Origin of the sequence: Streptomyces sp. CA-106110, from assembly GCF_050936285.1 — a bacterium.
Taxonomy (GTDB): Bacteria; Actinomycetota; Actinomycetes; order Streptomycetales; family Streptomycetaceae; genus Streptomyces.
This window is the reverse complement of the sequence record NZ_JBNJNB010000001.1, coordinates 9,276,550-9,332,142: the sequence shown is the minus strand read 5'-3', so window position 1 is coordinate 9,332,142 and position 55,593 is coordinate 9,276,550. Positions and strand designations below refer to the sequence as shown.

Here is a 55,593-nt window from a genome sequence, read left to right as displayed (position 1 = left end):
GAGGCCGATCTGGCCGCCGCTGTGGCCCACGCCGACGTTGTGCAGGAGAACGGCCCGGAACGCCTGGAAGTCAAGCACCAGATATGGGCCACCATCGAGGAGAACGCCCCTGCCCATGCGCTCTTCGCCACCTCGACCTCGGGTCTTCCGGTCAGTGAGATCGCCACGATTCTCAAGCAGCCCGAACGCCTGATCGTCGGCCACCCCTTCAACCCGCCGCACCTCGTGCCCCTTGTCGAGATCGTTCCGGGCAAGCTCACCTCTGAAAACACCGTTGAGCAGGCACGCTCCTTCTATACCGCGCTCGGCAAGAAGCCTCAGGTTCTGCACAAGGAAGTTCATGGTTTCGTCGCCAACCGCTTGCAGGCGGCCTTCTTCCGGGAGTGCGTCCACCTCGTGGCCGAGGGAGTGGTGACCGAGCAGGAACTCGACGAGCTCGTCACCTCCTCGATCGGATCGCGGTGGGCAGTCGCCGGCCCCTTCCAGAGCTTCCATCTCGGCGGCGGTACCGCTGGGTTCGCTCACTTCCTCTCGCATCTCGCCCCAGCGATGGAGGAGAGCTGGAAGTTCCTGGGAAGCCCGACCTTCGACGAGACCACTGTCAAGCTGCTGAGCGAGCAGGCCGAGGCCTACCTCGGCAACCACCCCATCGAGGAACTCGCGGCTGAGCGGGATCGGGCACAGATCGCCCTCATGCGGGGTCTTCAAAGTTGAGCGGTGCGGAGGTGTCCGCGGGCTCGGCGGGTGGTGACGCAGCGTGTGCGTAGGCGTTGGTCCTCTGCGTTGCGGAAGCCGAAGGCGTTGCGTGCGACGAGCTTGATCACACGGTTGATGCCCTCGCTCTTGGCGTTGCTGTGACCGGTGTCGAGGAACGCGGCGATCTCCGCCCACCACCGGTCCACGGTCACGGCCAGCCGGACGACCTCGGGGATGTCCGAGTCCGCGCACCAGGTTAGGAACTTCCATCGGGCTTGGCCGACATGGTGCCGGTCGGCGCCGGTGCTGGCCAGGGCGAGGAGATTGCGCAGGCTCTCCTTCGCGATCCACGCGGTCAGCAGCGTCCGCCCGATCTGCCCCTCCTCCAGCAGCGGGTTCCACATCTTCGCGAACTGCTCGTCGGTGAGGTCCTCGCGATTGCGCAGGAGACGTCGTCTGGCCTTCCACTCCGGGTCACTGGCGCGTCCGCGCCGTCCGCGGGCCTCGGCGGTGGTGCGGCGCCGGAGTGTGGAGAGCATCTTGTTGGCGAGCTGGACGACGTGGAAGTGGTCGACCACGACGATGGCGTCGGGCAGGCCGGTGCGGATCGCGGCGCGGTAAGTGGCCGACATGTCGATGGCGACGTGAGTGATGTTCTTGCGCCAGGTCAGCGGGGTGGTGGACAGCCAGGCCAGGACGTCGGCGACGGCGCGGCCCTCGACCTGGCCAAGCAGCCCACCGTGGCCCAGCGCGTCGACGAACCCGGTGTGCCACCGATCCCGCATCAGGCGCCACTTGCCGGACTCGGGGTCCTGCTCCCACTTCGTCTTGCCCCGCCGGGTCTCGTCGACTCCCAGCACCTTCACCTCGGGCAGCGGGGCGTGGACGACCTCGCGCGCCGATATACGGAAGGCGCCCATCACCGTCGGCCAGGACAGATGCAGGTCGCGGGCGGCCTGGATGACCGTGGAGCCAGCATCGCGTACCCGGCGCCCGGCCGCCTGGCGCAGCCGGGCAGTGATCCGCGCCCCGGGCGGTATCTGGGCGACGCTCTCGGTAAACGACTTCCGCGGACACTTCGGCTCGCGGCACCACCAGCGGCGCTTGTGCCACAACAGCACCAGCCCGCGCTCCCCGTAGGGAAGATCCCGAGGACGGGTCCGGGCTGTGCCCTTCACCTTCCAGGCGAAGGCCCCGCACTCCGGGCAGGCGCGAGCCGCTTCCTCCGCCGTGGCCAGATGCACCCGGCGGGTGCCGTCCTCAAGCCGCTCGACCCGTATGACGGACACCCCGTCGAGGTCGAGCAGCAACGTCGTATCGTTGACCACGCCCGTGGCTCCCACATGATCGTTCTGCCTAGAGAACAGAAATGATCACTCAGGACCACGGGCTCCTTGCATCAGTGGGCACCAACACCCCATGTAGGTCACCGACTGTGACGAAAAGTCAGGGTGTCAGGCAAGGCGCACCGCTCAAGATCGAAGACCCCTCATGCGTGCGCTGGGTGGGCTCCCGCCCGCTCCTGCGGACTCAGCCCGCCCGTAGGCCGGTCGAAGCAACGGAAGGTGCCGAGCAGACAGGCCATCACGGTCGCCGACAGGCAGCCTGGCTGAGCAGCCGGCTCTGTGCCGTCTCCAGGACTTCATCCCGCTGGCGGGCCACTGGGCATGGGTCCTTCACGATCTCCTCATCCGGTGGGATCGCCGCGTCATAGGCACGGCCCGTTCGGTCCGCTTCCTCGACTTCCGTGAGGAGCAATATGGCTGCGTCGGACGGGCGGTAGGGCTTGTTTCCCGTTGGAACGCCGTTGGTCTGCTCGCCGAAGCATCGACGGGAGCGAAAGCGATCCAGGCGTTCCGACCCGCGCCGTCACCGTCACCCGGGACGCGAAGGACAGCGGCGCCTCCTTCGAGCTGGTTCTGTGGCGCACGGACGGCGGGGTACCGGACGACGCGGTGGTGCTCCGGGGCGCCTGAGAAGGTGCTGCCGACGGTCCCGGGGTGGTCCGCGGGCGAGCGACGGCGTCCTCCCCCGGCCTCCCCCGGCATCCGAGGCTCCCGCCGAGGCCGGCCACGTGTTCCTCGTAACTGTTCCGGCCTCCACGTGCCGCAGGGGCCGCCTCGGCCGTCATCATGATCGGCATGACTCCGATCACTGGCATGGACCTGACCGGCTTCATCGAGCGCGAACCCGGGGTGTGGACCGACGAGCGGGGGCTCGTCCTGTCGGTCCACTTCTTTCCCCAGGTCCCGGACCTGCCCGCCCCGCTCCACGAGCCCGAGCGACTCCGCCAGGGGATCGCCCAGGGGGTGGGCGGGCGCGGCGGGGGCCTGATCGAGGCGGTGTTCGGGACCGTGGACGAAGTGCCGGCCGTCCGGCAGCTCATCAAGGTGCCGCGGCCCGGCGGCCAGGGTCAGGTCTTCCTCGGTTCCTGGACGGTGCCGAAGGCCACCTGCAGCACGGTCCTCAAGGTGCAGGCCGCGGAAGGGGCGACCACCGGCGTGCGCGAGGCCATGGTCATGGCACAGGTGGGCCCGGCCGAGTACTTCCGGCCCCACCCGTACGCGCCCGGGCTGCGCGACGGTCTCCCCTGCCACGTCGCCGACGACGAAGGGTGGGACCCGCACTTCCCCGACCACCCGCTCACGCTCGTCCGCGCGACCCTGAACCGGATCGCGCCGTCCATCACCCTGGACGAGCGGTTCAAGGTCCTGCCGCCGTTCGGCACGCCCACGCCCCCTGCGGCTCAGCCGCCCGCGACCGGCCGCGGCCGGCTGCGCCGCCGCAAGGACGGCTGACAGGGGACCACCGCGCGCCGCCCCCTCAGCGCGTCTTGCGCGCCGCGTACGCCCGCGCCGCCCGCACCCGGTTGCCGCACTTCGTCGTGCACCAGCGCCGTGCCCCGTGCGAGCGCAGGAACCAGCGGTCACAACCCTGGGCGGCGCATTCCGTGAGCTGTTCGGCCTCGGAGCCGGTGAGCAGGTCGGCCGCGTCCTCGGCCAGCAGGGAGAGCGCCGCCGCGGCCGGGTTGCCGGTGTCCGGCTCGGCGGCGCGGTGCGGGCCTTCGGCCGTCCAGGCGAGGCGGGGGGTCGCGGGGGCCGCCGCCAGGGCGGCGTTGAGGGTCGCGAGGTCCTCGGCCGCGGGGACCTCATGGACCCCGTACGACGCGAACAGCGCGCGCAACGCCTCGCGCAGACCCAGCAGCCGCCCGAACTGCCTGCCGTTGAGCGCCACCGGGTCCGGCAGCAACCGATGCCGGACGAGCCACAGGTGCGCCGCCTCGGCGTCGTCGAGCAGGTCGACGGGGCCGTGGCTGAGGGTGAACCGCGTGTTCACCAGCGCCAGGGAGACATAGCGCTCCTCGCCGGGGACCGGGAGCTGGTGCAGGTAGACAGGGGCGTCATGATCCACGGCCTCATGCTAATCCTTGTCATTCTCCGTGAGAAGGCCTAGCGTGACTCACGGAGAATCGATTCAGAAACCGTGAGAGGTGAGCCGCCGTGGCCTTCGACGTCGACGTACTGCGCAAGGACTTTCCGATCCTGGAACGGACGGTGGACAGCGGCGCCCCTCTCGTCTACCTGGACTCCGGGGCCACCACCCAGAAGCCGCTCCAGGTGCTCGACGCCGAGCGGGACTTCTACCTCACGCGCAACGCCGCCGTGCACCGCGGCGCGCACCAGCTCGCCGGGGAGGCGACGGAGGCGTACGAGAACGCCCGGCACACCGTCGCCCGGTTCATCGGGGGCGCCGACGACGAGGTCGTCTTCACCAGGAACACCACGGAGAGCATCAACCTCGTCGCCTACGCCCTGGGCAACGCCGGCCGTCTCGGCCCCGGCGACCGGATCGTGGTGACGGAGATGGAGCACCACGCCAACCTGGTGCCCTGGCAGCAGCTCGCCGAGCGCACAGGCGCGACGCTGGACTGGTTCGGGCTCACCGACGAGGGGCGCCTCGACCTCAACCGTGTCGACGAGCTCATCGACGAGCGCACCAAGATCCTCGCCGTCACCCACCAGTCCAACGTCCTCGGCACGATCAACCCCGTACGCGAACTGGCCGACCGCGCCCATGCCTTCGGTGCCCTCGTCGTGGTCGACGGCGCCCAGTCGGTCCCCCACCGGCCGGTCCGCGTATCCGATCTGGACGCCGACTTCCTCGCCTTCTCCGGGCACAAGATGCTCGGCCCGAGCGGGGTCGGTGTGCTGTGGGGCCGGCGCGAACTGCTCGCGGGACTACCGCCGTTCCTCACCGGCGGCTCGATGATCGAGATCGTCGAGATGGACCGCACCACCTTCCTGCCCCCGCCGCAGCGCTTCGAGGCGGGTGTGCCGATGACGGCCCAGGCGGTCGGACTGGCGGCGGCGGTGGACTACCTGGAGGCGCTGGGCATGGACGAGGTGGCGGCGCACGAGGACCGCCTCACCGCCCGCGCGCTCGAGCTCCTCGGCGACCTCCCCGGCGTGCACATCGTCGGCCCGCGCGACCTCACCGACCGCGGTTCCGCCGTCTCCTTCACGGTCGACGGCATCCATCCGCACGACGTCGGCCAGGTGCTGGACGAGCGGGGCGTCGCCGTTCGGGTGGGCCATCACTGCGCCCGCCCCGTCGTACGGCGTTACGGGATTCCGGCGACCACCCGGGCGAGCTTCTACGTGTACAACACGATGGACGAGGTGGATGCCTTGGTGGAGGGCGTTCGCGCAGCTCAGGCCTACTTCGGCGGGTGATCGACGCCGGCGCTTGACCTGGAGCGCGCTCCAGGTCCTACGGTCTTTCCATAACCAGCGGAGAGCCCCTGGCGCCCGAACGGGAGCCGACCCTGACCATCGCCCAGGTCGCCGAGCGCACCGGCCTCACGCACGACACGTTGCGCTACTACGAGAAGGCCGGGCTGATCGAACGGGTCGGCCGGACCGTCGGCAACCAGCGGCGCTACGCGGCGGCGGACCTGGCCTGGCTGGAGTTCCTGCTCAGGCTGCGCGAGACGGGCATGCCGATCGCCGACATGCAGCGATTCGCGCGACTGCGGGCGCGCGGAGACACCACGGTCGGCGACCGGCTGGCGATGCTCCGGGCGCACCGCGCCGAGCTCGCGGACCACATCCGTGCCCTGCGCCGCAACGCGGCCGCGCTGGACGACAAGATCGACCACTACGAACGGCTGCTCGAGCAGCGGCAGCCGGGGACGGAAGAACGGGAATGAGCGAGAGCACCACCCGTGAAGAGCGCTTCGGCCACGGCCTGGAGGTCCTGAACAACGTCGACGGCGAGGCCGGACAGCGGGTCCTCGACGCGCTCGCCGACGTCAGCCCCGAACTCGGTCACCAGATCGTCTCGTGGGCCTTCGGCGAGATCTACGACCGGCCGGGGCTCGCCCCGCGCGACCGCCAGCTGGTGACCCTCGGCATGCTCACCGCCCTCGGTGGCTGCGAGGCCCAGCTGGACGTGCATGTGGGCGCGGCGCTGAATGTGGGCCTCACGCCCGAGCAGATCGTCGAGGCGCTGCTGCACTCGGCCGTCTACTGCGGCATACCGAAGGCGCTCAACGCGACCTTCGCCGCGAAGAAGGTGTTCGCGGAGCGCGGGCTGCTGCCGCTCGGCGAGCCGTCCGCCCCCGCCGGGGCTGCCTCCGCCTGATCCACGGCAGGATGGAGGAGGGGCACGAGCGCCTCGACGAGGCGTGTCGTGCCCGGAGGGCGGAAAGGGAGACGATGAGTGAGTTCTGGCCGGTGAACGACGTGCTGGCCTATCTCACCGGGCGCTGGCGGGTGGAGCGCACCGTGCGGGATCTCGCGAGCGGTGAGGAGGGGCGCTTCGAGGGGACGACCGTGTTCTCGCCGCTGGAGGACGACGGCGACGGGCTGCTGCACCAGGAGTCGGGCACGTTCGTCTGGCGGGGCACGCCCCGTCCCGCCGAGCGGACACTCCGGTTCCTGCCCGGGACGTCGGCCGGCACCTCGGACGTGCGGTTCGCCGACGGCCGTCCGTTCCACGACCTCGATCTCACCGGCGGCCGCCACGTCGCCGAGCATCCGTGCGCCGCGGACCTCTACCGAGGCGAGTTCACGGTCCACGACCAGGACCACTGGCGCACGGTGTGGAGGGTCGGCGGACCCGCGAAGGACCTCCTCCTGACCACCGACTACACGCGCGAGCGGGACCGGTCAGACGCGGACCTGTGACCCGGCCTCCAGCCGAAGGTTCCAGCGCCCGTTGTGACCGGCGAGCGTGATCGTGGACAGCGGGCGGACGTCGATGTTCCAGTACGACGACGGCCCCGCCTTCAGCGCGTACACCAGCGCGGCCCGCACCACCGCCGGCTCCGTCACGGCGACGATCCGGCTGCCGTCGTCCACGGGACGTGTGTCCAGCCAGCCGCCCACACGGGAGATGAAGGACATCAGCGGCTCTCCGCCGTGCGGCGCGGAACGGGGGTCGGCCAGCCAGGCGTCCACAGCGGAGGGCTCCCGGGCCATCGCCTCGCCCAGGGTGAGGCCGCGCCAGCGGCCCATGTCGCAGTCCCGCAGCGCGGGCTGCACCAGTGGCGCATACCCGAGCGCGTCGCCGGTCGCCCGGCTCCGCGGGGTCGGCGAGCAGTAGCGCAGCTCGGCCGCCGCCAACGGCACCAGGTCGTGGGCGACACGCTGCACCTCGTCCCAACCGGCCTGGTCCAGTGGCCGGTCGTCCTGGAACCGCTCCGCCAGCAGCGACGAGCTACGCGCTGCGGCGACGAACGTGACCCGAAGATGCATGCGGCGATCGTGTGCCCACCATGTGGGCAGGTCAAGGGGGCGTTACTCAGGAGTTACCAACGGTACCGCCGTCTTGACGCGCGCCCGGCCCGTGCACCGGTCGGCGGCGTCCGCGATGGTCACCGGCCGGAAACGTCCGCGTCGAGTGCAGTTCCCGTGGCGCGCCCGGTCGGCCGGAGCACCTTCTCGCAGGCCGTGCGCAGACGGCGCACGCCCTCCGTGATCTCCCCCGTCCCCGCGGCCGCCGCGAAGCTCAGCCGCAGATGGGCGGCGGGGGGTTCGGCACTGAAGTAGGGGCGTCCGGGGGCGACCGCGACGCCCTCGCGCAGGGCGCCCGCGACGAGGGCGGACTCGTCGGTGCCCTCGGGCAGCCGCACCCAGAGGTGATAGCCGCCGGCCGGGACGTGCGGCAGGGCGAGCCCGGGCAGAGCCAGACGCAGCGCGGCGGTCAGCGTGTCGCGGCGGCGCCTCAACTCGGCGGAGACGGTACGCAGATGACGCGGCCAGGCAGGCGATCCGACGAGTTCGAGCGCGGCCTCCTGCAAAGGACGCGGCACGAAGAAGGTGTCGACGATCTGGATGGCCCGCAGCCGATCGAGGACCGGACCGCGGGCCGCCAGGGCGGCGACCCTGAAGCTGGGCGAGGTCGCCTTGGTGAGCGAGCAGACGTGCACCACGACACCGTCGGGATCCTCGGCGGCCAGCGGGGGCGGCACCGGTCCTGAGTCCTCGTGCACCAGCCGCCGTACGAAGTCGTCCTCGATCACGAAGGCGCCGGCGTCCCGCACGATCCGCAGGACCTCACGGCGGCGCCCGGGCGCGAGCACGGCTCCGGTCGGGTTCTGGAACAGCGGCTGGCAGACGAGGACGCGGGCACCGCTCGCGCGGAACGCGTCGGCGAGCAGCTCCGGCTTCACCCCGTCCGCGTCGACCGGGACGGGCACCGGTCTCAGGCCGGAGGCGCGGGCGATCGCCAGCATGCCGGGGTAGGTGGGCGACTCCACCAGGACCGGTGCACCCGGGGATGCCAGGGCCCGCAGCGCGGTGGTGAGGGCGGACTGGCCGCCCGCCGTGATCAGTACGTCGGCCGCGGTGATCGCGCCGCCGATGCCCCGTGCGAACCACTCGCGCAGTTCGGCGATGCCTTCGACGGGCGGCCGCGCCCACACTCCGGGCCTGCGCCCGGCCCGGGACAGGGCGGCGCCCATCGCGCGCTCGGGCTGCAGAGCGGGATGCAGATAGCCGCCGTTGAACTCGACGACACCGGCGGGCGGGGCGGCCAGCGAGGCCAGTACCCCGGAGGCGTCGACGCTGCGCGGCACGAGTTCCACGGTGGTGTCCGCGCTCAGCGCGACCTCCTGCCATGCGGTGTCGCCCACCGCCTGGGACTCGGCGCGCGGCTCGGCACGGAACGCCCCGGCTCCGGGACGCGTCACCACAAGCCCCTCGGCGGCCAGTTGCGCCAGCGCCCGCGACACGGTCACGGGGCTCACGCGAAACCGCTCGACGAGGACACGGCTGGACGGCAGCTTCTCTCCAGGAGAGTAGCGCTTCAATTCCGGTCGCAGCAGATCCGCCAACTGTCCCACGCTGCTACGCTCATGCATGAGAGCAGAGAATAGCGCTACCCCCCATAACGCGATAGCGGTGCGCCCGGCATCCGGGAGCACCTCCCCCGGCAGCGGAGCCGCCGGGGATCCTCAGGACGCCACCTCGGTCTCCCAGCGCCGTGCCGGCACGCTGCAGGCGGCCCTCGGGGTCGTCGCCTTCTCGCTCACGTTTCCCGCCACCGCCTGGGGACTGGACGGGTTCGGGCCCTGGTCGCTGGTGGCGGTGCGCAGTGTGCTGGCGGCGGTGATCGCCGGCGGGTGTCTGCTCGCACTGCGCGTGCCCCTGCCCGCGCGACCGCACTGGCCGGGCCTCGCCGTCGTCGCGGCCGGGGTCGTGGTCGGCTTCCCGTTGCTGACCACCCTCGCCCTGGAGACCTCGACCACCGCGCACGCCGCCGTGGTGGTCGGGCTTCTCCCTCTGACCACCGCCCTCTTCTCCGCGCTGCGCGTCGGCACCCGCCCTTCCCGGACCTTCTGGCTCGCGGCCCTGGCCGGCGCCGCCGCCGTGATCGCCTTCACCGTGCAGCAGAGCGGCGGCGCACTGACGGGTGCGGACGCCTACCTCTTCGGCGCCCTGCTGATCTGCGCGGCGGGCTACACCGAGGGCGGCCGGCTGGCCCGGGTGATGCCCGGCTGGCAGGTCATCGGCTGGGCACTGGTGCTGTGCCTGCCGCTCACCGTGCCCGGTGCGCTCGTCGCCCTGTCGTGGGAACCGGTACGTCTTACGGTGCACTCCGTGACCGGGGTGCTGTGGGTGGCGGCCGGGTCGCAGTTCCTGGGCCTGGTGGTCTGGTACCGGGGCATGGCCGCCGTGGGGATACCTCGGGCGAGCCAGTTGCAGTTGGCTCAGCCGCTGCTCACACTGGTGTGGTCGGTACTGCTCCTCGGCGAGCACCTCACTCCGGCCGCACCGCTCACGGCCGTCGCGGTCCTGGTCTGCATCGCGGTCACGCAGCGGGCGAGAGCATGACCGGGGCGGGGCACGAACCGGCGCTCCCGGGCCGCGGACTCGCGGCCAAGGACCGACGACGCTTACGCGACGAGGAGGCCCATCGGATGCGCGCAACTGTGGGCGACAAGCTGGTGCAGCACGGCAGGATTGTCGGGCAGCACGACAAGATCGGTGAGATCGTCGAAGTCATGGGCACGAATGGCAACCCGCCCTACCGCGTCCGCTTCCAGGACGGGCACGAAGGCGTGTGCTCACCGGGCCCCGACACGGAGATCCGCCACAAGGAAATCAGCGGGCAGATCGGGCACTAGGCCCGGCAGGGTCAGCGCGGGGGCTTCGCCGGCTGCTTGTAGTGGTCGGCGACCACCCGCGCCATCGCGCCGATCGGATCGAGCGCGATGTCCTTGGCGGCGAAGAAGACATGGCCGCCCACCTGCGGGTAGCGGCCGGCCAGAGTCAGGTGCCGGGAGAGCTCCGCCGGGTCCTGCCAGGCAGCGGGCTGCTGGGGGTCACCGGCCTTGTACAGCGCCTCCCCCACGTACAGGCGTACGGCCGTGCCCTGGACGGTCTTCGCCCACCAGCGCACGAGTTCCGCGTAGTCGGCCGCGCCGAAGCCGATGTTCCAGTAGATCTGCGGGCAGATGTAGTCCAGCAAGCCGGAGCGCACCCAGGCCCTGGTGTCCGCGTACAGGTCGTCGTACGTCTGGACGCCGGCCCGTGTGGCCGAGCCGCGGGAGTCGGTGGCGGCGTTGCGCCACACCCCGAAGGGGCTGATCCCGAAGCGGGCGGTCGGCCGGACGCGCCGGACGCGGGCCGCGACCTCCTCCACCAGCAGGTCGATGTTGTTCCGGCGCCAGGCCGCCCGGCTCGCGAAGCCGCCGCCGTGTGCGGCGTAGGCCGCGTCGTCGTCGAAGACCTGGCCCGCGACGGGATACGGGTAGAAGTAGTCGTCGAAGTGGACGCCATCGACCGGATAGCGCTGCACGGCATCGAGGATCGCGTCCTCGACGAAGGTGCGACCTGGGGCAGACCGGGGTTGTAGAAGAGCATGCCGCCGTAGGACACGACCCACTCGGGATTTCTGCGCGCCGGGTGCGAGGGCACGAGCCGCGAGAGGTCGGTGTGGGCGGCGACCCGGTAGGGGTTGAACCAGGCGTGCAACTGAAGCCCCCGCGCGTGCGCCTCCTCGATGGCCGTCCCCAGCGGGTCCCAGCCCGGGTACTTGCCCTGGGTGCCGGTGAGGTACTGGGACCAGGGCTCGTACGTCGAGGGCCACATCGCATCGGCCGTGGGGCGGACCTGGAAGAAGACCGCGTTCAGCCCGCGCCGGACCGCCGTGTCGAGGTGGGCGCGCAGCTGGGCCTGCTGCACGGCGGGCGACAGACCGGAGCGGGAGGGCCAGTCACGGTTGGACACGGTCGCGAGCCACATCCCCCGCAGCTCGGTGGTCGCCTGCCGTCGCCTCGGTGCGGCCGCCGCGCCCGTGGTGAAGGCCGACAACGCGGCCACCGCGAACGCCCGTCGTGACAACTGGCTCATCTGCCCCGCCCTCGTACACTGTGGATCCACACCGTCACGGATCGTTACCGCGCCCCAGCATGCACGCACCCTCACGATCGATCATCGATACTTGGGAGTAGCGTGCACGAATGGAGCAGGCGACCGGTACCCGAACGGACCTGCCACAGCCGTAGATCAGCGAAAGGGACGATGTGACCGACATCGAACGCGTCGGAGTGGTGGGCTGCGGCCAGATGGGAGCGGGCATCGCCGAGGTGTGCGCCCGTGCCGGACTGGACGTGAAGGTCGCCGAGACCACCGGCGAGGCCCTGGAGATCGGGCGGACCCGCCTGTTCAACTCCCTGTCCAAGGCAGCCGAGCGAGGCAAGATCTCCGAGGAAGAGCGGGAGGCGACGCAGGCGCGCCTCACCTTCACCACCGACCTCGGCGAGTTCGCCGACCGCGACCTGGTGATCGAGGCCGTCGTGGAGAACGAGCAGGTGAAGACCGAGATCTTCCAGGTGCTCGACCAGGTGGTGACCCGCCCCGACGCCATCCTCGCCTCCAACACCTCCTCGATCCCTCTGGTGAAGCTCGCGGTCGCCACCTCGCGTCCGGACCACGTGGTCGGCATCCACTTCTTCAACCCGGCCCCGGTGCAGCAGCTCGTCGAGCTGATCCCGGCCCTCACCACCTCCGAGGGCACCCTCGGCCGGGCGCAGCTGTTCGCGGAGAAGGCCCTCGGCAAGCATGCGATCCGGGCCCAGGACCGCTCGGGCTTCGTGGTCAACGCGCTGCTCGTGCCCTATCTGCTCTCCGCCATCCGGATGTTCGAGTCGGGTATCGCCGGCCGCGAGGACATCGACAACGGCATGGAAATGGGCTGCGCCCACCCGATGGGCCCGCTCAAGCTCTCCGACCTGATCGGCCTGGACACGATCGTCTCCATCGCCAACTCGATGTACGAGGAGTACAAGGAGCCCCTGTACGCCGCTCCCCCGCTGCTGCAACGCATGGTGGAGGCGGGCCGGCTCGGCCGGAAGACGGGTTCGGGCTTCTACACCTACTCCTGATCCCTTCGCCGGCTTCTGCCCTGACGCCTGATCACGGACCGTGGGCCTTCGGCCGGTACGGGCCCGGCACCGTTCGCGGTGCCGGGCCCGCTCCATTCACACACCGTGTGCGCATCGGACCCGCATATGCCACGCGCACACTCTCCCCACCCGTCCGCCAGGCGAGTTGACTTCTCATGCGCATGCAAGGGATGTGACGACTACGGAAAGGAGCGGACTTGTGACCGCCGACCCCGAGCATCCCGTGGTCCATGGAGATGTCGCAGAGTTACGCCGTCGCCTCGACGTTGCGCAGGCACGGGTGGAGGGAGGACTGGCCCTGCTCAGCCAGCGCGCCGAGCAGACCGCCAAGGATCTCGACGACCTGAGCGAGCGGGTCGTGGCACTGGAGCACACGCGCTGGCCGCTGCCCGCGGTAGCCGCCCTCACGGCCGTGGGCGCACTCGTCGTGGCGGTCTGGCAGGCTCTCGCCCGTTAGCCGCCGGGACGCCGTACGGGATTCAGGGCACAGCGTCCTGCCCGAACCTGAGGTGATGCAGGAGGAGCAGCGCGGCTGCCATGTTCGCGGCCGGGACCTCTCCGCGGGCGACCATGTCGGGGACCAGTTTGAGGGACACCCATTCCCGGCGGTCCGACTCGAAGTCGTCCACGGGGTGCCCGACGTACTCGCCCTCGTCGGCCCAGTAGATGTGGTGCCGGGCGTCGGTCAGTCCGTTGGAGGGCTCGACGCTCATGAGATGGCGCAGGGGTCCCGGTCGCCAGCCGGTCTCCTCCTCGAGTTCGCGGGCCGCCGCGGCGGCGATGTCCTCGCCGTCCTCGACGACCCCCGCGGCGAGTTCCCATCCCCAGCTGTCGGTGATGAAGCGGTGCCGCCACAACAGCAGCACCTCGTTGGCCTCGTTGACGACGGTCGCCACGGCGACGGGCCGCAGCCGTATCAGGAAGTGGTCGAGGTGCCGACCGTCCGGCAGCTCGACATCAGCGAGATTGACGCTGAACCAGCGGTTCGCATAAACGGTTTGTTCGTTCTGCTTCGTCCACTGCACGGTTCTGCCACCTTCCACTCAGTAAGTGGCAATATCGCAGCAGGAGCGTCCACGCAGCAGGCTCACAGCGATGCATCCCCGGCGCGGCGGCGGGCGCGACCGTCCGCGCCGAGGGGGCCGATACCCGCATCGGGTGTGGTGGGAGCGGGTCTACAGCGGTACGCGCAGTGCGCCGTCGATGAGTTCGGCCGCGTCCGCCGTTCCCGCACCGCCGCTGCGTACCAGGTGCTCGCGTACCGCCCGCAGTCTCTCGCGCAGACGCATGGACTCCATTCCCCGGGCCCGCTCCGCCATCTCGACCGCGGTGGCCACCGCCTTGTCGGCGTTGCCCTGGCGCAGCTCGATCTGACTGAGCATGGCGAGCCGGTGCACCCGGCCGCGGTCGTGCGCGGGAGTGCCGACGGCGGCCGCCGCGTGCTCCCCTGCCGCCGTCAGATCGCCGAGGCTGAGCAGCGCCTCCGCGACCTGCACGTTGACGAGGCCGGGCTGGACATAGCCGGTCTCGTCCGGCTCGTATCCGCGCCTGATCCGTTCCGCGGCCGACTCGGCCCGCCGGATGCACGACAGCGCTCCCGTGGCGTCGCCGAGGTGCGCGTACGCCTTCGCCTGCATCGCGTACAGGTCCGAGGCCAGAGCCGGAGTGATCTGCTTGCCCGCGGCGCGCAGCGCGGCCTCGGCGAACGCGACGGCCTGCCGGTACTCCTTCATGAACAGCGACTGGTTGACCAGCAGCGCTATCACATAGGCGCCGAGCCCCTGGTCGCCGCTGGCCTTCGCCAGACGCAGGGCCTGGTGGAAGTAGCGCTGGGCCAGGCCGTGGGCGTCCGAGTCGTAGGCGCAGATGCCGGCGATCGCCACCAGGCCGCCGGTGGCGCGGTGCAGCTGGCGGCCCATCGCGTCGGTGTAACTGCCGCGCAGCAGGGGCGCCGTCTCGGAGTTGAGGAAGCCGACGATGCGGTTGCGGGTCGCGACGCCGCCCGCCTTGCGGTACATCTGCTCGTAGTGGGCGCGGGCGGACCGCAGTGTCTCGATGTCGGCCGGGGTGACCCGGTGCCTGCCTCCGCGTGAGACGTCCACGTCCTCGGGCGGGTTCTCCCATTCCCACACGGGCATCACGGCGGGCGTACCGGTGACGGCGGGCGCGTCCAGGATGTGGGGGCGCTGCTGCTCGTCGGAGCGCCACAGGGCGGTGGCCCGTTCGACGAAACCGGACAGGCCGGAGCCGTGCGGGGCGGCCGGTTCGCCGGGTACGCCGAGGCCGATGTCGTCGAGCGTCACCGGGCGGTGCAGCCGGGCGGCGAGGACCTCGCAGATCAGGTCCGGCACCTGACCGCGGGGACGCTGGCCCTTCAGCCAGCGTGCCACGGCGGTGTGTTCGTATCTGAGCGCAAGGCCGCGGGCCCGCCCTGCCTGGTTGACGTGCGCGGCCAGTCCCGCGTGGGATGTCCCGGCCTCGTCGAGGATCGCGTCGAGCAGAGTGTTGGGCTGCATGGGTGCCCCCCGGTGACTTCGTCTCGACAGCGTAGTGCGTTCGGATTCACACGGGGTGTGAACGAAGTGCGCGAAGCCGGGCTGTGCGCGCGCTGCCGCAGAGGGTTTCCGGCCGCTTGACTTGAATCCCTCGTAAGAGGCCGGCCGGGCCGCCGGCTCCCCCTCGTACAGTGCGGCGGTCCGATTCCGCGCCGTCCGTCCCGCTGCCTGCCCGACACTCCGTGGCGGGGCGGACGGCGCGGCCGTGGTGCACAGGAACGCGCGGGGAGGCGCGGGTCCGGCCGCGAGCGGTCCGCGGCCGGACAGCCACGCGTTCCGCCGGCGCCGGCGCCACCCAAATGAGCCGGGGCGCGCGACCTGGCGCGGCATCACGGCATGGCCGGGTCATCCGGGTGCGCCCCACGGGACAGATCCCCCCGTGGGGCGCACCGCACCGAACAACGCGCAACGATCCGACCACGAGGGGCCGGACCCGTCTTAGCTCCGCAGCGTGGCCCCTGGCCGCAAGGTGGCGGTCACGACCGGAGCGCAGGGCACCTGGCCGCATTGCCGGTACAACCAAGTGCGCCCTACGAGAGGAACCCCCGCGGACCCGACCGCGAGGGGCAGGACCGCGCCCAACTCCCCAGCACGGCCTGCCTGCTCGACGGCCGGCGCAACCGCGGCACACGACGCCCGACACTGCACATCACCGCGTCGCCGCGTCATCCGAGTGCGTGCCACGAGGGAAGAACCCCGAGGGCGCACCGCAACGGACATCGCGCACCGACCCCACCGCGAAGGGCGGGACCCCGCCCAAATGCGCAGCATGGCCCTGCCCGTTCAGCGGTCGGCGCGACCGCGCCGCACCGCGCCGCAGCCCGGCACGAACCAAGTGCGCCCCACGAGGGAAGATCCCTCGTGGGACGCACCGCATCAAACGTCGTGCGACGATCCGACCGCGACGGGTCGGATCCCGCCTAGCTCCGCAGCGTGGCTCCCGTCCGCTCGGCCGCCAGGGCGACCGCGGCGTCGCGGGCCGCGGAGGCCTCGTCGACGGTCAGCGTCCGGTCGGGGGCGCGGAAGCGCAGCGCGTACGCCAGCGACTTCTTGCCCTCGCCGAGCTGCTCGCTCTCGTAGACGTCGAACAGCCGCAGGGACTCCAGCAGCTCGCTGGCGCCCTCGCGCAGCGCGGCCTCGACGTCCGCGTGCGGGACGTTCCCGTCGACGACCAGCGCGACGTCCTGGGTGGCGACCGGGAAGGTCGAGATCCGGGGGCCCTTCACCGGCCCCGTGCCCGACTGCTCCAGGACGTCCAGGTTCAGTTCCATCGCGCAGGTGCGCTCGGGCAGACCCAGGGTCTTCAGGACGCCGGGGTGCAGCTCACCGGCGTACCCGACGACCTGCTCGGTCCCCTCGGTCACCACGGCCAGTTCGGCGCAGCGACCGGGGTGCCAGGGACCGTACTGGCCCTTGCGGACGACGAGGTCGGCCCCCACCTCACGGGCGACGGCACGCGCGGCCTCGATGGCGTCGGCCCAGTCGGCCGGGCGGCCCTTGCCCCACCAGCCGACCTGCTCGCGGGCGCCCGCGAGGACCACGGCGATGTGCCGGGGCTGCTCGGGCAGCGCTGCCGTGAGCGAGGCGATCTCCTCGTCGGTCGGGCGGCGGTCGACGGGCAGGCGCGAGGCGACGCGCTGCTCCGCGCGCGGGTGGAAGACCAGCCCGGACTCGAAGAGCGCCAGGTCGTGCGAGCCGCGGCCGTCGTTGCGGCGCAGCGCGCCGAGCAGGCCCGGCAGCAGCGTCGTACGGAGGGCGGGCTCCTCGTCCGAGAGCGGGTTGACCAGCTTGACGACCCGGCGGTTCGGGTCGTCGGCGGCCAGGCCGAACTGGTCGAAGATCTGCTCGCCGATGAACGGGTAGTTCGGCGCCTCGACATAGCCAGCACCGGACAGCGCGCGGCCGACACGGCGGTGCAGCCGCTGCCGCTCGGTCAGGCCACGGCCCGCCGGGGGCTTGGGCAGCGTGGAGGGCAGGTTCTCGTAGCCCTCCAGCCGGATGACCTCCTCGGCCAGGTCGTTCGGGTCGGTCAGGTCGGGCCTCCAGGACGGGACGGTGACGATCAGCTCGTCCTGCCCGTAGACGTCGCAGCCGACCTCCTGGAGCCGCCGTACGACGGTCTCGCGGCCGTAGTCGACGCCCGCCACCTTGTCCGGGTGGTTCGCCGGAATGGTGATGGTGCGCGGCGCGGACGGCGCGATGACCTCGGTGACACCGGCCTCGGCGGTACCGCTCCCGAGCAGCACCAGCAGGTCGACCGTGCGCTGGGCGGCGGCGGGCGCGGCCAGCGGGTCGACACCGCGCTCGAAGCGGCGGGACGCCTCGGAGGCCAGCTTGTGGCGGCGGGCCGTACGCGCGATCGAGATCGCGTCGAAGTGGGCCGCCTCGATGACGACGTCGGTGGTGCCGCCGTTCTCGTGCTGGTGGTCGGCGATCTCCGTGTTGGCGCCGCCCATGACACCGGCGAGGCCGATCGGGCCTCGGTCGTCCGTGATCACCAGGTCCTCGGAGCCCAGCGTGCGCGTGACGCCGTCGAGGGTGGTGAGCTGCTCTCCCGGCTCGGCCCGGCGCACGCCGATCGTGCCCTGGATGAGGGAACGGTCGTACGCGTGCAGGGGCTGGCCCAGCTCGATCATCACGTAGTTGGTGATGTCGACGGCCAGGGAGACCGGGCGCATGCCCGCCTTCTGCAGCCGTCGCTGCAGCCAGATCGGGGAGCGCGCCTCGGGCTCGATCCCGGTCACCGTACGCGCCGTGAAACGGTCGCAGCCGAGCGGCTCGGAGACCTGCACCGGGTAGCCGGAGGCGTTCGGCGCCGGGACGTCGATCAGCGCCGAGTCGCGCAGCGGCAGACCGTAGGCGATGGCGGCCTCCCGGGCGATGCCGCGCAGCGAGAGCGCGTAGCCGCGGTCCGGGGTGACGGCGATGTCGAGCACCTCGTCGACCAGCTCGAGCAGTTCGATCGCGTCGATGCCGACCTCGGTCTCGGGCGGCAGCACGATGATGCCCTTGCTGCCGTCGTCGCCCATGCCCAGCTCGTCGCTGGAGCAGATCATGCCGTGCGAGGTCCTGCCGTACGTCTTGCGCGCGGCGATCGAGAAGCCGCCGGGCAGCACGGCGCCCGGCAGGACCACGACGACCTTGTCGCCGACGGAGAAGTTGCGGGCGCCGCAGACGATCTCCTGGGGCTCACCCGTGCCGTTGGCCTGACCGACGTCGACCGTGCAGAACCGGATCGGCTTCTTGAAGCCCTCCAGCTCCTCGATGGACAGCACCTGGCCGACGGCCAGCGGGCCCTTGAGGTCGGCGCCGAGCTGCTCGACGGTCTCGACCTCGAGACCGACCGAAATGAGCTTGGCCTGGACGTCGCGCCCGGTCTGAGTCGCCGGCAGGTCGACGTACTCCCGCAGCCAAGAAAGCGGGACCCGCATCAGATCTCCATCCCGAAGGGCCGGGTGAACCGGACGTCACCCTCGACCATGTCTCGCATGTCTTCGACGTTGTGGCGGAACATCAGCATCCGCTCGATACCGAACCCGAAGGCGAATCCGCTGTACTTCTCGGGGTCCACGCCGCAGGCGACGAGCACCCGCGGGTTGACCATGCCGCAGCCGCCGAGCTCGATCCAGCCCTCGCTGGAGCAGGTGCGGCAGGGCCGGTCCGGGTTGCCGACGGACTCGCCCTTGCAGACGTAGCAGAGCATGTCCATCTCGGCGGACGGCTCGGTGAAGGGGAAGTAGTTCGGCCGCAGCCGGGTCTTCATGTCCGGCCCGAAGAGCGACTGGACCATGTGGTCCATCGTGCCCTTGAGGTCGGCCATGGTCAGGCCCTCGTCGACGGCCAGCAGCTCGATCTGGTGGAAGACCGGGGTGTGCGTGGCGTCCAGCTCGTCGGTGCGGTACACGCGGCCGGGGCAGACGATGTAGACGGGGGGCTCGCGGTCGAGCAGGGAGCGGGCCTGGACCGGCGAGGTGTGCGTGCGCAGCACCACACCGGACTCGCCGTGGTCGCCCTTGGGGCCCTCGACGAAGAAGGTGTCCTGCATCTGCCGGGCCGGGTGGTCGGGGCCGAAGTTCAGGGCGTCGAAGTTGAACCACTCCGCCTCTACCTCGGGGCCCTCGGCGACCTCGTACCCCATGGACACGAAGACGTCCGCGACCCGCTCCATGAACGTGGTCAGCGGGTGCCGTGCGCCGGCCGGTACGCGGTCGTAGGGCAGGGTGACGTCCACCGACTCCTCGACCAGCACGCGGGCGTCCCGCTCGGCCTCCAGCTCGGCCTGGCGGGCGGCGAGCGCCTTGTTCACCGCGCCGCGGGCCATACCGACACGCTTGCCGGCGTCGGCCTTGGCGTGCGGGGGCAGGGCGCCGATCTCGCGGTTGGCGAGGGCCAGCGGCGAGGCGGGGCCGGTGTGGGCGACCTTGGCCTCGTGGAGCGCGTCGAGGGAGACCGCGGCGCCGAAGGCGGCGAGCGCCTCGTCCCGCATGCGCTCGATCTCTTCCGATTTCAAGGCCTCGACCTCGACAGGGTCGTACGACTTATTGGGTGCCGACATCTCTTCCCGTGCTTCCGATTGGCTGGCTGAAGGTCCCCGTCACTGGTCCTGACACTGGTCCGATGACACTTTCCGATGACGAATCGTCGCCGACTTCGGGACGCAAAGGTGCCAAAGGCCGAGTCTAACGGGGTGGGAGCGGCAACCGGGCCGAGTGTCCACGAGGTGGCCGGACGGCGGCTCCCTGAAAATGCGGAGGAGCCCGTGGGCCTCGGCGGCGTTACAGGAGATACGCCGGTGTGCCCACGGGCAGGCTAAATCGGAACTCGGCCCCGCCACCGCGGGCGCGGCCGACCGTGATGGTTCCGCCGTGGGCCTCGACGATGCCCTTGACGATGTAGAGCCCGAGACCCGTACCGCCGCGCTTGCTGCCCCGCCAGAAGCGGGTGAAGACGCGGTTCATGGATTCCTCCGGGATGCCGGGGCCCTCGTCGCTCACCGTGACCGACGTGGCGGTGTTCTCGTCGTTCCCCTCGTCCCCCGCTTCGCGCCGGGACGCCGAGGGGGTGATGTCAATGGTGACGGTTCCCTCACCATGGCGCACGGCGTTTTCGATCAGGTTGCTCAGCACCTGGTCGATCTTGTCGGGGTCGGCCCAGAGGGCGGGCAGCGGGTGCTCCATGCGCAGCAGGAAGCGATCGGCCGGCTGGCCGGCGGCGACATACGCCTGGATGTGCCGTCCGACCGCCGCCCCCATGTCGACGGGCTGGCGGCGCAGCTCCAGCCGCCCGGAGTCGATCCGGGAGATGTCCAGCAGTTCGGCGATGAGCCGGGTGACGCGGTCGGCGTCGGCGTCGACGGTCTCCAGCATCAGCCGCTTCTGGTCGTCGGTGAAGCGGTCCCACTTGGCGAGCAGGGTGGCCGTGAAGCCCTTGACGGACGTGAGGGGCGAGCGCAGTTCATGGGCCACCGTGGCGATCAGCTCGGCGTGGCTGCGCTCGGTGCGGCGTCGCGCCTCGGTGTCCCGGAGGCAGACGACGACGCGGCGGATGGGCCCGGTGGGGTGGGTCCGTACGTAGTGCGCCGACACGAGCACTTCCCGCCCGCCGGGCAGCAGCAGGTTGCGCTCCGGCTGCCGGACGCGGATGGTGAGGCCGCCGTACGGATCGGTCAGCTGCCACCAGCGCCGCCCCTCCAGGTCCTCCAGCGGCAGCACCTGGTCGAGTCGCCGGCCGAGGGCCTCCACAGCGGGCAGGGCGGTGATGCGGCCGGCCGCGGCGTTGAAGCAGATCACCAGGCCGCGCTCGTCGGCGACGACGAGTCCGTCGGGCAGTTCGTCCGAGTCGATGCCGAGCCCGGCGAGATCACCGGGCTCGGAGGCGGGCGTGCGGCCCGCGTCACGTGCTCCCGGTGCCCTGCTCGTGCCGATCATGCCCGTACCCCACCTCTCGTCGGGGGGCGCACCCCCGAGCCCGCCACCCTACTAGCCGGATGTGACGGAACGGCACCCTCCGGCCGCGCGCTGTGCACGCGCGGACGCATAGAGACATACGGCGGCGGCGGTCGCGAGGTTCAGGCTCTCGGCCTTTCCGTGGATCGGCACCCGCACCACGGCGTCGGCGAGCGTCCGGGTCTCCTCCGGCAGCCCCCAGGCCTCGTTGCCGAAGACCCAAGCGGTGGGGCCGCCCATGGTGCCCTTGTCGAGCTCGTCGTCGAGGTCGTGCTGCCCCGCACCGTCGGCGGCCAGGATCCGCACTCCGGCGCCCTTCAGCCCGGCGACGGCGTGCTCGACGGGGACGCCGACGGCCACCGGCAGATGGAAGAGGGAGCCGACGGAAGCGCGGACAGCCTTGGGGTTGTACAGATCGACGGAGGCGTCGGTGAGGACGACGGCCTCGGCACCGGCGGCGTCCGCGCAGCGCAGAACGGTCCCGGCGTTCCCGGGGTCGCGCACATGGGCGAGGACGGCGACCAGCTTGGGGCGTGCCTCGAGGATCTCGTCGAAGGGCGTGTCGAGGAACCGGCAGATCCCGACGAGGCCCTGCGGGGTGACGGTGGTGGAGATGTCGGCGATCACGTCCTCGGCCGCGAGGTGTACCCGGGCCCCGGCGTCACGGGACTCCCCCACGATGTCGGCGTACCGCTCCGCGGCTTCGACGGTGGCGAACAGCTCGACGAGGGTGGGCCGGCCCTCGGCGCGGTGCGCGGCGGCCTCCCGTACGGCCTGCGGCCCCTCCGCGAGAAACAGCTGCTCCTTCCCCCGGAAGCTCCGCCTGGCGAGCCGCCGCGCGGCGCTGACGCGGGGGGAACGGGGGGAGATCAGCTCGGGGGTGGCGGGAGCCATGGTGTTCACTTCCGGGGGTTCAGGAGTCCGTCGGCGCGCGGCGGCGATCCGCGGAGCGGCGGATGTGTCGTCTTCGGAACGCAGTCGGACCCGCAGGCTGGGAAGCCTGCGGGTCCGTGATCACGTCGGCCAAGGCCGGCGCAGCGGTCAGGCGGCCGCCTTCGGGGCGTTCACATCCGCCGGCAGCGCCTTCTGCGCGACCTCGACGAGCGCGGCGAACGCGCCGGCGTCGTTGACGGCCAGCTCGGCCAGGATCTTGCGGTCGACCTCGACGTTCGCGGCCTTCAGACCCTGGATGAAGCGGTTGTAGGTGATGCCGTTGGCGCGGGCAGCGGCGTTGATGCGCTGGATCCACAGCTGACGGAAGTCGCCCTTGCGCTTCTTGCGGTCGTTGTAGTTGTAGACCAGCGAGTGGGTGACCTGCTCCTTGGCCTTGCGGTACAGGCGCGAACGCTGACCGCGGTAGCCGGAGGCCTGCTCGAGGATCGCCCGGCGCTTCTTGTGGGCGTTGACTGCCCGCTTGACGCGTGCCACTTTTTAACTCCTTGTAGCGGGGCCGCGGTTGAACTCACGCGGCCCGGAATCGATTGGGTCCCGGTCCAGACGTGCGGCGCGAAGGGATCGAAGGATCCGGCGCCGCCGCGTCACTTGCCGAGAAGCTTCTTGATCTTCTTGGCGTCGCCCGGGGCCATCTCGGCGTTGCCGGTGAGGCGACGCGTCAGACGGGACGACTTGTGCTCGAGCAGGTGGCGCTTGCCGGCGCGCTCGCGGAGCACCTTGCCGGAGCCGGTGATCTTGAAGCGCTTGCTGGCACCGCTGTGCGACTTGTTCTTCGGCATAGCGCCGTTCTCTCCTCGTCGGTGGCGCTCCGGTGCCCGGTCACTGAAACCGGGCACGTTGGAGCGTCGCTCTTGTATCGGTTGGTCCTGGGACTGACGTCCCGGGGGTCACGCCTCGGCGGAAGCCTCGGCCGGGGCCTCGGTGGTCTCGGGCTCGGCGGCGTTCTGCGAGCGGCCCGGGTGGGCCTTCGCCTCGGCCTTGCGAGCCTCCTGCGCCTGACGAGCCTCGGCCATGGCCTCGGTCTTCTTCTTGTGCGGACCGAGAACCATGATCATGTTCCGGCCGTCCTGCTTCGGGTTCGACTCGACGAAGCCGAGGTCCTGGACGTCCTCCGCGAGACGCTGCAGCAGCCGGTAGCCCAGTTCGGGCCGGGACTGCTCGCGACCGCGGAACATGATCGTGATCTTGACCTTGTCGCCCTGCTTGAGGAACCGGACGACGTGACCCTTTTTGGTGTCATAGTCGTGCGGGTCGATCTTCGGCCGGAGCTTCATCTCCTTGATGACCGTGTGCGCCTGGTTCTTGCGCGCCTCACGGGCCTTCATGGCCGACTCGTACTTGAACTTCCCGTAGTCCATGAGCTTGCAGACGGGCGGACGGGCGTTCGCCGCGACCTCGACCAGGTCCAGGTCGTACTCCTGCGCAAGCTCCAGGGCCTTGGCAAGCGGCACAATGCCCACCTGCTCGCCACTGGGACCGACAAGTCGCACCTCGGGAACGCGAATCCGGTCGTTGATGCGGGGCTCGGTGCTGATGGATCCTCCTCGGTAGCACCATCACGACCGTCTGGCGGACAGCCGCATATGTCTGGTTGACATGGGACCCAACCATCGCGGCGCATGAAAAATGCCCCGGACGGTACACAGGCGGGGCTCCAAAGATTCCGGAGCACCGCCGCGGGTGGACCGCGGGGCGCACATTCGGGCGACTCCACCGTCCGTACGGAACGGTGGTGGCCGCCTGACCGGTGACCCGCCGTCCCGGAGGACGGTCAGGTGGGAGATCGGAGCCTCCACTTGTGGGCCGGGCACTGCCATGTCCGGCCGGTCGTCACACAAGGTTAGCAGCTCCCCGGGAGTGGTGCGAACCGGCGTGCACCGGGCATCTGCCGCCCCGCCCCCGAGGCCGCCTCCCCTGCCCTCCCGGGAGCGGAGAGGCAACTGCCGGGGCCTATCGTGAGGGACATGAGTGACTCCCCCGAGGAATCCCCGGCCGCCGCTGAGTCCCCGGCCGCCGACGAGAACCGCGACTTCGACGCCATGGCCCGTGACATCGCGGAGGTCCCCGCGGTCGAGGTGATCGTCACGGTCGCCGTCAACCTGATGAGCGCCGCTGCCGTGAAGCTCGGGCTGACCGAGGAAGGCGACAAGTACAAGGACCTGGACGAGGCCCGCAAGCTGGTGCACGCCCTCGCCGGGCTGCTCGACGCGAGCGCGACGGAGATCAGCTCCTTCCACGCGGCTCCCCTGCGCGACGGCCTCAAGTCGCTCCAGCTCGCCTTCCGCGAGGCGTCGGTCGTCCCGGACGAGCCGGGCCAGGGCCCGGGCGAGAAGTACACGGGGGCGGTGTACGGCTAGACGGCCGGACCGCACGGGCCCGGCAGGGTCTTCGCACCCCGCCCCGCCCCGGGAGCGGAAGCGTCAGGAACGCACGAACAAGGGCTCGCCCGGAGGCGTCGCCCCGGCCGGCAGTACTGCCAGGTCGAGGCCGCGCACCAGGCGGGCCCTCAGCGTGTCGTCGGCGGCCATGCGCTGTGCCACCGCGCGGGCGGCCTCGGCCGGGGGCGCGGACGGGTCCAGGACGAGCGCCAGGGTGCCGTCGGCCTGCCCCGCGCCGAAGTAGGCGCGCAGCACGGCGGGCTCGGCGGCGACGGCGGCCCGCACCGCCGCGGTCACGGCCGGGTCGGCGAGCGGATCGGTCGTCGTGCGCCCCTCCGCGAGGGCGAGCAGCGCGGGGCCCGTGAGCTCGAACGGCACCGGTCCCGACAGGTCCAGCACGATGGTGTCGGCCTTCTCGTGCACGGCGGCCTGCAGGGCCTGGTGCAGGGGGACGGCGACGGGGCGGGCCGCCGGGTCCCAGCGGGCCAGCGACTCGGTGGAGGTGAAGGCGGGCAGGGCGGTACGACTGCCGGCCTTCAGCGTCGGCACGGCCATCTCGCTGGTCTTCTCGCGGCGCAGCCCGTTCCCGTCCTCCTCCGTCTCTCCGAGGATCGCGACGACGGGAACCAGCAGCCGTGCGCCCTTGAGCGCCTCCAGAACGGGCCCGACGACGGTGCGGTCCTCGGCCCACGCGGTGAGCGCCGCGCTCAGCCGCGGATCGGCGCTGCCGTCGTCGTCGGAGAAGCCGGAGTCGGGAATGTTCTTGTTCGCCACGGTCACCGACCCTATCGGGGGGCCTTTGCCGCGCTTGTGCCGACCCTGCGGCACGGCGGCCATGCGGTTCACGGGTTTCTCAGACATTGCTGAGCCGCATCTCACGTCCGTCCAACGCCCCGCACAGCACCGCCCCCGAGCATCGCGGCCATGGAGTCCCACAGAGCCCGTCGCCGCCGCGCCCGTTCCCCGCGGCGCCGCCCGCTGCTGTACACGATGCTCGCCACGATCGTCGTCGTCGGCGGTACGGCGGCCGGGACGGCGTATGTGAGGGCGCAGGCGCACGCCGACACGGGCGCCGTATCGTCGCAGTCGTCGGTGACGCCCTCGGCGTCGGCCACGGCGAGCCAGGAGGCATCGGTGGAACCTGCGGCGGAGCCCTCGGTGGACCGGGGCGCGTTGCTGGCGAAGGCCATGAAGTCGGTGCCCGCCGAGGACGGGACGGACGTGGCCGTGGCCGTCCTCGACATGGACTCCGGTGACAGCGCCGTGTACGGCGACGGCGCCTTCGACACGGCCAGCATCGTGAAGGTGGACATCCTGGCGACGCTGCTGCTCCAGGCGCAGGACGCGGACCGCAAGCTGACCGAGCAGGAGAAGACGTACGCCACCGCGATGATCGAGGACAGCGACAACGCCTCGGCGACGGCGCTGTGGACCGCGATCGGGGAGGCGGGCGGGCTCGACAGCGCGAACAAACGCTTCGGCCTCACGGCCACCACGGGCGGCGACGGTCCTCTGTGGGGCCTGACGCAGACCACGGCAGCCGATCAGCTCACCCTGCTCCAGCAGGTGTTCGGCGACGGCTCGAAGCTCAGCGACGCCTCGCGGTCGTATGTCCAGGAGCTCATGGGGAACATCGCGGCGGGCCAGCACTGGGGGGTGTCAGCGGCCGCCGACGGGTCCCGGTGGGCGCTGAAGAACGGCTGGCTGGCGCGCAGCACGACCGGTCTGTGGGACGTCAACAGCATCGGGCGGATCACGGCCGACGGCCACGACTATCTGGTGGCGACCCTGTCGAACGGCAACTCCACGCAGGAGAAGGGGATTTCGCTGGTGGAGGCGGCCGCGCGGGCGGCGGTCGCGGTGTTCGCCTGACGGCTCGGCCCCGAGCCGGTGCTCACAGGCCTCGGGTGCGCGTCCTGGTGCGGCCCCGCCACAGCACCACCGAGGCCACCAGCAGCGCCACGCCCAGACCGCCCGCCAGCGCGCCCGCCCAGCTCGGGGAGCCCCCGGCGCCGTCGGCCTTGTCGGGGCCCTGACCGAAGTACTTCTGGCCGTACGCCGCCGGGTGCAGGGACTCCGGTTTCAGCCCGGCCGCCGCCTTGATGGCCGCCGCGGGGTCGATGAACCCGAAGCCGCGGGAGTCGTCCCGACCGCCGGTGGGGGCGTTGCGGGCCGTACGCTCCAGGAGCTGCTTGATCTCGGCCGGGGCGAGGCCCGGATGGGCGGCCTTGATCAGCGCGACGGCGCCCGAGACGAACGCGGACGCCGCGCTGGTGCCCCAGCCCTCGTAGTACTTGCGGTCGGGATCGGCGATGACGACGTCGACGCCCGGCGCGCTGACGGTGGCGTACCAGCGGCGGGTGGAGAAGGAGGCGCGGACACCGTAGCGGTCGACGGCGGTCGCGGCGATCACGCCCGGATAGGCCGCCGGGTACGAGATGTGGTCGCCCTTCTCGCCGCCGTTGCCTGCCGAGGCGACGACGACGGCGCCCTTCTTCAGTGCGTACTGCACCGCGTCGTCCTCGGCCGCTTCGGGGTGCGCGGAGTCCGAGTCGTCGCCGAGGGAGAGGTTGATGACGTCGGCGCCGTGGTCGGCGGCCCAGCGGATGCCCTCGGCGAGGGCGTTGCCCCGGGTGTTGCGTGCCCGGGTGCGGGCCGCGTCGCCGTCCTCGAGGATGACGCGGACGGGCAGGATCTTCGCCTCCGGAGCGACACCCACGACTCCGTCGGTGTCGCCGTAGCCATGACCGTGACCGGCGATGATGCCGGCCATGGCGGTGCCGTGCCGGGCCCATGACCGGTCGCCGCGCCCCGCGCCGAAGCCGACCATGTCCTTGCCTGTGAGGACGTTGCCTGCCAGGTCGGGGTGGGTCCCGTCGACGCCCGTGTCGAGGACGGCGACGGTGATCCCCTTCCCCTTGGTCGTCTGCCAGATCTGCTGGGTGTGCAGGGCGTCCAGAGCCCACTCCTGGGCGCGTATGCCGTCGGCGTGCGCCGCCGTCGCGGGCAGCACGGCGAGGGAGCCGGCGAGCAGGACGGTGAGGAGCCGTGCGCCGGTTCGGTGGGGGGTCATGACGGTTTTCCCGTGGCCGAGGTGACGGTCTTGCGGAGGAGGGCCTCGACCTGTTCGGCGAGTCCGGTCGCCTCGTTGCCGAGGCCGGCCTGGGCGGGGGCCGTGGTGGCGCCGGTCTGCATGGCCTGTACTGCGGGCTGAGGTTCACTGACGGTGCGGCCGTCGGCGAAGCCCGAGACGGCGTAGACGACGACGGGGATGTCGGCGAGGACCGAGACCGTCCAGGAGGCCCGCTGCGCGTCGCCGAACCTCTCGGCGACGGTGCCCTTGGCCGCGTACGGGCGGGGCATCAGATCGGTGCGCCGGGCGAGGCCCTCCTTCTTGAAGCGGCTGCGCGCGGCGGACATCGCGGCGGCGTCGGCCCGGGTGAACAGCAGGCCGACGGTGGTGACATGGCTTTGGGTGGCGTCCGTGTAGGTGGCGCGCAGCAGCCGCAGGCACCCGACGGGGGCGAGGGCCTTGCGCAGCAGGGGATCGAAGGCGTCCTTGCAGGTGCCGTCCTGGGCAACGCCGATACGCGTCCAGGTGCGGTCGGCGCCGCCGGGGCCGGCACCCGGTCCGTGGACGGTGGGCGGGAAGAGCTGGTCGACGGGGACGCTGTGCCACAGGCTCCCGGCGACGGCGAACGCGCCCTGCACTCCCTCGCCCGAACCGTCCGAGGTGAGCCAGCTGCCGGTCACCGCACCACCGATGAGCCCGAGCCCGAGCACCAGGCAGGCGGCGGCCGCGGCGGTGTGGGGGTGGACCCGGCCGCCGAACAGCAGCCGGCGTCGGGTGTCGAGGTCGCGTGTGTCGGGCTCGGCGAAGCTCACGAAGGGGCGGGTGGGCGAGGCAGGCCCGGTCTCCTCCTGCGGGTGCTGCAGTCGCGCGGTGGTCTCCACGATGCCCTCGGTGGGCCGGCGGGTGCGCTGCGGCGGCACGCCGGCCGTCGGCGGCGCGTCCGGGAAGCGCGCGGACGCGGCGGGTGGAGGCGGGCCCGCTGGCCGGCTGTTCCGGTCCAGGCGGAGGTTGGGGAAGCGCACGGATCCGGGTGTGCGCGTCGCGCCACCGTCGGGGTCGCTCCCGGACGCCGGCGCCGTGTCGCCGGAAGCGCCGGAAGGGCAATCGCTGTTCGCGCCCGGCCGGTGTGCGGGCCCGCTCGCGCCGGGGCGGGCCGGGGAAGCGCCGGCTCCTGGCCGGTCCGGCGCACCGTCCGCCGCGGCCCGGGGCGGGGGCGTCGTGCCCCAACCGGTGGGCGGCTGTTCGGGCCGGGACGGCCCCGTGCGGACGGACGTTCTGCCGGGCCGGAGCGGCGCCGCCGGCTGCGACGGGGTGCCGGGCCTCAGGGGCTGCTCGGCTTGCGCCGGGAACGAGGACGCGCCAGTGGACGGCGGCTGGGGCGCGGGGGCCTCAGGCGCGGGTGCGCTCCCCGCCGTCGGCGGTCGTTCGGGGCGCGCCGGGATGCTTCCGGGGGCGCGGTCGCGAGCGCGGGACGGGTCGTGCGGCGCGGACGACATGCGGTTCGGTGCCGTCTCGGCCGGCTCATCCGGCGGGGTGGACGGGCGCGGCGGGGTCGTGGGGCGCGGAGGGATGGAGGCGCGGCGCGCTTCCGTGCTCATGCACCCCCCGTTTCGTTGTGGCCGGGCCGCCCCGGACCGTGCCGGGCGATCGACCGCCTATGGGGAGCGGCCGGTCTGCGTGGAGCGGGGCCGCCGCCCCGTCCGGGCAGGCATACCCGCGCGTGCGGCCACCCATCCCGGGCGTGCCCGCCCGGGCGGGGCCACCGCTTCCCCGCGTGCGCGTCACTCTACGGGTTGAAGCGCCTCGAACGGGAACCAGTCCGCAGCACCGCGGCATCTGCCCGGATCGTCCCCCTACCCTGCGGTAATCGCATCTGGCAGGCTTCGTTCATGACTGCCCGCGCCGCAGACAGGGCCCGCTACGACCGGGCCACCGCTCATCTCGACGCTCCCGTCGCGATCGTGGACCTGGAGGCGTTCGACGCCAACGCCGGCGACCTCCTCCGCAGGGCCGGAGGCAAGCCGATCCGGGTCGCCAGCAAGTCGGTTCGCTGCCGCGCCCTGCTCGAACGGGTCCTGGCCCGGGACGGTTTCGCGGGCATCATGTCCTTCACGCTCGCCGAGTCCCTGTGGCTGGCGCGCTCGGGGTTCGACGACATCCTGCTCGCCTATCCGTCGGCCGACCGGCAGGCCTACGCCGAACTGGCCGCCGACCCCAAGCTGGCCTCCGCCGTCACGGTGATGATCGACGACCCGGCCCAGCTGCGCCTCATCGACGACGCCCGCCAGGGCGGCACCGAAGAGGTGCGCGTCTGCCTGGAGTTGGACACCTCGCTCAAGCTGCTCGGCGGGCGGGTCCGGGTCGGCGCGCGGCGCTCACCGCTGCACTCGCCGGCCCAGGTCGCCGAGCTGGCCCGGGTGGTGGCGCGCACGCCGGGCTTCCGGCTGGTCGGGATCATGGCGTACGAGGGCCACATAGCCGGTGTCGGCGACGCGGTGGCCGGGCGCCCGGTGCGGTCGCGGGCCATCCGGCTGATGCAGGCCGCGGCGCGCAGGGAACTCGCCCAGCGCCGTGCCGAAGTGGTGCGCGCCGTCCGGGCGGTGGCACCGGACCTGGAGTTCGTCAACGGCGGCGGTACGGGCAGCGTCCAGCACACGGCCGCCGAGGACGCGGTGACCGAGATCGCGGCGGGCTCGGGGCTGTATGTGCCGCGACTGTTCGACAACTACACCTCGTTCCACGGCCGTCCGGCCGCGTTGTTCGCCCTGCCGGTCGTGCGCCGGCCGGGTGTCGGGGTGGTGACGGTGCTGGGCGGCGGCTACCCCGCGTCGGGCGCCGCGGGCCCTGACCGGCTGCCCGTCCCCCATCTGCCCGAGGGGCTGCGGTACGACCCCCAGGAAGGGGCGGGCGAGGTGCAGACGCCGCTGCTGGGCGCACCCGCCGACGATCTCCTCATCGGCGACAAGGTGTGGTTCCGGCACGCCAAGGCAGGCGAGTTGTGCGAGCGTTTCGACGTGCTGCACCTGGTCGAGGGTGCCGAGGTCACGGCGACCGTACCGACGTACCGCGGCGAGGGGCGCACGTTCCTCTGACCTTCGAGGCCCTCCGGGCTGCCGGGCCGGTCGCTCAGCGGGTGGGCCCGATGCTGCTGCCCACTCCCCCGCCCGTCGCCGCGTCGCCGACCGGTCGGATGCCCCTGGTGATCCTGTCCATGTCAGCGAGCGGCGGTCCGTCGGCGCCCGCGTCGAAGGCGAAGCGGACGATGACGGGCGCCCCCGAGCCGACGCCCGAGGGGAAGGCCAGCGACTGGACGTAACCTCCGGGCCCTTTCGCGGTGCTGACGCGCCAGCGGACGAAGTACCCGGCCCGGCCCGCGACCGCGATCTGACCGGATTTCACCAGCCGGTGAGACGTGATGCCGCCGAAGGGCCGGCTGCCGATCGTGTCGCGGTCGTACTCCGCGTCCGCGGCCTCCGCTATGTCACCTTCGGCCAGCGACCGGGCGGTTGCGCCCGGGCCCGCATTGGCGGTCCGTGAGAGCACCCGGCCGTGGCGGCACAGACCGGGGTCGCCCGGGCAGTCGTAGGTGCCCGGTGTGGTCAGCACGACGTCGTCCTCGGCGACGTTTTCGGGCTTTGCCCAACCCTTGAGGACGGGGAAGGTGATGCCGTTCAGGTCGTCCACGACGACATCCGCGTCCCCGATGGCGGAGGCGGACGCGGCCGGCGAGCCGGCGGCGCTCGTCGGCGCGTACGTCACCGCCGTGGGCGCAGGTCCGGCCTGTGCGGCGCTCCGGCCGTCGTGTCCGAGGACCACCGCCCCGATGACGATCGCCGCGATCAGTACGGCCCCGGCCGTACCGAGCGCGACCGCCTTGGCTCGCCGGGAGCCCCCGCCGTCCACCGGTTGCGGCGGGAGCGGCGGCGGCCCGTGCACCTCGGGTTGGCGCCGGTGGTCCGTCCATCCGGTCCCGTCCCACCAGCGTTCGGTGAGTGGGTACGACGGGTCGCGGTACCAGCCGGGCGGAGGCGTACTGCTCATCCCGGCCACTCTAGGCCGTGCCCGGCGGCACCGCGCCGGTCCCGTCTCAACTCGCCCCGTACACCGTGTCCTTCTGGTCAGGCACCACCGAGCCGTCCCTTCTCAGGACCGGTCCCCGGCTCCCGTCCGGCTCGTTGTAGGCGGTCGTGGAGCACGGGTACGGTTCCGGCCTGCGCGGGAGCGGTTCGATGAACATGGGGTTGACCAGCCAGCGGCCGTCGGCGTCGTCGTACGCCCTGCACATCAGTTCGCTCTTGTTGCGGTTGATCGCCAGGTGGGCGCCGGTGGCGTCGCGGACGAACGTGACGTCGGTGTCGGCGTCGCCCGCCGCGAGCACGGGCCGGTGCGCCGCGTCCTGCTTCCGCCAGGCGGCGGCGCCCCGGACGCCGTAGATCTCCTGGTTGATCCAGCACCGCTTGCCGTCGATGTACGGGATGACCTCGCCCCGGCTCGCGGGGACGTCTCCGCAGCCCTCGGTACGGGTGGTGATACGGCCCCGGCGGTCGAGGACCGAGCGGATCGCGATGGTGTGTGCGGCGTCCACGCCGGCACCGCGCGACCACACCTCGGTGACGGGTTCGAAGCCGGCGGAGACGATGTAGACGTCGAACCGGGCCTGTTGGAGCGTGCGGATCAGATCGCGCTGCTGGTCGTAGTAGCGGGCGTACGCCGGCACCGTGTGGGTGCCGAGGACCCGGGTCGCGCCGACAGGTGCCGCGAGGACCTCCGCGCGCGCCCTGCGGGCGTACGAGGAGACATCGGCGACCGTGTGGCCCGCGAGGAGTTGGGGCACCCAGACGTACTGCGGGATGGTGCGCCGGTGGTTCCAGCGGCCTGCGAAGGCGGCCTCACCGCTCATGGTCGTGCCGTCCTCGTAGATCTCGAGGATCTCGTCCGTGCAGCGGGGTTCGGTGGAGGTCGGCAGGGGCGCGCCCACGGGGGTGGCGGTGCCGCAGGCTTCGCTGAGGGCCCGGTCGGCCGCATCGGTCAGCCACTCGCTGGTGTGCTTCCAGCGGGCCGGGCGCAGGATCCTGTCGTGTGCCAGTGCCCAGTAGAGGGTGGCGTCGGTGACATCGTTCTTGGTGACCGTGTTGTCCCAGTCGAAGACGGCGACCGGGCGGCGGGCGGACGCGGAGCAGCTGCCCCGTTCGTCGATCACCCGTTGCAGGCGTTCACGGTTGTCGCCATACCAATCCCCGCTCAGCCGGGGGCACTTCGGGGGGCGGTCGGTGGCGGTCGGCGAAGGCGGCGCGGCCGCCAGTACGGCGGCCGCGGCCAGGGTCCACGCCAAGAGATGTCTCATATGACGTGGACCGTACCCTTTTGCCCCTACAGGGGTGTGACGTACGCGCCCGAGATTCCGCCGTCCACCAGAAAGTCGGTGGCGTTCACGAAGGAGGAGTCGTCGCTGGCCAGGAAGGCGACCGCCGCGGCGATCTCCTCGGCCTCCGCGAACCGGCCGACCGGGATGTGGACCAGACGGCGCGCGGCCCGCTCGGGGTCCTTGGCGAACAGGTCCTGCAGCAGCGGGGTGTTGACCGGCCCGGGGCACAGGGCGTTGACCCGGATGCCCTCGCGGGCGAACTGCACGCCCAGTTCACGGGACATGGCGAGCACACCGCCCTTGGAGGCCGTGTACGAGATCTGCGAGGTGGCCGCGCCCATGCGGGCGACGAACGACGCCGTGTTGATGATGGAGCCCTTGCCCTGGCGCCGCATGTAGGGGATGGCGGCCTTGCAGCACAGGTAGACGGAGGTCAGGTTGACCTCCTGGACCCGCTTCCAGGCCTCGAGGCCGGTCTCCAGGATCGAGTCGTCGTCGGGCGGCGAGATGCCCGCGTTGTTGAACGCGACGTCGACGGAGCCGTAGGTGTCGAACGCGGCCTTGAACAGCGCCTCGACTTGCTCGGGGTCGGTGACGTCGACCTTGACGAACAGTCCGCCGACCTCCTCCGCGGCCGCCTTGCCGCGGGTCTCGTCCACGTCGCCGCAGACGACATGGGCGCCCTCGGAGGCGAGCCGGCGCACGGTGGCGAGACCGATGCCGCTGCCGGCACCGGTGATGACGGCGGTTCGGCCGGCCAGGCGGCGGCAGATGGTGTCCGGTGTCTGAGCGGTCACTGTGCGGGGCCCTCCGTGCTGATGAAGACGTTCTTGGTTTCGGTGAAGGCGGCCAAGGCGTCCGGGCCGAGTTCGCGGCCGATCCCCGACTGCTTGTAGCCGCCGAAAGGGGTCCAGTAGCGGACGCTGGAGTGGGAGTTGACGGACAGGTTGCCCGCGCGTACAGCCTGGGAGACGCGCAGCGCGCGGCCGACGTCGCGGGTCCAGATGGAGCCGGAGAGGCCGTAGGCGGTGTCGTTGGCGAGGCGGATCGCGTCGGGCTCGTCCTCGAAGGGCAGCACGACGGCGACCGGGCCAAAGACCTCCTCGACGGCCACACGCGCCCGCGGGTCGACGCCGGTGAGGACGGTGGGCGGGAACCAGAACCCGGGGCCCTCGGGGGCCTTGCCGCGGAGACCGGGGGCGTCGTCGGCGACGTAGGAACGCACCCGCTCCAGCTGTGTCCTGGAGATCAGCGGGCCCATCTGGGTGCTCTCGTCGGCAGGGTCGCCGACCAGGACCGACTCGATCGCGGGCGCGAGCAGTTCGAGGAAGCGGTCGTAGGCGGAGCGCTGGACGAGGATGCGGGTGCGGGCGCAGCAGTCCTGGCCGGAGTTGTCGAGGAACGACATGGGCGCGGCGGCCGCGGCCGCGCCGAGGTCGGAGTCCGCGAACACGATGTTGGGGCTCTTGCCGCCGAGTTCGAGGGTGACGCGCTTGAGCAGCGCGGAGCCCTTCGCCAGCACCTGCTTCCCCACGGCCGTCGATCCGGTGAAGACGATCTTCGCCACGCCCGGATGCTCGACGAGCGCGGCGCCCGCGACAGGCCCGTGGCCGGGCAGGACCTGGAACAATCCCTCCGGCAGCCCGGCCTCCAGGGCGAGTTCGGCGAGGCGGAGGGCGGTCAGCGGGGTCGTCTCGGCGGGCTTGAGGACGACGGCGTTGCCGGCCGCGAGCGCGGGAGCGGTCCCCCAGGCGGCGATCGGCATCGGGAAGTTCCAGGGGGCGATGACCCCGACGACGCCCAGCGGTTCGAGAATGGTGACGTCCAGGCCGCCCGGGACCGGGATCTGGCGCCCGGTCAGGCGTTCCACTCCCCCGGCCGCGTAGTCGAGCAGGTCCCGGACGTTGCCCGCCTCCCAGCGGGCGTTGCCGACCGTGTGTCCCGCCTCGAGGACCTCCAGCCGGGCCAGCTCCTCCAGATGTTCGTCGACCGCCGCGGCGAACCGGCGCAGCAGCCGGGCCCGGTCGCCGGGCGGGAGAGCGGCCCACCGGGACTGCGCCCGCGCCGCGCGCAGCACGGCGGCGTCCACGTCGGCCGGACCGGCGGCGGGAACGGTGGCGACGACCGCCTCGGTGGCCGGGTTGAGTACCTGAAGCTCGAGCTCGTTCGGCACGAAAGAACCTTTCACATGCGTTCGAAGGAGCGGCGCAGCTCCCAGTCGGTCACCGCGGCGTCGAAGGCGGCCAGCTCGACACGGGCCATGTTGTGGTAGTGCGCGACCACTTCGTCGCCGAATGCGGCCTTCGCGACGGGGCTGTTCTCCCAGAGCTCGGCGGCCTCGCGCAGGGTCGTCGGCACGTGCTCGTACGCGGCGGTGTAGGCGTTGCCCGGGCACGGCTCGGGAAGCTCCAGCTTCTGCTCTATTCCGTACAGTCCGGCCGCCACCATGCCGGCGACCGCGAGGTGCGGGTTGACGTCGCCGCCGGGCACCCGGTTCTCGAACCGCAGCGAGCGGCCGTGGCCGACGACCCGGAGTGCGCAGGTCCGGTTGTCGTGCCCCCAGGCAACCGCGGTGGGGGCGAAGGAGCCGGGCTGGAACCGCTTGTAGGAGTTGATGTTGGGCGCGTACAGCAGCGAGAAGTCCCGCAGAGCGGCGAGCTGCCCGGCGAGGAAGTGCCGCATGGTCTGCGACATCCCGCCCGGATCGCCGTCCGGGCCGGCCATGACGTTGCGTCCGTGCTCGTCGGCGAGCGAGAGATGGATGTGGCAGGAGTTGCCCTCACGCTCGTTGTACTTGGCCATGAAGGTGAGGGAGACCCCCTCCTGGGCGGCGATCTCCTTGGCACCGGTCTTGTAGACGGCGTGCTGGTCGCAGGTGACCAGGGCCTCGTCGTAGCGGAACGCGATCTCGTGCTGGCCGGGGTTGCACTCGCCCTTGGCGGACTCGACGGTCAGGCCGGCGCCGGCCATCTCGTTGCGGATACGGCGCAGCAGGGGCTCGATGCGGCCGGTGCCGAGCACGGAGTAGTCGATGTTGTACTGGTTGGCCGGTGTCAGGCCCTGGTAGCCGGCGTCCCAGGCCTGCTCGTAGGTGTCCTTGAAGACGATGAACTCGAGCTCCGTGCCGACCTGGGCGCTGTGGCCGAGGGTGGCGAGGCGGTCGAGCTGGCGGCGCAGGATCTGGCGGGGGGCGGCGGCCACGGGCGAGCCGTCGTTCCACGCGAGGTCGGCGATGACCATGGCCGTGCCCTCGTTCCACGGCACCCGGCGCAGTGTGCTCAGGTCGGGGTGCAGGGCGAAGTCGCCGTAGCCGCGGTCCCAGGAGGACATGTCGTAGCCGTCCACCGTGTTCATCTCGGTGTCGACGGCCAGAAGGTAGTTGCAGCCCTCGGTGCCGTGTTCCAGGACCTCGTCGAGGAAGAAGCGCGCGGCGAACCGCTTGCCCTGGAGACGCCCCTGCATGTCGGGGAAGGCCAGGACGACGGTGTCGATCTCGCCGCCCGAGACGAGGGCGTGCAGCTCCTCGACGCCGAGCGGGGGTGTGCGGTGTGCCACGGGAGGTCTCCTTCGGTCCGCCGAGAGCCATAAGGTATTTCCGCGAACCATTGCCTGGGAAGGGGGCGCGGCCAGATGCCGCAGGCGGAATCCGATGGCGGCCCTGGCCGTCCGCAGGACCGGCTGACGCCGGTGTGGCGGCCCGTGCGGGCCGGAAACGGCTTCGAGGAGGCCCTGGAGCAGATCCTCCAGGTCGTGCGCCTCGGGCTGGTGCCCGGCGGCGAGCGGCTACCCGCGGAGCGGGAGTTGGCGGAGCGGCTGGGCATCAGCCGTGTGACGCTGCGCGAGGTGCTGAAGGTCCTCCAGGACGAGGGCCTGGTGGAGTCGCGTCGCGGACGGTACGGCGGCACCTTCGTACGGCCCCGCATCGACGCGGGCGGTGAGGACGAGCTGCGCCGGCGCATCGAGAAGGTCGACATCGAGGACGTGTTGCGGTTCCGTGAGGTGCTCGAAGTGGGGGCGGCGGGCCTGTGCGCGGCGCACGGCCTCACGGCGGAGCAGGCCGGGCGGCTCCGCCAGGCGCTGGCCCGCGCGCAGGACGCACCCCTCGCGGAGTACCGGCGGCTGGACACCCTGCTGCACCTCACGCTGGCCGAGCTGGGCGGGTCGCCGTCGCTGACGGCGCAGTACGCGGCCGTCCGGGCGACGGTGAACGACCTGCTGGACTGCATCCCCCTGCTGGTGCGGAACCTGGAGCACTCGCAGCGCCAGCACGAGGCGCTGGTGGACGCGGTGCTCGAGGGGGACGCGGACGGTGCGCGGGAGATCATGCGGGAGCACTGCGCGGGGACGGCGGCGCTGCTGCGGGGCTTCCTTGCCTGAACAGGCCTGCCGCACGGCCTTGATGCGGCACCCCCCGCCGCGTAAAGGTATGGCTGTGCGCCATTGGAATCCCGGGAGGCCCGAGTGACCGGACGACCGCTGATCGGTGTGAGTACGTATCTGGAGGCCGGTACGCGCTGGGGCGTCTGGGAGCTGGACGCGGCGCTGCTGCCGGCCGGCTATCCGCGGCTCGTGCAGCGGGGCGGAGGACTGGCCGCGATGCTGCCGCCCGACGATCCGGCACACGCGGCGGCGACGGTGTCCCGGCTGGACGGCCTGGTCATCGCGGGCGGCCCGGACGTCGATCCGTCCCGCTACGGCGCGCCACGTTCCCCGCGGACCGGACCACCCGCGCCCGAGCGGGACTCCTGGGAGCTCGCCCTCATCGAGGCGGCGCTGGCCTCGCGCACCCCGTTGCTCTGCATCTGCCGCGGGATGCAGTTGCTGAACGTCGCCGCCGGCGGCACGCTCGTCCAGCACATCGACGGGCACGCGGAGGTCGTCGGAGTCTTCGGCCGGCACTCGGTCCGACCGGTGCCCGGCACGCTGTACGCCGGGGCCGTACCGGAGGAGACCCTCGTACCGACCTATCACCACCAGGCCGTGGACCGCCTCGGCGAGGGACTCGTCGCCTCGGCCCACGCGGCGGACGGCACGGTGGAGGCGATCGAACTCCCCTCCGCCGACTGGGTGCTGGGCGTCCAGTGGCACCCGGAGATGGGAGAGGACCTACGGGTGGTGAAGGCGCTGGTCCGCGCCGCGTCCACCGGCTGACGGAGCCACCCGGAAGTCCTGGCTCCGCGTCAGGCTCAGCAGGTCCCGGCCGGGCCCCGCCGGCCGGTGGCCGGTACGCCAGACGGCTCGCAGCTCGCGGTCGAGCCGCACGCCCTCGACCGGGACGCTGACCAGCCGCCGGGCCGCGAGTTCCTCTCCGACGGCCAGTTCGCTCAGGACGGCCGGGCCCGCGCCGCTCACCGCGGATGCCTTCACCGCCGTCGTGGAGGACAGCTCGAGGAGAGGGCGGGCCAGCCCGCCCAGGGCGGTGGCCAGGACCTGACGGGTGCCGGAGCCCTCCTCCCGCAGCACGAGCGGTGCCGACGCCAGTTCCGCGGCCGACAGCGGCCTGCGGCGGCGCGCCCACGGGTGCCCGGGCGCGGTCACCACGATCAGGCGGTCATGGGCGACGACCGCCGCGTCCAGTCCCGCCGGCACGTCCAGTCCCTCCACGAAGCCGAGGTCGGCCTCGTCCGCGAGCAGGCGTTCCGCGACCGCCGCTGAGTTCCCGGCCAGCAGGGACACCGCCGTGTCCGGCCGCTGGGCGCGCAGCGCGATCAGCCAGCCGGGCAGCAGGTACTCCGCGATGGTCATGCTCGCGGCCACGCGCAGCCGGGAGTCCCGCCGGCCCCGCAGGGCCTGCGCCCCCGCGTCGAAGGCCTCCGCCGCCTCCACGATCCGCCGGGCCCAGTCGGTGACCAGCGCCCCCGCGTCGGTGAGCTGCGAGCCCCGCGGCGAACGGTCCACCAGTGCCACACCCAGCTGCCGCTCCATCGACCGGATCCGGCTGCTGGCCGCGGGCTGGGTGATCCCCAGCTCCCGGGCGGCGCGGCCCAGACTGCCGAGCCGGGCGACGGCGAGCAGCAGCTCCAGCGCGCCCAGGTCCGGCACCCGGTGCGCCAGACCAGCCACCGCATGCCCGAGGTCCTCACCCATAAACCCAGCTTATGTCGTCATAGGGACACGCTCCCTGGTGAGGCGGCCGTCGCGGCGCAATCGTGGACCGCATGGTCACCGCAGTCCAGCCCCTTGCTCTCACTGTCCCCCAACGGCGCGCCCCCGCCGTCCGGCACCTCGGCCCGAACTGGTACGCCGCCGTGATGGGCACCGCGATCCTCGCGACGGCCGGGGCCGGTCTGCCCGGTGCCGCACGGGTGCCCGCGCTGCGGACCGTCTGCGCGGGCGTCTGGGCCCTTTCGCTCGTCCTGCTCGTGGCCCTCCTGTGCGCCCGGGCCGTGCACTGGATCCACCACCGCGACCAGGCGCGCGCCCATCTCGACGACCCCGGCACGGCCCCCTTCTACGGCTGCCTCGCCATGGCGCTGCTCGCCGTCGGCGGGGGCGCCGTTGTGGTCGGCCGGGACTGGATCGGGTCGGGCCCGGCCCTCGCCCTGGACGCCGTCCTGTTCACCGTCGGCACCGTCTCCGGCCTGGTCGTCGCCGTCACCGTGCCGTACCTGATGATCGTCCGGCACCGGATCGAGCCGGGCCAGGCGACTCCGGTCTGGCTGCTGCCCCTGGTCGCGCCCATGGTCTCCGCGGCCCAGGGGCCGCTGCTCGTCCCGCACCTGCCCGCGGGTCAGCCCCGGGAGACGCTGCTGCTGGCGTCGTTCGCGCTGTTCGGGGCCAGTCTGCTCGCCACGCTCACGATGCTGCCGCTGGTGGTCGCCCGGCTCTTCACCGCGGGCCCGCTGCCGCTGCCGCTGACCCCGGCCCTGTTCCTGGTCCTCGGCCCGCTGGGCCAGTCCACCACCGCGGTCGCCGCGGCCGCGCGCGCGGCGACGGGAGTCGTGCCGGGCCCCTACGCCCGGGGACTCGGCGTCCTCGCCGTGCTCTACGGGGTACCGGTGCTGGGCTTCGCCCTGCTGTGGCTTGGGCTCGCCACCGCACTTGTGGTGCGCGCCCGGCGGCGGGGCATGGGCTTCGCGATGACCTGGTGGGCGTTCACCTTCCCGGTCGGCACCTGTGTCACGGGGGCCGAGGCGCTCGCCCTGCGCACCGGGCTCGCCGCCTTCGACGGACTCGCGATCGGCCTGTACGCCGTGCTTCTCGCCGCGTGGTGCTTCGCCGCCGTCGGTACGGGCCGGGGTGTCGTCAACGGCGAGCTGCTCGCAGCGCCTCGGCGATGACCTGGGGCGCGTCGGTCAGCGAGGGCCCGTACCAGGTGAGGTGACGCCCGCTGACCAGCGCGCACGGTGTCCCCTCGAAGGCCTCGGGGCCGTCGGCGGCGGTGAAGCGGTACGGCTCGTCGGGCAGCACAACAAGCCCGGGTGCCGCCTCCCGCAGCTCCTCAAGGGCGATCCGCGGATAGCGCTCCGAATGCGTCGCGTAGACGTTGTCGACGCCCAGCCTGGCCAGGACGTCCCCGGCGAAGGTGTCCCGGCCCAGCGCCATCCAGGGCCGCCGCCAGACGGGGACGACGGCGGTCGTACGGGTCCGCGGCACCGGCAGCCGGGACCACGCGGCCTCGGCCTCCTCGAGCCACCGCGGCCGGCCGGGGGCTCCGCAGGCGGTCATCGCCCGCTCCAGCTCGTCGAAGGCCTGCGGGACCGTCCGCACCTCGGTGACCAGGACCTCGAGGCCGGCCTCGCGCAACGCGGCGAGGTCGGGTTCGCGGTTCTCCTCCTCGTTGGCGAGCACGAGGTCGGGGGCGAGCCCGACAATCCGCTCGACCTTCGGGTTCTTGGTGCCGCCGACCCGGACGACGTCGAGGCCGGCGGGGTGGGTGCACCAGTCGGTCGCACCGGCCAGAGCGCCCGGCACAGAGGCCGCCACGGCCTCGGTCAGTGAGGGCACGAGCGAGACGACACGCATCATGGACGCCGCCTCCCGCTGCCGGCCGGCGGACGGGAGGTGGCTCCTTCCCCGGGGGTGCCGGGGCCGACGTCGGACATACCGGCCAGTATTCCGCGGCACCCGGACGGCCGTCCTCCGGACGGGTCGGCCGAAAGCGCCGCCGGGTCGGCGGGCAGGCCGCGTGCATACCGCCCCGGGGGGATCACCGCCGGCCCGGAGGGTTCTCGACCGCCTCGATATGGTCCGCGACCGCGACCACTATCACCCGGGTCTCCGGCACGGTCGCCCGCCAGCGGTGGCGCACTCCCCCGCTCAGATACAGGGCGTCGCCGCGCCCGAGCCGGTGCGCCCGGCCCTCCGCCTCGATCTCGACGGCGCCGTCGACCACGTACATCAACTCGTCGTTGCGGTGCTGGAATTCGCGGCCCTCGTCGTGATCGCCGATGAACTCCATCGCATGCAACTGGTGGTGGCCGCGGACCAGGGGACGCATGCGCGGCCGTTCCGGCGCGAGCTCCTCGTCATCGGCGCGCAGAACGTCCACGCTGCACGCCGGGTCGGCCGCGGCGAGCAGTTCCACGGCGGTGGTGCCGAGGGCGTCGGCGATCCGCTCCAAGGAGGGCCGGCTGGGGCGTGCCCGCTCGTTCTCCACCTGGCTCAGGAAGGGAACCGACAGCCCGCTGCGCTCGGCCACCACGGCAAGGGTGAGCTCCAGCGCCCGGCGCCGTCGCCGCACGGCCGTGCCCACTCGAAGGGGCTGTTCTTTGTGGTCGCCCATCGCTCCGGCTGCCTCCCTCGCTCGTCGGTCCGTTGGGCTGCCCGGCGGGCGGGTCGCCGCCGTCCGATGGTCCATCGGTGTACTGCTTCTGTCGAGTTGTCTGCACCCTACGCATGTTCGGCAAACCGTTTCATGCGCCCGTCACATCGGTGTCACATACAAGAGTGGTGAGTGTCTCGGTTCGCGCCACCGGGTGAGCCGATCCGCCTCCGGGCGCGCGCCTCCTCCGGGACATGCGCGAAGGGGCTGTCCAGGGGCACGGAACCGCCTTGTGGGGCTGCCCCCGGTCCAGTGACGGCCGGGGCCGGTGGGACCGGCCGTGGCCGCCCGAGCGGGCGGGTGGTGGCGGGGCGGCACTCAGGCCCGCGGGCCCTGGAGCAGCACGACGAGGCCGGGGGCGCCGAAACAGGGTTCGGCGCCCCCGGCCGGCCGGGTGTGATGTTGGGCGGGACCGCGGATCCGACGGGGTTGTCCGGATCCTTCCGGTACGCGGTACCCGCACGGACTACTGCGGAGCCATCCGCTCCACCATCTCCGGGTGCTGATCCAGCCATGCGGCCACGGTGGCCTCCTCGTGGCCCTGACCGCGGTTCTTGATCTCGCTCTCCAGGCTGCCCAGTTCGGCCTCGCTCATCCGGAAGTTCTTGATCCACTTCGTGAGTTGCGGATACCGGTCCGGGAACGCCCGGGCGGAGATGGTGCGGATCGTGTTGCCCTCGCCGAACAGCTTCTTGTCGTCCTTCAGCTTGGTGAGCTGGTACTCGCTGTAGGCCCAGTGCGGCGACCACAGGACGACGGCTACGGGCTCCTTCTTGGCGTAGGCGCGCTTCAGCTCGGCGAGCATCGCGGGCGTGGAGCCGTCCACGACCTTGTACTCCTTGTCGAGGCCGTAGCCAGGCAGCACCTTCGTCTTCAGGAGGTTCATCTCGCCCGTGCCCGGCTCGATGCCGACGATCCGGCCGCCGAAGGTCTTCCCCTTGCCCTTGAGGTCCTCAAGGGACCTGACGTCCTTGACGTACGAGGGCACGGCGATCTCCAGCGACGTCGGCTGGTACCAGGTGCCGAGATCGGTGAGTCTGTCCTTGCTCTTGTCCCAGTAGTTCTGCTGCGCGTACGGGAGCCACGCGTCGAAGTTGAGGTCGAGGTCGCCGCCCGCCAGACCGGTGTAGACCGGGCCGACGTCCATCTGCTTGAGGTTCAGCTTGTAGCCGCGCCGCTCCAGGACGTTCTTCCACAGGTAGGTCACGGCCACGTCCTCGTCCCAGGGGAACCAGGCGACGTTCAGGGCGCGCTTCGCCTCGGCCGGGCTGCCGGCGGCGGAGTTCTGGACGGGGGCGAGCTTGTCCACGAGCCCGGGGTACTTCTTCAGCCAGCTGCGCACGGCGTCCTGCTGCCTGCCCTGGCCGACCTTGTTGATCTCCGCCTCAAGGCCGGTGAGCTGCTTCTCGTCCATCTTGAAGTTCTTCAGCCAGGTCCCGACGACGGGGTTGTCCTGCGCGAATCCCTTGCGGGAGAGCGTGTGCACCGAATCGCCGCTGCCCCAGGCGCCCATCGGGTCCTTCAGCTTCTTCAGGTCGTAGTCGTTGTACGCCCAGTGCGGCGACCAGAGCGTGACGACGATGGGCTCCTTCTTGGCGTACGCGCGCTTGAGCTGCGCGAGCATCGCGGGAGTGGAGCTGTCGACGACCTTGTACTCCTTGTCGAGGCCGTACTTCTTCAGGACCGTGCTCTTGAGCAGGCCCATCTCGCCCGCGCTGGACTCGATGCCTGTGATCTGCCCGCCGAACGTGGCGGCCTTCCCCTTGAGGTCCGCCAGCGAGTCGATGCCCTTCATGTACGAGGGCACGGTCAGCTCCAGCGACGTCGGCCCGTACCAGGAGCCCACGTCGTCGATCCGGCTGCCGTACTTCTTCCAGTACTGCGCGTGCGTCGTCGGCAGCCAGGAGTCGGTCTCGAAGTCGACGTCGCCCTGGGCCAGCGAGGTGTACAGCGGTCCGGCGTCGAACTGCTTGACGTCGACCTGGTACCCGCGCTGCTCCAGGATCTCCTTCCACAGGAAGGTGGAGGCGACGCCCTCGTCCCACGGGATGTAGCCGATGGTGATCTTCTTGCCCTGCCCGACGTTCTGTGCGTCGGCGGCGGTGGCGGACTTGTCCGCGCCACCGAAGACGCCCATGCCGCCGGCGGCCAGCGCGAGCACGACCACACCGATCACGGCCACGGCGGGCCGGGGGCGGTACGACCAGATCTTCAGACCCTGCGCGGCGCGCAGCCGGGCGATCGCACGTCGGCCCAGCGGGGAGACCTGGGTGCCGAGAGCACTGGTCATCCGGTCCAGGTAGATCGCCAGGATGACGATGGCGACCCCGGCCTCGGCACCGAGACCCACGTTGAGCTGGCCGATCGCCTCGTTCACGTCGCCGCCGAGGCCGCCCGTGCCGACCATGCCCGCGATGGCCGCCATGGACAGGCCCAGCATGATCACCTGGTTGACGCCGGCCATGACCGTGGGCAGGGCGAGCGGCAGCTGGACGCGCAGCAGCGTGTTGCGCGGGGTGGTGCCGAAGGCGTCGGCGGCCTCCACGAGCTCCTTGTCGACCTGGCGAATGCCGAGCTCGGTCATGCGGACGCCGGGTGCGAGGGCGAAGATCAGCGTGGCCACGATGCCGGCGGGCGCGCCGGTGCCGAAGAACAGGATCGCCGGGATGAGGTAGATCATCGCCGGCAGCGTCTGCATGAAGTCGAGCACCGGCCGCACCAGTCCGCTGATCCGTGCGGAGCGGGCCGCCCAGATGCCCACGGGCACGGAGATCACGAGCGCGATGAGGGTCGCCACCAGAACGAGCGACAGGGTCACCATCGCGTCCTGCCACAGCTCCAGGGAGTCGATGAAGGCGAATCCCACGAAGGTGAGGAGGCCGGCGGACGTGCCGCGCAGCCAGAACGCGATCACGGCGAGGATGCCCGCGAGCAGCAGCGGCTCGGGAGCCTGCAGGACGGTGTCGATGCCCTCGAAGGTGCCCTGGAACACGATCTTGCAGAAGTCGAACAGCCACCCCATGTGGTGCAGCAGCCAGTCGACGGCGGAGTTGACCCAGTCGCCGAACGGGATCCTAGGCACGAGCGGTCACCTTCCCGCCCTTGTCCTGCGGGCAGTCGCAGGGCTCGGGCCCCTCCGCCCGGTCGCCGAGGAAACCGACGAGGCGCTGCCGGGGCACGACGCCCACAAGCCGGCGCTCCTCGTCCAGCACTGCGACCGGGTGGCTGACGCCGGCGCTGATCGCGCACAGCTCCACGAACGGCGTGGCGGGCGTCGCGGTCGCGCAGTCGCAGTCAGCCTCGTCGCCCCGCACGGACGTGTCCATGACGGCTCCCGCGGTGAGCACCCTGGAGCGGTCGACGTCCTGGGTGAAGGAGGCGACGTAGTCGTCGGCCGGGTGCACCAGGATGTCCTCGGCGGTGCCGATCTGCACGATCCGGCCGTCCCGCATCACGGCGATGCGGTCGCCGAGGCGCATGGCCTCGTTGAGGTCGTGCGTGATGAAGACGATGGTCTTCTTCAGGGTCTTCTGCAGCTGGAGGAGCTGGTCCTGCATGTCACGGCGGATCAGCGGGTCGAGCGCGCTGAAGGACTCGTCCATCAGCAGCAGATCGGCGTCCGTGGCGAGGGCGCGGGCGAGACCCACACGCTGCTGCATACCGCCGGACAGCTCGTCGGGCCAGGACTTCTCCCAGCCGGCCAGGCCACACAGGGCGAGCGCCTCGTCGGCACGCTTGACGCGCTCGGCGCGGGGCACGCCCTGCACTTCCAGGCCGTAGGCGGCGTTCTCACGGACGCTGCGGTGCGGGAAGAGCGCGAAATGCTGGAAGACCATGCTGATCTTCCGTGAGCGGACCTCGCGCAGCTCGCGGGGGCCGAGAGCGGTCAGGTCCTGGCCGTCGAAGCGCACGTGTCCGCCGGTGGGCTCGAGGAGTCCGTTGAGCATGCGCAGCAGCGTGGACTTGCCCGATCCGGACAGGCCCATGACGACGAAGATCTGCCCGGGCGCCACGGTGAAGGAAGCGTCGATCACGGCGGCAGTGGTGCCGTCTGCGCGCAGTTCCTCGCGGCCGGCTCCCTGCCGGAGCCGTTCCACCGCCTCGTCCGGTCGTCTCCCGAACACCTTGTACAGGTGCTCGGCCTCAAGCGTGGCTGCCACTGCGTACCTCTCGTCTCGAAGCCTGCGAGCCGCTGCAAACGTTGAATCTGCAATCGGCATCGCTCCGAGCCGCGCCTGCCCTCGGCTGTCCAGGGCAAACGCAGAGGTGTTTCTCTTCACAGGACGTTAACGGGTGCCACGTAGCGCTCGGCGCGGCAGTATGCCGTCAGTGCCGTACGGCATGATGCGCAAGGTGACCCGACGCCTGATGCTCCTCGACACCGCCTCGCTCTACTTCCGCGCCTACTTCGGCGTCCCGGAATCCGTGAAGGCCCCGGACGGCACGCCTGTGAACGCCGTGCGCGGGCTGCTCGAATTCATCGACCGCCTGGTCCGCGACCATCGCCCGGACGACCTGGTCGCCTGTATGGACGCGGACTGGCGCCCGCACTGGCGGGTCGAGCTGATCCCGTCCTACAAGGCGCACCGCGTGGCCGAGGAACACGCGGCGGGCCCGGACGAGGAGGAGGTGCCGGACACGCTGTCCCCGCAGGTGCCGGTGATCGAGGACGTCCTGGACGCGCTGGGCATCGCGCGCGTGGGTGTGGCGGGGTACGAGGCGGACGACGTGATCGGCACGTACACGGCCCGCGCGAAGGGCCCGGTGGACATCGTCACCGGCGACCGCGACCTGTACCAACTGGTCGACGACGCCCGCGGGGTACGCGTGCTGTACCCGCTCAAGGGCGTCGGGACGCTCCAGCTCACCGACGAGGCGTTCCTGCGGGCGAAGTACGGTGTCGACGGACCCGGTTACGCGGATCTGGCACTGCTGCGCGGCGACCCGAGCGACGGGCTTCCGGGTGTGCCGGGCATCGGCGAGAAGACCGCCGCGAAACTGCTCACCGAGTTCGGGGACCTGGCCGGGATCATGGCCGCGGTCGACGACCCGGCGTCCCGGCTCACCCCGGCGCAGCGCAAGCGGCTGGACGAGGCCCGCCCGTATGTCGCCGTGGCGCCCGAGGTGGTCCACGTCGCCGGCGACGTGCCGCTGCCCGAGGTGGACCCGGCCCTGCCCCGTGCCCCGCGCGACCCCGCCGCAGTGGACGCACTCGCGGCCCGCTGGGGCCTGGGCGGCTCCCTGCAGCGCCTGCTCACCACGCTCGGCATGTGACGGTTCCGGCAAGGGGTGTGAGCAAGCCTTCCTGGGAGAGGTGTCTACTGGATCGAGGTGCTAGCTTAGGTAAACCTAAGCGAGGGAACTGGGAGGCCGTCATGGCAGAGCGCCCGGCAGGCGGGGGCCGCAGGACCCACTCCGCGCAGGTCGTCCGCACGGAGCGACTGACCCCGCACATGCAGCGGGTGGTGCTCGGCGGAGACGGCCTGGCCGATTTCACGGTGGGCACCTGCACCGACCACTATGTGAAGCTGCTCTTCCCGGCCGAGGGCGTCACCTACCCGGAACCCTTCGACATGCAGCGCATCCGCGAGGAAGTCCCGCGCGACCAGTGGCCGGTGGTCCGCACCTACACCGTGCGCGCCTGGGATCCCGAACACCGCGAGCTGACGCTGGACTTCGTCATCCACGGCGACGAGGGCCTCGCCGGGCCCTGGGCGTTGCGCGTCCAGCCGGGGCAGACCGTGCGCTTCATGGGCCCCGGCGGCGCCTACGCCCCGGACGCCGGCGCCGACTGGCATCTGCTCGCCGGGGACGAGAGCGCGCTGCCCGCGATCGCCGCCGCCCTGGAGGCGATGCCGGAGGGGGTGGAGGCGTACGCCTTCGTGGAGGTCTCGGGTCCCGAGGAGGAGCAGAAGATCGACTCCGATGTGGAGGTGGTCTGGCTGCACCGCGGGGACCGGCCGGTCGGCAAGGCGCTTCTGGAAGCGGTCCGCGCGCTGGAGTTCCCCGAGGGCCGCGTGCACGCCTTCGTGCACGGTGAGGCCAGTTTCGTGAAGGAGCTGCGCCGGCTGCTGCGGGTGGAGCACCACATCGCACGCGAGGACCTGTCGATCTCCGGGTACTGGCGGCTCGGCCACAACGAGGACGGCTGGCAGGCGTCGAAGCGGGAGTGGAACGCGCGGATCGAGGCGGAGCAGGAGGGCGCGGCACCGGCCGCGTGAGACATCGGCAAGGGGGCGGCACCCGCTGGGTGCCGCCCCCTTCGTCCTGCTCCGGACCCCTACACCGAACGCTGGTAGGACCGGAACGTCCGGATCGACAGCCACACCGCGAAGACCGCGAGCGCCAGCAGCGCCCCGCCCCGGCTGCTCACCGCACCCCAGTCGGGGTGCTGGGACATCGCCGAACGGCCCGCGACCATCGCCCAGTTGAGCGGGTTGAAGTCGGCGATGTGCCGCATCCAAGAGGGCATCTGGGACGGCGCCATGAACGCCGAGGACAGGAAGGTGAGCGGGAGCAGCAGGAAGGTGTTGATCCCGATGATCGACTCCCGCTCCTGCACCAGCATGCCCAGCGCGTTGGACAGCGCCCCGAAGACCGTGCCGAGCAGCACGGAGGCGAGCACGAGGATCGCGACCCCACCGGCACCGCCCGGGTAGTCGGCCCCGCCCAGCAGTCCGAGCAGCACGATGATCACGGATTGCAGGGCGGTGATCAGGCCGTTGTTGACGACGTTGCCGTTCATCAGCGCGGCCCGGCTGACCGGTGTGGTCAAGAAGCGGTTGAGCGTGCCCCGCTGGATCTCCTCCAGCGTGCCCATGCCCGCCCACATGTTGGAGCTGAGCGCGCTCATCACGACCACGCCCGGCACCAGGTAGTCCAGGTAGGAGGTGGTGCCGAAGCCGCCGAGTTCCACGACCTTCTTGAAGAGGTTGCCGAACAGGAACAGCCAGATCACCGGCTGGATCAGGGTGATGACGGCGTACGCGGGCTGCCGTGCGAACACCATGAGCTGACGCCGGGTCATGTACCAGGTCTGCGAGACGGCTGTGCTCATCGCGCACCTCCGGCAAGGGCGAGGACACCGGCGTCCTCGGCTTCGGCCTCGGAGAAACGCCGGCCCGCGTAACGCAGGTACACGTCGTCGAGCGAGGGGCGGGCCACGGTCGCCGCGGCGACACCGACCCCGGCGCGCTCGAGCGCCGCCAGCAGCGCGGGCATCGCCGCCGCACCGTCGTCGGCGCGTACGCTGGCTCGGCGCCCGTCCAGGTGCACCTCGTGCACACCGGGCAGCCCGACCAGGGCGCCCCTGAGCAGCGTGCGTCCGGCATCGCCGACGGCTTCGCGCAGTTCCAGGTGGACGGCGTCGCCGCGCAGTTCACCCTTGAGCGAGTCGGGGGTGCCCTCCACGACGACCCGGCCGCGGTCGACGATCGCGATGCGCTCGGAGAGCCGGTCGGCCTCTTCCAGATAGTGCGTGGTGCGCAGGATGGTGAGGCCCTCCTCGCCGGCGAGCCGGGCGATCTCCTCCCACATGGCGGTACGGGCCTCCGGGTCCAGTCCGGTGGTGGGCTCGTCGAGGAAGAGCACTTCCGGCCGGTGCACGAGTCCGAGCGCGACGTCGAGACGGCGTCGCATACCACCGGAGTAGCCCTTAACCTGGCGGCCGGCGGCATCGGTGAGCGTGAAGCGCTCGAGCAGCTCGTCCACCCGTGCGTTGACCGCCCGGCCCTTCAAGCCGTATAGCCTGCCCTGGAGTTGGAGGTTCTCGCGGCCGGTGGCGACCGGGTCGGCACCGGAGTTCTGCGCGACCACGCCGATCGCGCGGCGTACCCGGTCGGGGTGGCGCAGCACGTCGTGGCCTGCGACGGTGGCCGAGCCCGAGTCGGGGCGGGCCAGAGTGGTGAGGATCTTGACGGCGGTGGACTTCCCGGCGCCGTTCGGGCCGAGGAGCCCGAAGACGGTGCCCGGCTCGACGGTGATGTCCATGCCGTTCAGCGCGGTGACATCGCCGGAATAGGTCTTGATCAGCTGGCGCGCCTCGACTGCGGGCGCACGGGTGGTCATGACGACTGCTCTCCTTGGACAGCGGGCGGCGGGTCCACATGCGCGGAGGGCACGCCGCCGGGATCAGCGGATGACGGCTGATCCGTGTGAAGAGCACCGGGCTATCCTGGGTGTGCCGCACCTCGATCGCCTGGATGTGCCTCACGGCGGATTCAGCTCGGGGTTCGAGACCCTGGCGGGACTGCTGCAACAGCCCTGCCGGGGTCCTCTCCTTGTGGCGGCTACGGACTTTCGCGTTCGCCGCCGTCCAGTTGCGCAAACTCCTCGGGGACCTCCCCCGTCTCACTGAAGGTCCGCCACTCCTTGACGCCGGGCAGCGTGCCCGACCTGATCTCCGCGAGGAAGCCGCGCACCCACGCGGCCTCCGCCTCGATCATGTGGAGTTTGTACTCGGTCTCGACGAGGAAGAGCCGGGGAAGCGTCTCGTAGAGCTTCTCCAGGCCACCGCGCGCGCTCGCGGCCTGCACCTCGAGGGTGTCCAGCCGCTCCCTGAGGAGACGGGTCACTTCGTCGGGGTGGAGCACTCCCATGAGCGAGAGCGCCGCCTCGAAGATGGGGAACTCCTGCGCGGGGACGGCCAGCAGATCCGAGAGCCACTCGGTGGCCTCTTCCCGGCCAGCGTCCGTGATGCCGTAGAGCGTGCGTTCGGGCCGGTTGCCCTGGCGCTGCACATCGGCGACCTCGACGAAACCGTGTTTCTCCAGATTCTGGACGACGGTGTAGAGCGACCCGTAGTTGATCTTCAGACTGGTGTCCTTGCCGCGGCGGCGCAGGGTCTGGGCGATCTCGTACGGGTGCATGGGTTTCTCGGTGAGCAGCACCATGACCGCGAGTGCCAGCGGGTTGGCCAGCTTTCGGCGTTTCGTCGCCACGGAGGTTCACCTCGATCCGTCTCCGAATATCCGTGCACGAACATATCGCGACCGGGATCCGGGAGTCAACACACACGATGTATCGCGTTCGCGGTGCGCAAGGCCTTCGGCGCAGAGCTGGTGGCGGCCCTGCGGTGGCTCCGCAGGACTGGTCGCTGAGAGTCCCCGAAGACGGCCGGCACCGGAATGCCGATCGCCTTCCATCCGCCGGGCTCTGGCAGCGGAGCCAGCCACCCGGGACCCATCCGCCTGATCGGCCAGGCCACCGCGGCACCTCGTACGCTTGGCGGTGATGCGACGTAAGGCCCGGATCCCACCCTCTCCCCTCCCCCAGCGCGACGGGGTCGATCCCGTACGGGTGCGACTCCCGTTCGACGGCGAGTGGGCCACCGTGCGGGACCATCTCGTGGCCCGGCTCGCGGCCGGGGACGGGGTCATCGACGGCATGCTCGACGCGGGCCGGATCGTCGGGGCGGACGGCCGTGCCGTCCCGCCCGACGCGGTGTATGTACCGGGCATGTACGTGTGGTTCCACCGTGCGCTGCCCGACGAGGTGCGGGTGCCCGCGCCGGTCGAGGTGGTCTACCGCGACGAGCACATCGTCGTCGCCGACAAGCCGCACTTCCTCGCCACCACCCCGCGCGGCAGCCATGTCGCCGAGACCGCCCTCGCCCGGCTGCGCCGCGACCTCGGCATACCGGCCCTGTCGGCCGCCCACCGGCTCGACCGGCTCACCGCCGGGCTGGTTCTGTTCACGGTGCGACCGCAGGAGCGCGGCAGCTACCAGACGCTGTTCCGCGACCGGCGGGTCCTCAAGGAGTACGAGGCCGTCGCCCCCTACCGGCCCGAGGTCGCGCTGCCGCTGACCGTCCGCAGCCGGATCGTCAAGGAGCGCGGGGTCATGGCGGCCCGGGAGGTCACGGGCGAGCCCAACGCGGTCAGCGGGATCGAACTGCTGGAGCACCACGGCGGGCGCGGGCGCTACCGGCTGCTCCCCCGCACCGGCCAGACCCACCAACTGCGTGTGCACATGAACGCGCTGGGACTGCCGATCCTCGGCGATCCCCTCTATCCGCTGGTCGCCGACCCACGACCGGACGGTGACTTCCGGCACCCGCTCCAACTCCTGGCGCGGTCGCTGGAGTTCACCGATCCGGTCACGGGGCGGGAGCACCGCTTCGTCAGCGGGCGGATCCTCCAGGCCTGGTCGGCGTACGACGAGTGGGCCCGATAGCGGCTCAGTCGCCCCGCCACCAGCGCAGCACCCGCTGCCACAGTCCGGGGCGGCTACGCTCGCCGGCCGGGTCCGCCGGGGACGGCCCGGCGGCGGGGTGGGGCGACACCGGCGGAGCGGCCGCCGGCTCGGGCGCCGGCCCGGTGGTCTCGGGTCCGGGAGTCGTGATCAGCCAGCCGGGGCGCTGGTGCGGCACCGCGTGCATGGCGGGCCGCTGTGTCTCCTCCTGGGGCGGCCTCGGCTCGAACCGCACCGGGAGCTCCATCAGGTGGCGCGAGGCGATGGACCCGGTCCAGCGCAGTTCGTCCTCGTCGCAGTCCAGCCGGATGTCCGGCAGCCGCATCAGCAGCGCGTCGACGCCGGTGTCGGCGATGGCACGGCCGACGTCCTGACCCGGGCACTCGTGCGCGCCGCCACCGAAGGCGAGGTGGGAGCGGTTGCCCTGCATGCCGGCGGCGAGGTCGGGCCGTACCCGGGGGTCGACGTTGCCGGGCGCGATGCCCAGCAGCAGTCCGTCGCCCTTGCGGATGCGCCGGCCGCCCAGTTCGGTGTCCTGCTTGGCGAAGTAGCCGAGGATGGTGCTGAACGGCGGCTCGTCCCACAGGGACTGCTCCACCGCCTCGGGCACCGTCATCTGCCCGCCGTTGAGCTGGGCCCTGAACCGCGGATCGGTGAGCACCACCCGCAACACATTGGCAAGGAGGTTGGCGGTGGCCTCGTAGGACGCGATCAGGACCAGCCGCAGATGCTCCCTGATCTCGTCGTCGGTGAGCCCTGCCGGGTGGTTGATCAGATGGCTGGTGAAGTCGTCCTCGAACTGGGCCCGGCGCGCGGCGGTGAGCCGGGTGAGGGCGTCCACGATGTACTGGTTGCTGGCGATCGCGGTCTCGGTGCCCTTGAGCATGTCGCGGGCGGCGTGCACGATGTGGTCGCCGTACTCGTCGGGCATACCGAGGACCTCGCACATCACCGCCATCGGCAGATGGTCGGCGAACTGGCCGACCAGGTCGGCGCGGCCCTCCTCGCAGAACCGGTTGACGAGGGCCTGGGTGGCGCGGTTGATGTAGCGGCGCAGCCCCCGGTAGTCGATGGTCGAGATGGCGCCGGTTACGGCGCCGCGCAGCCGCAGGTGCTCGTCTCCCTCGGCGTACGAGCAGATGGGCTGCCAGGCGAAGTGCGGTGTCAGTGGGTGGTCGGGCTTGATGTGGCCGTACAGCAGCGGTGCCCAGACCCGGCTGTCCCGGGTGAAGTGCACGGGGGAACGCACCATGTGCAGGTTCTCGCTGTGTCCGAGCACCACCCAGATCGGCACGTCGTCGTGGAGCAGCGCGGGCGCCACCGCACCGTGTTCGGCGCGCATCTTCTCGTACAGGGCTCCCAGGTCCCCCGCCTCGGAGCCGAACAGCCTGTGCGCTCCGCCGGGGCCGCGGCCGTGAGCCGGGCAGCCGGGCGGCGGGACGGGTCCGGCGTCATCTGTACTGGTGAGGTCCCGGCCGGTCAGGGAGTGGGATTCAGGCGTCACGATGATCGCTCCGAGTCTGAGGTTGGGTCCGGTGTCGGGGGCTGGTGACGGGCGATGGGGACGGGTACGGCGCGTGCGTGTGCGGGTCAGACGGGTGCGCGGGTCACGGCCAGGGCGTGCAGGAAGCGCATCAGCGTCATTAGTACCTCGCGGCTGGAGGCCCGGCGCCGGGCATCGCACTCCACGATCGGGATCTCGTCGGGCAGGTCGAGTGCCGCCCGGAGCTCCTCCATGGGGTAACGCGGGGCGTCGGGGAAGGAGTTGACGGCGATCACAAAGGGCACGCTGCGCTCCTCGAGGCGGCCGATGACGCCGAAGCTCACCTCCACGCGGCGGGTGTCGAGCAGGACGATCGCGCCGAGGGCGCCCTCGAACAGGCCGTTCCACAGGAACCAGAAGCGTTCCTGGCCCGGGGTGCCGAACAGGTACAGCACCAGTTGCTCGGTGATGCTGATCCGGCCGAAGTCCATGGCCACGGTGGTGGCCGTCTTGCTGTCGGAGCCGAAGTTGTCGTCGACCCCGAGGCCCGCCTGGGTCATGGTCTCCTCGGTCGTCAGCGGCCTGATCTCGCTGACCGAACCGACCATGGTCGTCTTGCCCACTCCGAAGCCGCCCACTATCACGATCTTGACCGCGGCCTGCGTGGTGTGCGGCAGGTGGTCCTCGGCCCGTGGACCCGGGATGGTGTCAGAGCCTTTGCAGTCCATGCATCACCGCTTCGAGGAGGGAACGGTCGGGCGTCGCCTGCCGGACGACGGGGGCGCGTGCCTGGACCAGTTCGGCCGCCAGCAGGTCGGTGAGCAACACGGTCACCACGCTGAACGGCAGGCTGAGGTAGGCCGAGATCTCGGCCACGGACAGGGGTGCCCGGCAGAGCCGGAGCAGCGCCGAGTGCTCCGGCGTGGCCGTGGGCGGTGGGTCGGCGCTCGCCACGATCAGGGTGACCAGGTCGATGGGGGCCCGCTCGCCCCCGTCGGTCGCGCCGGTGAGGATGTACAACCGCTCGGGGTTCTTCGCCTCGCCCTCCTTCCCGGTGCCCGCTGTGTCGGGTGTATCAGGTGTGCCGGGCTCCGGCGGAGGCTGCTGATCGGGGTGACGGCGACGGCGCTGCGGAGGAGTCATACGGCCTGCCCGTTGCGGCGTGGCGGACTTGTGAGGTGGGAGCCGATGCGCAGGACCAGGTCGCGCATCCGGTTGCTCATCAGCCCGGCCTCCGCGACGGTGTCGGCGAGCACGGCCAGGTACGCGTTGGGGCCGGCCGCCATCATGTAGAAGTAGCCGCCGTCGATCTCGATGATGACCATGCGCATCCGGCCGTCGCTGTCCGGGATCTCGGCGGCGACCGCTCCGGCCAGGCTCTGCAGCCCGGCGCAGGCCGCGGCGACCCGGTCGGCGGCGTCGGGGTCGCCGCCGTAGCGGGCGATGCGCAGTCCGTCGGCGGAGAGCACCACGACCTGGTGCACGCCCGGTACGCCGTCGGCGAGTTCCTTCAGCAACCAGTCGAAGTTGCCTCGCTGCTGGATCACTTGAAGTCCCCCTCGTCGGCCTGGGCGGCTGCCGGTTCGTCGTCGGTGAAGTGCGGATCGTCGGCCGGAGGCCCGGCGGAGAAGGCGTTGGGGTCCGGGTCGGCCTTGAGCCCGTTCATGAACGCCTCGACCCACAGCCCGGGTGGCGGCTCCTCCTTCTCCGGTTCCGGCTCCGGCGTCCACGGGGAGTGCGTCGCGGCCTCCGCGGCCTTGGCCGCCGCCTCGGCCGCGGCGGCCTCCGCGATCCGCCGGCTCAGCGGGATCTTGACCCGGCTGCGACGCTGCGGCAGCCCGCCCGCGGTCCACTCGGTGACCACCGGGACGTCGTCCTCCATGGCGATCTGCTCCGGGATCCGGGGCCCGGTGGTGGGGCGGCGCTTCTTGGCCTTGCGTTCGGGGCCCTCGACTCCGTCGTTGTCCAGGGTCGGCACCGAGGTGGCGCCGATGCCGTGGGCGAACCCCGGCGCGGGGTCGGTGGTGAGCATGTCGTTGGGGATCACGACGATGGCGCGGACGCCGCCGTAGGCGGACTGCCGCAGCGAGACATGCATGTTGAACATCGACGACAGGCGCCCGACGACGGCGAGCCCGAGGCGCGGGGCCTCGCCGAGCTCCTGCACGTCGACACCGGCCTGTGCCTCGACGAGCTTGCGTTCGACCCTGGCGTGGCTCTCCTCGCTGAGGCTGATGCCGCCGTCCTCGATCTCCACGGCGATGCCGGTCTGCAC

The 55,593-nt window shown here is 71.6% G+C and carries 53 protein-coding genes and 1 pseudogene (2 of these 54 cut by a window edge); 19 read left to right on the top strand and 35 right to left on the bottom strand.

Annotated elements, in window-relative coordinates:
• On the top strand, positions 1–714 hold the 3' portion of the coding sequence (locus ACQEXA_RS42990; RefSeq protein WP_433132710.1) for a 3-hydroxyacyl-CoA dehydrogenase NAD-binding domain-containing protein. 225 nt of this gene lie to the left of the window's left edge; 714 of the gene's 939 nt are visible here — the last part of the coding sequence; its start codon lies off the left edge, out of view; it ends in the stop codon at positions 712–714.
• Here the strand turns inward: ACQEXA_RS42990 and ACQEXA_RS42985 are convergent.
• Positions 705–2,024: an ISL3 family transposase gene (locus ACQEXA_RS42985; protein ID WP_432938456.1), complete on the bottom strand. Its 1,320-nt coding sequence runs from the start codon at positions 2,022–2,024 to the stop codon at positions 705–707. The two genes, ACQEXA_RS42990 and ACQEXA_RS42985, sit on opposite strands and share 10 nt — an antisense overlap.
• An 813-nt stretch (positions 2,025–2,837) precedes the next feature.
• On the opposite strand from ACQEXA_RS42985, the gene ACQEXA_RS42980 reads away from it, so the two are divergent.
• Complete coding sequence (locus ACQEXA_RS42980) at positions 2,838–3,494, top strand: hypothetical protein (RefSeq protein ID WP_433132708.1); 657 nt, start codon at positions 2,838–2,840, stop codon at positions 3,492–3,494.
• A gap of 25 nt (positions 3,495–3,519) precedes the next feature.
• On the opposite strand, the gene ACQEXA_RS42975 is transcribed toward ACQEXA_RS42980, so the two are convergent.
• Positions 3,520–4,107: an ABATE domain-containing protein gene (locus tag ACQEXA_RS42975; RefSeq protein WP_432925801.1), complete on the bottom strand. Its 588-nt coding sequence runs from the start codon at positions 4,105–4,107 to the stop codon at positions 3,520–3,522.
• A gap of 89 nt (positions 4,108–4,196) precedes the next feature.
• Here ACQEXA_RS42975 and ACQEXA_RS42970 point away from each other — a divergent pair, with 89 nt between their 5' ends.
• The 4 genes from ACQEXA_RS42970 to ACQEXA_RS42955 all read left to right on the top strand — a co-directional run bounded on the left by ACQEXA_RS42970 (position 4,197) and on the right by ACQEXA_RS42955 (position 6,884).
• Positions 4,197–5,429, top strand: coding sequence for a cysteine desulfurase (locus tag ACQEXA_RS42970; protein WP_432925803.1), 1,233 nt, complete (start codon positions 4,197–4,199; stop codon positions 5,427–5,429).
• Positions 5,430–5,479: 50 nt separating this feature from the next.
• Positions 5,480–5,905, top strand: a complete 426-nt coding sequence (locus ACQEXA_RS42965; RefSeq protein WP_433134749.1) for a MerR family transcriptional regulator — start codon at positions 5,480–5,482, stop codon at positions 5,903–5,905.
• Positions 5,902–6,339: a carboxymuconolactone decarboxylase family protein gene (locus ACQEXA_RS42960; RefSeq protein WP_432925806.1), complete on the top strand. Its 438-nt coding sequence runs from the start codon at positions 5,902–5,904 to the stop codon at positions 6,337–6,339. The genes ACQEXA_RS42965 and ACQEXA_RS42960 overlap by 4 nt, the downstream gene beginning before the upstream one ends.
• Positions 6,340–6,413: 74 nt before the next feature.
• A complete protein-coding gene (locus tag ACQEXA_RS42955; protein WP_432925808.1) occupies positions 6,414–6,884 on the top strand; it encodes a DUF6314 family protein in 471 nt (156 codons plus the stop codon).
• On the opposite strand, the gene ACQEXA_RS42950 is transcribed toward ACQEXA_RS42955, so the two are convergent.
• Together ACQEXA_RS42950 and ACQEXA_RS42945 are read right to left on the bottom strand one after the other, a co-directional pair.
• A complete protein-coding gene (locus ACQEXA_RS42950; protein ID WP_359389798.1) occupies positions 6,867–7,454 on the bottom strand; it encodes a histidine phosphatase family protein in 588 nt (195 codons plus the stop codon). The two genes, ACQEXA_RS42955 and ACQEXA_RS42950, sit on opposite strands and share 18 nt — an antisense overlap.
• 119 nt (positions 7,455–7,573) lie before the next feature.
• Positions 7,574–9,061, bottom strand: coding sequence for a PLP-dependent aminotransferase family protein (locus ACQEXA_RS42945; protein WP_432925810.1), 1,488 nt, complete (start codon positions 9,059–9,061; stop codon positions 7,574–7,576).
• Between ACQEXA_RS42945 and ACQEXA_RS42940 the strand changes: the two genes are divergently transcribed.
• On the top strand, positions 9,060–10,034 hold the full coding sequence (locus ACQEXA_RS42940; protein ID WP_432925812.1) for a DMT family transporter: 975 nt from the start codon (positions 9,060–9,062) through the stop codon (positions 10,032–10,034). The genes ACQEXA_RS42945 and ACQEXA_RS42940 overlap by 2 nt on opposite strands.
• 86 nt (positions 10,035–10,120) lie before the next feature.
• Complete coding sequence (locus ACQEXA_RS42935) at positions 10,121–10,327, top strand: DUF1918 domain-containing protein (protein ID WP_359389789.1); 207 nt, start codon at positions 10,121–10,123, stop codon at positions 10,325–10,327.
• Positions 10,328–10,338: 11 nt separating this feature from the next.
• Here ACQEXA_RS42935 and ACQEXA_RS42930 read toward each other — a convergent pair.
• Positions 10,339–11,447 (bottom strand): annotated as a pseudogene (locus tag ACQEXA_RS42930) (glycoside hydrolase family 10 protein).
• Between the two features lie 281 nt (positions 11,448–11,728).
• Between ACQEXA_RS42930 and ACQEXA_RS42925 the strand changes: the two are divergent.
• Positions 11,729–12,589: a 3-hydroxybutyryl-CoA dehydrogenase gene (locus ACQEXA_RS42925; RefSeq protein WP_359389783.1), complete on the top strand. Its 861-nt coding sequence runs from the start codon at positions 11,729–11,731 to the stop codon at positions 12,587–12,589.
• Positions 12,590–12,809: 220 nt separating this feature from the next.
• The gene (locus ACQEXA_RS42920; protein ID WP_359389780.1) at positions 12,810–13,067 is read left to right on the top strand and encodes a hypothetical protein; all 258 of its coding nucleotides are present in this window, start codon (positions 12,810–12,812) and stop codon (positions 13,065–13,067) included.
• Positions 13,068–13,089: 22 nt separating this feature from the next.
• Here the strand turns inward: ACQEXA_RS42920 and ACQEXA_RS42915 are convergent, their stop codons facing one another.
• The 9 genes from ACQEXA_RS42915 to infC all read right to left on the bottom strand — a co-directional run bounded on the left by ACQEXA_RS42915 (position 13,090) and on the right by infC (position 23,599).
• A complete protein-coding gene (locus ACQEXA_RS42915; RefSeq protein WP_432925814.1) occupies positions 13,090–13,635 on the bottom strand; it encodes an NUDIX domain-containing protein in 546 nt (181 codons plus the stop codon).
• Between the two features lie 150 nt (positions 13,636–13,785).
• Complete coding sequence (locus ACQEXA_RS42910; protein WP_432925816.1) at positions 13,786–15,126, bottom strand: transcriptional regulator; 1,341 nt, start codon at positions 15,124–15,126, stop codon at positions 13,786–13,788.
• 959 nt (positions 15,127–16,085) lie between these two features.
• Positions 16,086–18,596 (bottom strand): phenylalanine--tRNA ligase subunit beta, encoded by a 2,511-nt coding sequence (gene pheT / locus ACQEXA_RS42905; protein WP_432925818.1) that lies wholly within the window; start codon positions 18,594–18,596, stop codon positions 16,086–16,088.
• Entirely contained in the window at positions 18,596–19,720 is a 1,125-nt protein-coding gene (pheS, locus tag ACQEXA_RS42900) for a phenylalanine--tRNA ligase subunit alpha (RefSeq protein ID WP_432925820.1), read from the bottom strand. Before pheS ends, pheT begins: the two co-directional genes overlap by 1 nt.
• Before the next feature lie 220 nt (positions 19,721–19,940).
• Complete coding sequence (locus tag ACQEXA_RS42895; RefSeq protein ID WP_432925822.1) at positions 19,941–21,092, bottom strand: ATP-binding protein; 1,152 nt, start codon at positions 21,090–21,092, stop codon at positions 19,941–19,943.
• 51 nt (positions 21,093–21,143) lie between these two features.
• Positions 21,144–22,004, bottom strand: a complete 861-nt coding sequence (locus tag ACQEXA_RS42890; protein ID WP_432925824.1) for a TrmH family RNA methyltransferase — start codon at positions 22,002–22,004, stop codon at positions 21,144–21,146.
• 147 nt (positions 22,005–22,151) lie between these two features.
• Positions 22,152–22,538, bottom strand: coding sequence for a 50S ribosomal protein L20 (rplT, locus tag ACQEXA_RS42885; protein WP_359389756.1), 387 nt, complete (start codon positions 22,536–22,538; stop codon positions 22,152–22,154).
• A 110-nt stretch (positions 22,539–22,648) separates the two neighbouring features.
• Positions 22,649–22,843, bottom strand: coding sequence for a 50S ribosomal protein L35 (gene rpmI, locus ACQEXA_RS42880; RefSeq protein ID WP_003947156.1), 195 nt, complete (start codon positions 22,841–22,843; stop codon positions 22,649–22,651).
• Between the two features lie 108 nt (positions 22,844–22,951).
• Positions 22,952–23,599, bottom strand: a complete 648-nt coding sequence (gene infC / locus ACQEXA_RS42875; protein ID WP_359390237.1) for a translation initiation factor IF-3 — start codon at positions 23,597–23,599, stop codon at positions 22,952–22,954.
• A gap of 429 nt (positions 23,600–24,028) precedes the next feature.
• Between infC and ACQEXA_RS42870 the strand changes: the two genes are divergently transcribed.
• Entirely contained in the window at positions 24,029–24,421 is a 393-nt protein-coding gene (locus tag ACQEXA_RS42870) for a DUF1844 domain-containing protein (protein WP_432925827.1), read from the top strand.
• Positions 24,422–24,484: 63 nt separating this feature from the next.
• Here the strand turns inward: ACQEXA_RS42870 and ACQEXA_RS42865 are convergent, their stop codons facing one another.
• Positions 24,485–25,216, bottom strand: a complete 732-nt coding sequence (locus tag ACQEXA_RS42865; protein ID WP_432939012.1) for an SseB family protein — start codon at positions 25,214–25,216, stop codon at positions 24,485–24,487.
• 150 nt (positions 25,217–25,366) lie between these two features.
• Between ACQEXA_RS42865 and ACQEXA_RS42860 the strand changes: the two genes are divergently transcribed.
• Positions 25,367–26,314: a serine hydrolase gene (locus tag ACQEXA_RS42860; RefSeq protein WP_432925829.1), complete on the top strand. Its 948-nt coding sequence runs from the start codon at positions 25,367–25,369 to the stop codon at positions 26,312–26,314.
• 22 nt (positions 26,315–26,336) lie between these two features.
• On the opposite strand, the gene mycP is transcribed toward ACQEXA_RS42860, so the two are convergent.
• Both mycP and ACQEXA_RS42850 read right to left on the bottom strand, forming a co-directional pair.
• A complete protein-coding gene (mycP, locus tag ACQEXA_RS42855) occupies positions 26,337–27,515 on the bottom strand; it encodes a type VII secretion-associated serine protease mycosin (protein ID WP_432925831.1) in 1,179 nt (392 codons plus the stop codon).
• A complete protein-coding gene (locus tag ACQEXA_RS42850; protein ID WP_432925833.1) occupies positions 27,512–28,537 on the bottom strand; it encodes a hypothetical protein in 1,026 nt (341 codons plus the stop codon). Before ACQEXA_RS42850 ends, mycP begins: the two co-directional genes overlap by 4 nt.
• Positions 28,538–29,404: 867 nt before the next feature.
• Between ACQEXA_RS42850 and ACQEXA_RS42845 the strand changes: the two genes are divergently transcribed.
• Positions 29,405–30,607 (top strand): amino acid deaminase/aldolase, encoded by a 1,203-nt coding sequence (locus ACQEXA_RS42845; protein WP_432925835.1) that lies wholly within the window; start codon positions 29,405–29,407, stop codon positions 30,605–30,607.
• Between the two features lie 34 nt (positions 30,608–30,641).
• Here the strand turns inward: ACQEXA_RS42845 and ACQEXA_RS42840 are convergent, their stop codons facing one another.
• From ACQEXA_RS42840 to ACQEXA_RS42820, 5 genes are read right to left on the bottom strand one after another with little or no spacing between them, the layout of a single operon-like run.
• Positions 30,642–31,556 carry a DUF2510 domain-containing protein gene (locus ACQEXA_RS42840; protein WP_432925837.1) on the bottom strand — a complete coding sequence of 305 codons (915 nt, stop codon included), beginning with the start codon at positions 31,554–31,556 and terminating at the stop codon, positions 30,642–30,644.
• Positions 31,557–31,602: 46 nt separating this feature from the next.
• Entirely contained in the window at positions 31,603–32,859 is a 1,257-nt protein-coding gene (locus ACQEXA_RS42835) for a haloacid dehalogenase-like hydrolase (RefSeq protein WP_432925839.1), read from the bottom strand.
• A gap of 26 nt (positions 32,860–32,885) precedes the next feature.
• Entirely contained in the window at positions 32,886–33,677 is a 792-nt protein-coding gene (locus tag ACQEXA_RS42830) for a 3-oxoacyl-ACP reductase (protein ID WP_432925841.1), read from the bottom strand.
• Positions 33,674–35,053 (bottom strand): aldehyde dehydrogenase family protein, encoded by a 1,380-nt coding sequence (locus ACQEXA_RS42825; RefSeq protein WP_432925843.1) that lies wholly within the window; start codon positions 35,051–35,053, stop codon positions 33,674–33,676. The genes ACQEXA_RS42830 and ACQEXA_RS42825 overlap by 4 nt, the downstream gene beginning before the upstream one ends.
• Positions 35,054–35,064: 11 nt before the next feature.
• Positions 35,065–36,435, bottom strand: coding sequence for a glutamine synthetase family protein (locus tag ACQEXA_RS42820; RefSeq protein ID WP_432925845.1), 1,371 nt, complete (start codon positions 36,433–36,435; stop codon positions 35,065–35,067).
• A 75-nt stretch (positions 36,436–36,510) separates the two neighbouring features.
• On the opposite strand from ACQEXA_RS42820, the gene ACQEXA_RS42815 reads away from it, so the two are divergent.
• Positions 36,511–37,257: a FadR/GntR family transcriptional regulator gene (locus tag ACQEXA_RS42815; protein WP_432925847.1), complete on the top strand. Its 747-nt coding sequence runs from the start codon at positions 36,511–36,513 to the stop codon at positions 37,255–37,257.
• A gap of 84 nt (positions 37,258–37,341) precedes the next feature.
• On the top strand, positions 37,342–38,031 hold the full coding sequence (locus tag ACQEXA_RS42810) for a gamma-glutamyl-gamma-aminobutyrate hydrolase family protein (RefSeq protein WP_432925849.1): 690 nt from the start codon (positions 37,342–37,344) through the stop codon (positions 38,029–38,031).
• Here the strand turns inward: ACQEXA_RS42810 and ACQEXA_RS42805 are convergent.
• Positions 37,987–38,967, bottom strand: a complete 981-nt coding sequence (locus ACQEXA_RS42805; protein ID WP_432925851.1) for a LysR family transcriptional regulator — start codon at positions 38,965–38,967, stop codon at positions 37,987–37,989. The two genes, ACQEXA_RS42810 and ACQEXA_RS42805, sit on opposite strands and share 45 nt — an antisense overlap.
• 71 nt (positions 38,968–39,038) lie before the next feature.
• On the opposite strand from ACQEXA_RS42805, the gene ACQEXA_RS42800 reads away from it, so the two are divergent.
• Entirely contained in the window at positions 39,039–40,160 is a 1,122-nt protein-coding gene (locus ACQEXA_RS42800; RefSeq protein WP_432925853.1) for a TDT family transporter, read from the top strand.
• Here the strand turns inward: ACQEXA_RS42800 and ACQEXA_RS42795 are convergent.
• From ACQEXA_RS42795 to ACQEXA_RS42780, 4 genes are all read right to left on the bottom strand, one after another.
• Positions 40,126–40,845 carry a helical backbone metal receptor gene (locus ACQEXA_RS42795; RefSeq protein WP_432939014.1) on the bottom strand — a complete coding sequence of 240 codons (720 nt, stop codon included), beginning with the start codon at positions 40,843–40,845 and terminating at the stop codon, positions 40,126–40,128. The genes ACQEXA_RS42800 and ACQEXA_RS42795 overlap by 35 nt on opposite strands.
• A gap of 184 nt (positions 40,846–41,029) precedes the next feature.
• Positions 41,030–41,605 (bottom strand): helix-turn-helix domain-containing protein, encoded by a 576-nt coding sequence (locus ACQEXA_RS42790; protein WP_359389720.1) that lies wholly within the window; start codon positions 41,603–41,605, stop codon positions 41,030–41,032.
• A 505-nt stretch (positions 41,606–42,110) separates the two neighbouring features.
• Positions 42,111–44,726, bottom strand: a complete 2,616-nt coding sequence (locus ACQEXA_RS42785; RefSeq protein WP_432925855.1) for an ABC transporter permease/substrate binding protein — start codon at positions 44,724–44,726, stop codon at positions 42,111–42,113.
• Positions 44,719–45,804 carry a quaternary amine ABC transporter ATP-binding protein gene (locus ACQEXA_RS42780; protein ID WP_361003106.1) on the bottom strand — a complete coding sequence of 362 codons (1,086 nt, stop codon included), beginning with the start codon at positions 45,802–45,804 and terminating at the stop codon, positions 44,719–44,721. Before ACQEXA_RS42780 ends, ACQEXA_RS42785 begins: the two co-directional genes overlap by 8 nt.
• Positions 45,805–45,988: 184 nt before the next feature.
• Between ACQEXA_RS42780 and ACQEXA_RS42775 the strand changes: the two genes are divergently transcribed.
• The gene (locus tag ACQEXA_RS42775; RefSeq protein ID WP_359390228.1) at positions 45,989–46,918 is read left to right on the top strand and encodes a 5'-3' exonuclease; all 930 of its coding nucleotides are present in this window, start codon (positions 45,989–45,991) and stop codon (positions 46,916–46,918) included.
• 101 nt (positions 46,919–47,019) lie between these two features.
• On the top strand, positions 47,020–47,865 hold the full coding sequence (locus tag ACQEXA_RS42770) for a siderophore-interacting protein (RefSeq protein ID WP_432925857.1): 846 nt from the start codon (positions 47,020–47,022) through the stop codon (positions 47,863–47,865).
• A gap of 59 nt (positions 47,866–47,924) precedes the next feature.
• Here ACQEXA_RS42770 and ACQEXA_RS42765 read toward each other — a convergent pair whose 3' ends face one another.
• From ACQEXA_RS42765 to ACQEXA_RS42755, 3 genes are all read right to left on the bottom strand, one after another.
• Entirely contained in the window at positions 47,925–48,701 is a 777-nt protein-coding gene (locus ACQEXA_RS42765; protein WP_359389708.1) for an ABC transporter permease, read from the bottom strand.
• On the bottom strand, positions 48,698–49,711 hold the full coding sequence (locus ACQEXA_RS42760) for an ATP-binding cassette domain-containing protein (RefSeq protein WP_433132706.1): 1,014 nt from the start codon (positions 49,709–49,711) through the stop codon (positions 48,698–48,700). The genes ACQEXA_RS42765 and ACQEXA_RS42760 overlap by 4 nt, the downstream gene beginning before the upstream one ends.
• A gap of 221 nt (positions 49,712–49,932) precedes the next feature.
• Positions 49,933–50,583, bottom strand: a complete 651-nt coding sequence (locus tag ACQEXA_RS42755) for a PadR family transcriptional regulator (RefSeq protein ID WP_433132704.1) — start codon at positions 50,581–50,583, stop codon at positions 49,933–49,935.
• 292 nt (positions 50,584–50,875) lie between these two features.
• Here ACQEXA_RS42755 and ACQEXA_RS42750 point away from each other — a divergent pair, with 292 nt between their 5' ends.
• Complete coding sequence (locus ACQEXA_RS42750) at positions 50,876–51,817, top strand: RluA family pseudouridine synthase (protein ID WP_432925864.1); 942 nt, start codon at positions 50,876–50,878, stop codon at positions 51,815–51,817.
• Between the two features lie 4 nt (positions 51,818–51,821).
• Here the strand turns inward: ACQEXA_RS42750 and ACQEXA_RS42745 are convergent, their stop codons facing one another.
• The 5 genes from ACQEXA_RS42745 to ACQEXA_RS42725 form a co-directional block, all read right to left on the bottom strand.
• Positions 51,822–53,339 carry a cytochrome P450 gene (locus ACQEXA_RS42745; protein WP_433132702.1) on the bottom strand — a complete coding sequence of 506 codons (1,518 nt, stop codon included), beginning with the start codon at positions 53,337–53,339 and terminating at the stop codon, positions 51,822–51,824.
• Positions 53,340–53,425: 86 nt separating this feature from the next.
• Positions 53,426–54,046 (bottom strand): GTP-binding protein, encoded by a 621-nt coding sequence (locus ACQEXA_RS42740; protein ID WP_432925868.1) that lies wholly within the window; start codon positions 54,044–54,046, stop codon positions 53,426–53,428.
• Positions 54,027–54,461, bottom strand: coding sequence for a DUF742 domain-containing protein (locus ACQEXA_RS42735; protein ID WP_432925870.1), 435 nt, complete (start codon positions 54,459–54,461; stop codon positions 54,027–54,029). Before ACQEXA_RS42735 ends, ACQEXA_RS42740 begins: the two co-directional genes overlap by 20 nt.
• Positions 54,458–54,865 (bottom strand): roadblock/LC7 domain-containing protein, encoded by a 408-nt coding sequence (locus ACQEXA_RS42730; protein ID WP_432925871.1) that lies wholly within the window; start codon positions 54,863–54,865, stop codon positions 54,458–54,460. The genes ACQEXA_RS42735 and ACQEXA_RS42730 overlap by 4 nt, the downstream gene beginning before the upstream one ends.
• Positions 54,862–55,593: the final stretch of a sensor histidine kinase gene (locus tag ACQEXA_RS42725; RefSeq protein WP_432925873.1), read on the bottom strand. 885 nt of this gene lie beyond the right edge of the window; 732 of the gene's 1,617 nt are visible here — the last part of the coding sequence; its start codon lies beyond the right edge, outside the window — the gene reads right to left on this strand; the stop codon is at positions 54,862–54,864. Before ACQEXA_RS42725 ends, ACQEXA_RS42730 begins: the two co-directional genes overlap by 4 nt.

Excerpts from the sequence above, each read along its gene's own strand:
- ACQEXA_RS42980 (WP_433132708.1), top strand. The coding sequence starts at position 2,838 with ATGACTCCGATCACTGGCATGGACCTGACCGGCTTCATCGAGCGCGAA.
- ACQEXA_RS42960 (WP_432925806.1), top strand. The coding sequence starts at position 5,902 with ATGAGCGAGAGCACCACCCGTGAAGAGCGCTTCGGCCACGGCCTGGAG.
- ACQEXA_RS42955 (WP_432925808.1), top strand. The coding sequence starts at position 6,414 with ATGAGTGAGTTCTGGCCGGTGAACGACGTGCTGGCCTATCTCACCGGG.
- ACQEXA_RS42950 (WP_359389798.1), bottom strand. The coding sequence starts at position 7,454 with ATGCATCTTCGGGTCACGTTCGTCGCCGCAGCGCGTAGCTCGTCGCTG.
- ACQEXA_RS42940 (WP_432925812.1), top strand. The coding sequence starts at position 9,060 with ATGAGAGCAGAGAATAGCGCTACCCCCCATAACGCGATAGCGGTGCGC.
- ACQEXA_RS42945 (WP_432925810.1), bottom strand. The coding sequence starts at position 9,061 with ATGCATGAGCGTAGCAGCGTGGGACAGTTGGCGGATCTGCTGCGACCG.
- ACQEXA_RS42935 (WP_359389789.1), top strand. The coding sequence starts at position 10,121 with ATGCGCGCAACTGTGGGCGACAAGCTGGTGCAGCACGGCAGGATTGTC.
- ACQEXA_RS42910 (WP_432925816.1), bottom strand. The coding sequence starts at position 15,126 with ATGCAGCCCAACACTCTGCTCGACGCGATCCTCGACGAGGCCGGGACA.
- pheT (WP_432925818.1), bottom strand. The coding sequence starts at position 18,596 with ATGCGGGTCCCGCTTTCTTGGCTGCGGGAGTACGTCGACCTGCCGGCG.
- pheS (WP_432925820.1), bottom strand. The coding sequence starts at position 19,720 with ATGTCGGCACCCAATAAGTCGTACGACCCTGTCGAGGTCGAGGCCTTG.
- ACQEXA_RS42895 (WP_432925822.1), bottom strand. The coding sequence starts at position 21,092 with ATGATCGGCACGAGCAGGGCACCGGGAGCACGTGACGCGGGCCGCACG.
- ACQEXA_RS42890 (WP_432925824.1), bottom strand. The coding sequence starts at position 22,004 with ATGGCTCCCGCCACCCCCGAGCTGATCTCCCCCCGTTCCCCCCGCGTC.
- rpmI (WP_003947156.1), bottom strand. The coding sequence starts at position 22,843 with ATGCCGAAGAACAAGTCGCACAGCGGTGCCAGCAAGCGCTTCAAGATC.
- ACQEXA_RS42870 (WP_432925827.1), top strand. The coding sequence starts at position 24,029 with ATGAGTGACTCCCCCGAGGAATCCCCGGCCGCCGCTGAGTCCCCGGCC.
- ACQEXA_RS42860 (WP_432925829.1), top strand. The coding sequence starts at position 25,367 with ATGGAGTCCCACAGAGCCCGTCGCCGCCGCGCCCGTTCCCCGCGGCGC.
- mycP (WP_432925831.1), bottom strand. The coding sequence starts at position 27,515 with ATGACCCCCCACCGAACCGGCGCACGGCTCCTCACCGTCCTGCTCGCC.
- ACQEXA_RS42845 (WP_432925835.1), top strand. The coding sequence starts at position 29,405 with ATGACTGCCCGCGCCGCAGACAGGGCCCGCTACGACCGGGCCACCGCT.
- ACQEXA_RS42840 (WP_432925837.1), bottom strand. The coding sequence starts at position 31,556 with ATGAGCAGTACGCCTCCGCCCGGCTGGTACCGCGACCCGTCGTACCCA.
- ACQEXA_RS42835 (WP_432925839.1), bottom strand. The coding sequence starts at position 32,859 with ATGAGACATCTCTTGGCGTGGACCCTGGCCGCGGCCGCCGTACTGGCG.
- ACQEXA_RS42815 (WP_432925847.1), top strand. The coding sequence starts at position 36,511 with ATGCCGCAGGCGGAATCCGATGGCGGCCCTGGCCGTCCGCAGGACCGG.
- ACQEXA_RS42805 (WP_432925851.1), bottom strand. The coding sequence starts at position 38,967 with ATGGGTGAGGACCTCGGGCATGCGGTGGCTGGTCTGGCGCACCGGGTG.
- ACQEXA_RS42800 (WP_432925853.1), top strand. The coding sequence starts at position 39,039 with ATGGTCACCGCAGTCCAGCCCCTTGCTCTCACTGTCCCCCAACGGCGC.
- ACQEXA_RS42795 (WP_432939014.1), bottom strand. The coding sequence starts at position 40,845 with ATGCGTGTCGTCTCGCTCGTGCCCTCACTGACCGAGGCCGTGGCGGCC.
- ACQEXA_RS42790 (WP_359389720.1), bottom strand. The coding sequence starts at position 41,605 with ATGGGCGACCACAAAGAACAGCCCCTTCGAGTGGGCACGGCCGTGCGG.
- ACQEXA_RS42775 (WP_359390228.1), top strand. The coding sequence starts at position 45,989 with ATGCGCAAGGTGACCCGACGCCTGATGCTCCTCGACACCGCCTCGCTC.
- ACQEXA_RS42770 (WP_432925857.1), top strand. The coding sequence starts at position 47,020 with ATGGCAGAGCGCCCGGCAGGCGGGGGCCGCAGGACCCACTCCGCGCAG.
- ACQEXA_RS42765 (WP_359389708.1), bottom strand. The coding sequence starts at position 48,701 with ATGAGCACAGCCGTCTCGCAGACCTGGTACATGACCCGGCGTCAGCTC.
- ACQEXA_RS42760 (WP_433132706.1), bottom strand. The coding sequence starts at position 49,711 with ATGACCACCCGTGCGCCCGCAGTCGAGGCGCGCCAGCTGATCAAGACC.
- ACQEXA_RS42750 (WP_432925864.1), top strand. The coding sequence starts at position 50,876 with ATGCGACGTAAGGCCCGGATCCCACCCTCTCCCCTCCCCCAGCGCGAC.
- ACQEXA_RS42740 (WP_432925868.1), bottom strand. The coding sequence starts at position 54,046 with ATGGACTGCAAAGGCTCTGACACCATCCCGGGTCCACGGGCCGAGGAC.
- ACQEXA_RS42735 (WP_432925870.1), bottom strand. The coding sequence starts at position 54,461 with ATGACTCCTCCGCAGCGCCGTCGCCGTCACCCCGATCAGCAGCCTCCG.